The sequence below is a fragment of the Thalassospira sp. GB04J01 genome, from assembly GCF_000751115.1.
In the GTDB taxonomy this organism is placed as follows: domain Bacteria; phylum Pseudomonadota; class Alphaproteobacteria; order Rhodospirillales; family Thalassospiraceae; genus Thalassospira; species Thalassospira lucentensis.
In genome coordinates, this window is record NZ_CCDX020000004.1 from 171,889 (window position 1) to 229,559 (window position 57,671).

The following is a 57,671-nucleotide window of genomic DNA, read 5'->3' on the forward strand; positions in this document are numbered from 1 at the left end:
GTCCTGACGCGCTATACCGATCCCGACCATCACACCATCAGTCTGTATGTGAATGGCGGGACCGGCATTCAGCGTAAAATCGGTGCAGATCCGTTGACGGGCGGTGGGCCCGGGCGTTGTTGTTTGATGCCAGCCCACATGACGTCAGACTGGGTTGTGCAAGGTGAGGTGGAACTGTTTCACCTCTATATCCCGCATGCGTCGTGGGAACGGGCGGTGGTTGAGGCCTTTGACATTGAACCCAACGGGGTTGAAGTCCCCGAAAAAACCTTCTTTCTTGATCCTCTGATCGAACAAACCGTGCGGCATGCCATGTTGCCCCTTGATTGGGATGTTCCGGCTGACCGGATGGCGATGTCACATGCCGGGCAATCGTTGATGGGCCATATGTTGTGCAGCTATTCAACCCGGCGTGATCTGGGCTTTAAGGTGCGCGGTGGATTGTCCCCAGTGATCAAACGCCGGGTGTTTGACTATGTCGATGCCAATCTGGATGCGGCCCTAACGATTGAGGATCTGGCGGCTGTTTCCGGCCTGTCGCCCTATCACTTTGCCCGCATGTTTCGAAAATCGGTCGGCGAAGCGCCGCATAAGTTTGTCTTGCGGCGTCGGATCGAGCTGGCGATGACGATGTTGCGATCCGGGCAATATGCTGTGGCGGAAATTGCACATGCCACCGGCTTTTCCAGTCAGGCGCATCTGACCACCCGTTTTCGCGCCATGACCGGTGTGACACCGGCAAAATACCGCGACATATCTTAAGGTACTGATTTCAAAAGAGTGTTAGCGCTAACATCGTGCAAGGGGCATGTGCTGTCTGGCTTTTTGTCATGACAAGTACGATCTGGCCGCGTGACCATCGGTTGTCGTGATCTTTTACTAGTTTTCCTTATTTTTTCGAGCCCATTTCCATCATCACCTTTGCGCGTATCAGTACGCATAAGACACTTGTGTGGCTGCTCGCAAATACTCCCCCATAAGGCCCGAAAACGATTGCCGCCGTGATGGTGTGTTCGTTAATTCGCAGCGATGATTTCTGTCTCGCACCATGTGCATTTACGGTTAATCGTGCTGCGGTTGATTACAAGTTGGCGATCAGAAAATGACATAATTTTATTAAGTTGTTGGTATTAATCAATTTTTACAAGTTGATAATTTCGTTGACAAGATTGGCATTTGGTATCTAAGATTTCACAACAACTAAAATATCAATTAATGGCAAAAGCCAATCCAACGGGAGGATATCCAAATGAAAACCACGTTCAAAACACTCGGACTCTGTGCGGTTCTTGCAGGCGCACTTGCCTCACCTCTGTCAGCTTACGCAGAGACCACGCTTCGTATCGGAACGGTTTTATCGCCGAATGATCCGATGGGGCAGGGGCTTGAAAAGTTTAAGACCGACGTCGAAAAAGCGACCAATGGCGACGTCCTCATTGAGGTGTTCCATAATTCCCAATTGGGCGATACCACCGAAATGATCGATCAGGCTCGTGCGGGTGCTGCTGTTGGCACGGTGACCGATGTTGCCCGTCTTTCCAGTTTTGTACCGTCACTTGCCATCATGTCGGCACCGTTTCTGTTTGATAATTATGAACAGGCCGACAAATTCGCCCTTTCCGATGAATACCTCGCTTGGGGTGAAGAGCTTCGCGAGAAATCCGGCCTCTTGATGATTGCATCGAATTGGTATCAGGGCGCACGTCATGCGTTGACCCAGAAACCTATTTCGGGTCCGGATGATCTTTCCGGTGTTCGGATGCGGACCATCGGAGCGCCTGTGTGGATTGAAACCATCCGTGCGATGGGGGCTGAGCCCACCCCGATTGCTTGGGGTGAGGTTTACAGCGCATTGCAGCTTGGCACAATTGATGCGGCTGAAGCTCAGCCAACGGCGATTTGGAATGCCAAACTTTACGAAGTGATCAAGAATGTCACGAAAACAGGACATATCCAGCTGGTTACAGCTCTTGTTGTTGGCGCAGATGCCTGGGACGAGATTTCTGAGGAAAATCAGAAAATTGTCCGTGATCTGGCTGTCGAAAATGGTCGCTATGCGTCCAAGCTGACCATCGAACTTGGTGAAAAGGCGCTTGAAGACGTTGCGGCAAGTGGCGTTGAGGTCAGTGAAGTTGATCTGGCTCCGTTCAAGGAGGCCGTTGCTCCGGTTTATCAGATGCTTGATCTCGAAGCAGAGGCAGAAATCGTCAACAAGGTTCTTGGACGCTAATTCCAGGGCTTAGAAAACGTGCCGAACAAAAGTGCGTTGCCGCGCGTGCGCAGCAACGCACTTCAAATTTCAAGATGGAATAGAATACATGCTCAAGCGAATTGAGTTTGCTTTTGGCGGAATGCTGCTTGTCACCGTTGTGTTACTTGTTGCCGTCGCATCCGTTTCAAGGGCAATGGGAACGCCGATTATCTGGTCGGTCGAAATGGCTCAGCTGATTTTTGCGTGGCTGTGCATGTTGGCAGCAGATATCGCCATGCAGGAAGACCGGCATTTCGGGCTTCAAATCGTAAGAGAAGTTGTTTCTCCGCGTACTGCCGATCTGATCGAGGTTTTTAACATCGTTGTGATCATCGGTTTTCTGGCGTTTCTTCTTTATTACGCTTGGGGCAACATGGTTTTGATGCATCCGCGTCTTGTTGGTGCGGCCCAGATCAATGCTTCCTACATTCATGCGTCGATGGTCGTTGGCATCCTTTTGATGATCCGCACCATGGTATCACAACTTATCCGACGTATGCGACGCAGGGAGGCAAACTGATGTTGATCTTGATCGCGGTTCTATTCACGGTTTTCCTCATTATCGGCATGCCTGTGGCGTTTGCGCTTGGGCTCGCATCTATTCCGGTTTTTGTTGTAAGCGGCGCCATGCCACCGACGGTGGTTATTCAGAAAATGGTGACGGCAACACAAAGTTTTCCGCTTTTGGCTGTGCCCTTCTTTATCTTTGCCGGCAACCTGATGAACGTGACGGGCATTACCTATCGCCTGGTTAAATTTGCCCGATTGCTAACCGGCTGGATGGCGGGTGGTTTGGCGCAGGTTTCCATTGTGCTGAGCTTCATGATGGGCGGTATTTCCGGTTCGGCTGTTGCCGATGCCTCGATGGAGGCACGCCTTCTGGGCCCCAGTATGATCAAGCAGGGGTATTCCAAGGCGATGACGGCCGCTGTTTTGGCCTTTGGTTCGGTGATTACCGCAACCATTCCGCCGAGCATCGGCTTGATCCTGTTTGGCTTTGTCAACGAGGTCTCTATTGGCCGCCTGTTCCTTGCCGGGGTTGTGCCCGGCATTTTCCTGACAATCGTTTTGATGATCACAACTTGGCTGGTTGCGCGCAAAAATGGATACAAGCCCGACCTACCAACCGTCCCAAGTGGTAAGGAACTGGTGTCGAGCTTTTCTGAAAGTGTCTGGGCCTTGGCGTTCCCGGTCATTCTGATTGTCGGGTTCCGCTTTGGCATTTTTACCGCGACCGAAGCCGGTGCTTTCCTTGTCTTCTATGCGCTTGGCGTCGGGTTGTTCATTTATCGTGAACTTGATTTCAAGAAGTTCCGCGAAGCTGTGACAAGCTCAATTTCCGATCTGGGAATGGTCATGTTGCTGATCATTATGGCTGCTGTTCTTGGCTATGCCATGACCATCGAACGTGCCCCACAACAAATCACCGAATTTGTCACGACGCTGACGGAAAACCCGACGATGATATTGATGCTGGTGGTCGCGGTTCTGGTGGTCAGCGGTATGTTTCTCGAGGGGGCAGCCAATATTCTTCTGGTTACACCGATTGTCATGCCGGTGCTGATCAGTGCTGGTTATGATCCTGTGCACATGGGCATTCTGATTGTCACATTGATCAATTTTGGCGGGCTGACACCGCCTGTCGGGGTCATCATGTTTACGGTCTGTGGCATTCTTGATGTCAAGACTGGCGCCTATAGCCGCGCGTCCATCCCGTTTTTCATCGCGATGGGAATATTCTTCATTTTGATGGCTGCAGTACCAAGCTTGACGTTGATCTTGCCCAATACATTGATGTAATCGATGACCTGAGAAATTCAGGCACCAGAAGAATTGCCAAGGAGATATATAGAATATGAAGACTTCTACTGGTGGATTGATTGCCGTGCAGGGGGGCGGGATTAAAACCAACGCTCATGTACCTGCCTCTGCCTTGGTATATGAAGAAATCAGAAGACAGATTGTTTCTTTGACGCTTCTGCCTGAAACGACGCTTGTGCGTGCGGAGCTGGCTGACAGTTTTAGTGTCAGCCAGTCGCCCGTGCGTGAAGCGATCATGCGGCTTGAACAAGACGGATTGGTTGTGTCCTATCCGCAATCACGGACAGTTGTGACCAAGATTGATGTTGCGCGGATTCGCGAAGAGCATTTCCTGCGGGTGGCCGCAGAATGTGAAGCGGTTCGTCAATTGGCTGAAGCACCGGAAACAGGTGCGGTTGTCAAGGCCAAGGGCATTGTCAAAATGCAAGAAGCACTGGTCGGCGATATTGAACAGATTGATCTGTTCAAACAGCTCGATGAAAGCTTCCATGCGGCACTTTTTAATGGCGTCAATCAGTCCAACCTGCATTTGCAGATTACCGCGCGTAGTGGGCATCTTGAAAGGGTTCGGACCCTTGATTTGCCACGTGCGGGAAAAATGTTTTCGGTTCTCGAAGGCCATAAGGCCGTTATTGCCGCCATCCAATCAGGTGATGGTTATGAGGCGACCACGCAGATGCGTCAGCACCTCTCAGGAACAATGGAACGCTTGCCCCAGATTATCGAGGAAAACAAGGATCTGTTTTCCTAACCACCTTTGTCTTTCATCGTTGATCGTTAGGCCGGATGTTGATTTCGGGCAAGAAAGCGATCGAGTTCTCGTTGCGCGGGCGGTTGACCGGTAAAGACCTCTACATATTCGGGAATACGCTGCAGGCGTACCGCAAGGTCTTCATCTGTCTGCATCGAGATATAGCCGATTTGCACCAGATATGTGGTTCTCGCACGGGTATCGGCCAAACGCTCGTTCTGGCCAAAGCGCATAAACATTTGTTTAAGCGCATCAAGACGTTGTTCGTCGGCAGACTGTATTTCCCTAAGCAATGCCGGGGACCGGACGGACCAGCCCCGAATGGCAAATTCAAATTTGGCGTCAAACAGTTCCGGCTTTAACCAGCAGTCAATGACATTGAGCATCGCCTCGGTCACGGTTTCGGCAAATGCCTCTGTCTGTTTGATGAGGTTGCCGGTGTTTTTCGCGCGCCATTGCGTAATCAAGGCATCCAGCAGTTCCTTCCGATCCTTGAAGAACCAGTAGAAACTTGTTCGTGACAGGTTAAGCCGCTTGGCAAGGGTTTGAATTTTAACCCCGTCCACCCCGGTTTCAAGCAATGCGTCATAAGCCGCATTCAGCCAGACCTCGGGCGAACCGCGCCAGCCACCATTTTGTGATTGTTCTTCCATGGCTTCAGTCCATAGCAAACTGCAGGGCGCACAACAAGCAAACTACACATGAATGTACTATAAATATACATCTATGAACTTAAAATTGACATAAGTGTACATTTATCCATATGGTTGAGAAGAGAGAGTTCGAAACCGGAGTTCCCGCACATGTCCAACGATCCCATTCTTCAGCCCTATCAGCTCAAGCATCTTACCCTGCGCAACCGGATTATGATGACGTCTCATGAGCCTGCCTATCCAGAGGATGGCATGCCAAAGGAACGCTACCGCGCTTATCACGTGGAACGCGCAAAGGGTGGTGTGGCGATGACCATGACAGCGGGGTCTGCTGCGGTATCCAAGGACAGCCCGCCGGTTTTCAACAACCTGCTTGTCTATAAGGACGAAGTTGTGCCGTGGATGAAGGATCTGACCGACGCCATTCACGAACACGGTGCGGCGGTGATGATCCAGTTAACCCATCTTGGCCGTCGGACCCGGTGGGATAAAGAATTCTGGTTGCCGGTTGTGTCGCCATCACACAACCGCGAAGCATCCCATCGTGCCTTTCCCAAAAAGATGGAAGACTGGGACATTGAGCGGATCATTAAAGATTATGCCGATGCAGCCGAACGGATGAAAGCGGGCGGCATGGATGGGATTGAGCTTCAGGCCTATGGCCACTTGATGGATCAGTTCTGGTCGCCGCTGACCAATGATCTTGATGGCCCATATGGCGGGGGCATCGATAACAGGTTGCAGTTTACCTTTGACGTTCTTACCGAAATTCGCAAACGGGTCGGTCCCGATTTCATCGTTGGTGTGCGCTATTCCGGGGATGAGTGCCTTGAAGGTGGTCTGACAAAAGAAGACGGTCTGTCGATCTCAAAGCGCCTGAAAGACAGCGGGATGATTGATTTTCTCAATGTGGTTCGGGGCCATATTGACACCGATGCGGGTCTTACCGATGTGATTCCGATCCAGGGCATGGCAAATTCGCCGCATCTTGACTTTGCCGGTGAAATTCGGGCTGCGACCAACTTCCCAACTTTCCATGGAGCAAAAATCCCCGATGTCGCAACCGCACGTCATGCGATTGCCTCGGGCAAGGTCGATATGGTCGGCATGACCCGTGCGCATATGACCGACCCGCATGTTGTGCGCAAAATCATCGAGAAACGCGAAGAGGAAATTCGACCCTGTGTCGGCGCGAACTATTGCCTTGACCGTATTTATCAGGGTGGAGCGGCCTATTGCATCCACAATGCGGCGACCGGGCGTGAACTCGACATGCCCCATATCATCCCAAAAGTGGAAACCCGCAAAAAGGTTGTGATTGTCGGCACAGGTCCTGCGGGGTTGGAGGCGGCACGGGTTGCAGGTGAACGCGGACATGACGTTGTTGTCTTTGAAGCCGCCGACAAACCGGGCGGGCAGGTGCGGTTAACCGCGCAAAACGAACGCCGTAAGGAAATGATCAGCATCATCGACTGGCGCATGAACCAGTGTGCGCAGCATGGTGTCACCTTCCACTTCAATACATGGGCGGAAGTTGACACCGTTCAGGCCGAAAATCCAGACGTTGTGATTATTGCAACCGGCGGCTTGCCCGATACCGAAGTGCTGTCACGCGGCAACGATCTGGTGGTTTCTTCGTGGGATATTATTTCCGGTGACGTCAAGCCGGGGACCAATGTTCTGGTGTTTGATGACGCAGGCGATCATTCAGGACTTCAGGCCGCCGAACTTATTGCGCAGTCTGGTGCAAAGGTCGAAATCATGACCCCGGACCGTTCATTCGCACCGGAAGTCATGGCGATGAACCTTGTTCCCTACATGCGCTCCATGCAAAAACTCGATGTGACGTTTACGGTGACATATCGTCTGGCGGCGGTTGAGAAAGACGGCAATTATCTGACGGCCCATGTCGGAAGTGACTATGGTGGCGTCGCCAAACAGCGCACGGTTGATCAGGTGGTGATCAATCATGGGACCATTCCGCTTGATGATCTTTACTTTGAGCTCAAATCGGCATCCTCAAACCATGGCGAGATGTCGCATGATCAACTGATTGCCGGAACGCCCCAGTCAGTTGTGCGCAACGCGAACGGAAATTTCCAGTTGTTCCGCATTGGTGATGCGGTATCCGCACGCAATACACACGCGGCGATTTATGATGCGCTACGGCTGCTAAAAGACATTTAAGCGGTCGGCTCAGGTCGCTTGTACGATGACCCAATGAACAGGCGCGTGCCGCACATCATCTGCGGCACGCATCCAAGGTCAGGATTAGTCCGGGGTGCCCCAAACGCCGGTTTGTGCAGCCTCATGGGCATATGTCCGAAGAGGTTTTGGTTTACGGCCAAGGATCTGTTCAATGTCGCCTGTCGGTGTTTTGTTCCGACCGTCCAGAACTTCTGAAAACAGATAGCGGATCAAACCTCGGACGTCGTCGGGTACGCCATCCTGTTCAAGGCCAGCATCAAGCTGGTCAAGTGTGATGGGAACAAAGGCAATGTCGCGGTTAGCAGAACTGGCGATGATGGCGGTTGCTTCTTCAAAGGTCAGGACATCAGGCCCTGAAAGCTCGTACGTCTTGCCAATATGTGCCGGGTCAAGAAGGGCTGTGACCGCACATTCGGCGATGTCGTCGGCATCAACGAACGGCTCGGGAATGTCGCCGGCAGGCAGGGCAAGTACGCCGTTTTGAAGATAAGGCAGGAACAGGTCTTCGCTAAAGTTCTGGAAGAACCAATTGGCCCGGAGCACGGTCCAGTCAGCCCCCGAATTTCGCAATGTGCGTTCCGCATCCTGTGCAGCATCTTCCCCACGGCCCGACAACATCACAAGTCGTTTCGCACCATGGCTTAGGGCGCGGGCTGCAAAATCAGCGATGATCTGATCCGAGCCGGGAGCAGCCAGATCAGGCTGAAACGTGACATAAACGGCATCAATGTCGCGTAAGACATCATCCCATGTGTTGGGCTTCGTCCAGTCAAACGATGGCGTGGTGCTGCGCGATACAGCACGTACCGAGTGGCCAAGGTTTTGCAGTTGTTCAGCGACACGTCGGCCGGTTTTGGCCGTTGCGCCAAGTACGAGAAAACGGGTTTTTACTGTCATTTTAGGGCTCCTGACATTGGGGTTTTAAATATGATAAATCCTCACATTTGCTAAATGTGATAAATCCTCGTATTCTGTTCGTCAAGAGAGTTGACAGGGAACCGGCCTGTTGCTGTTGTCTAAAAACAGTTAGATAAGCTTATGAAAACAGGACGTAAGTATTTGTCAGATAACGCGAAAAAGATGCGCCGTGCCCCCACGCAAAAAAGAAGCCGCGAGCGGGTGCAAAACATCCTTAAGGTGGCGTGCGAGCTGATTGCATTGCAGGGAAGTGATGGGATGAAGATGGGAGAACTCGCAGAAAAGGCGGGAGTCTCCATCGGATCGCTGTATCAGTATTTTCCCGATAAGGCGGCGATCATTCATGCGCTGGCCGATCGCTACAACGATGAATCCCGCCACTGTATCGAAGAAGCCCTGTCAGCGGTCACGTCTGCGCACAACTTGATCGCGGCTTTTGATCAGCTGATCGACACCTATTTCGAACTGTTCCTTGCCGAACCGGTCATATGCGACATCTGGACGGGTACGCAGGCCGATAAGACGCTGCGTGATATGGAGCTTGAAGTCAGTCGGGAAAATGGTGCGTTCCTTGCCCGGACAATCGCGCGGTTGCGCAATGAACAGACTGCCGACCCGTCCATTTCGGCCCGGTGTCTTTTGATTATGAGCATGGGGGAGGCTACCATGAGATTGGCGATTTCCGTTCCAATTGACGAAGGTCGCGAAATTGTTGGCAGCTATAAGCGCATGACGCGCCGTGAAATCACTGAAATGCTTGATGCGTCCTAGGAACGGTTATGCGCGGCCTGTCGTGAATGGTTTTGGTCCCGGACGTCCGAGCAGGAAGCCTTGCACATAATCGACCTTGTGCTCTGTCAGGAAGTCGAGTTCTTCCTGTCGTTCGATGCCTTCGGCAATAACCTCGATGCCGAGCTGTTTGGCAAGGTCGATCAGTTTGCTGACAATGGCCTGTTTGTAGTTGTCATGATCAACGTGGTCGATCAGCTCGCGGTCAATTTTAATGATGTCCGGACGCAGATCCGGCAACATGTTGAGCGTCGAATATCCTGACCCAACATCATCAAGTGCAACCCTGAAACCTGAGTCCCGATATGATCGCAGGATGTGGCCAAGATGCGACGTGCTGCGGACTTTTTCGGTTTCAATGACTTCAAAGACAATGCTGCTGCGGTCAATTTGGCATTCTTCGACCACCTCGATGGTGGATCGCAGGCAGAAATCGGGATCGTAAATCGAACTCGGCGTGAAATTGATAAACAGATTGCCAGTCACGCCTGCCTTATGAGCATTGCGCACGTTTGCCGCACGCGCGGCGCGGTCAAGCTGGAACAAAAGTGTCGCGGATTGTGCGGCGTCAAACAGTTGCCCAGGTGTAATTTCGCTGCCGTCTGCGGCAACACCCCGCAGTAGGCATTCATGTCCATAGGGGGCGGTGAAGTCGCTGATCGGGAAGATCGGCTGAAATGCTGAATTCAGGCGGCTTTCGCGCAAAACATCTCCCAGCCATTCCGCACCAATCGCAGCCCTGATCGCATTCAGGCTTGTGATCCGGGAAATGTCATCGATTTCCGGTGACTGTTTGGGAGGCATGATCAATGCTTTGGTTGCGGCCATTTCTTCGGGCAGAAGATCTTTTGAAATCACATCAATCAGGTCACGCAACCCCGGGCGGGAATAGTTAATGGTCAATGTTGCAACGGATGCCGTCTTCTCAACGGGAAGGTCGATAGACTTGGCCGCGGCAAGAATTTTGCCCGTTATGTGTGACACCGGTGGCCATAAAAACAACTGACCTTCTTTCGGGGCGATTTCCGGAATGGAATCACATTTTTTGCAGTAGGTCACTTGTTCCTCCCCGGTACCGTCTTTGCCCAACATACTGAACGAAAAGAGATTAGGTGGCAATTTGAATGGCTCATCACTGTGCCATTTGGGCCTTGCTGTGCCAAAGCACGAGAGCCCAGATTGGAAAAAATTCAATTCTAAAGGGATAAATCAGGGGAAGCAGCACGTCAAATATCGATGGTGAACAAATCGATGGTTTGTTGGCGACCACGAATGTCAAAGGTGCCAAGCGCACGAAAGTCGACACCGGCGTCTGCAAGCTCATGACATAGCGCACGTGTTGTTTCACTGATCAGTATTTCAGTGCCAGTTTCCTTGTTCATGTTTTCAAGCCGCGATGCCAGATTGGCAGCATCCCCCTGAATGGTAAAATCGACCCGGTCACGTGAGCCGACCGGCCCGGCAACCACAGGGCCGGTATGAATGCCAATTCTGGTTTCGATTTTTTGATGACCTGCAAACAGATGTTTACGGCTAAGTTTTTGCATGGCAATGGCCGCGCGCACGGCATTTGCCGCGTGATCAGGATCATCATGGACAACATTGAAGGCAGCATGCAGCGCGTCACCAACATAGTTAAGTACCGCCCCGCCATGATCGCGGATCGGGGCATTCACCAGATCAAAATATTCATTGAGTAACGAGATAACTTCTGCCGGTTCAAGTTGTTCTGCCATGCGGGTAAAGCCGCTGATGTCGGTGAACATTACTGTCGCATAACGCAACTCGCCCGATGCACGTGGGTCATCGTTGCGTTCACGTTCCATCGCCAGATTGACAACATCCTGACTGACATAGCGTTCAAAAGCCCGGCGCATGCGGTCCTTTTCCGATAGGCCTTCGGCCATGCGGTTAAATTCAAAGGCCAGTTTTCCGGCTTCGTCGTCGCTGGTGACGGCAATGCGGGTGTCTATCTTGCCCTGGCCGATGTCACGAACCGCCTCGGTCAGGCGGCTTATGGGGGATGTCAGGGTGCGGTTGATGAAATACAGGCACAGAACAGCGGCTGTTTCGGTGGCGATGACATCCAAAATCACGGCCTGTTCGACACTTAGGCCCTGCGTTGCGCGAATGTCACGAAAGACCGTCAAGTCCAAAAGAATGGCCATTGACGAAATCAAGGTCAAGGCAAGGATAACAACCGCCAGCCGATGACCAATTCGCGCGCGACCGGGACGGAAATTAAACCCCCAATTCTTATGGATGTCGTGCTTGATTGTTTCGCTGCATGCGGCAGCGGCAAAGAAGGCGTAAATCGCAAAATGGGCAGCATAGGCAAAGCTGAACCAAAGGCTGCCATAGATTTTCAGGATGGTTGGCACCTGTGCGGAAAGTTCCGGGTAGGTGTTGAAAATGCCAAGCCCAAACGCCGCAACAGAATAGATCAGCCCAACACAAAACGCCCATATGGATGAAGCAAGCGCAAGCTGCCGTAGCCTGCGCAAACCCGGGCTAAGGCGCTGGGACGAGTTGCTGTGCAACCCTGTAATCATTTTGCTGATTGGGCGGAATAAAAACCATGCACCAATCGCATTTAACCCGACCAGAATGGTGATATTGACAAGGGCCGCACGCCAGATCAGGGATGTGTTTCCGGAAATCAGGACATACGCCCCAGAAAAACACACATCAATAATTGCCATACCAATCATCGCAACGACATAGCGCGCGACAAAGGGTGCCGATGCGGATTGATCGGTGCTCGCTGTTGTCGGGCGCAAAATGCTTTGTGCGATGTTGCTCATATCCTGGATCACGGATTTTCCTGTTGTGTTCAATTCATACGAGAAGAGCGGCAATCAGGTTCATTTCATCTTGATTAGATGCAGGAAAGTCCGGTTGGCAGGATGCCTTGCTGCACTTATGATGATGTAGAGCAGATAGGAAAATCATGCAGTTTAGTCTTCGACAGTATCAGGCAGAGGCAGCAAGCCACAACCACACTGATTTTCACCAGATTATCATTTCCGATCTTGGTCTTCTGGAGATGGAAATTGAAGGCCGTGGCGGTCAAGTGCGCGGCACAAAGATGGCCTTTGTACCCGCCGGTGATACGCATGCCTACCGAGCAGAGGGATTAAACAGGTTTCTTGTGCTCGATATCGATATCGCCGTTACCCAGCGGACGGGCATTGAAATGCTGTGGCGTCGTAACACCAATGCATCACCTTATTTTCAAATGGCGACGGGGCAACAGGCAGCTATTTCGACCCTATTGCAGATTTTGTCACTAACCACACACAATAGAAATCAGATCAGATTGCCGAGCCGGGTTGGCGGATGCGGCGCCATGATTGATGATTTAACTGATGAAGAAGGGATTGTTTGCGACGGTTTACGGCGCATTCTGTCGGGGACGTCGGCAGCTTTGGTGACGTCGACAAATGGTTCGGGTTTGCCTGGTGTTTTGCCATCCCGTTTGCAACGCGTTCTCGATTGGGCCGACGTGCGAATGGCCGACCCGATTACGGTTGGGGATATGGCTGCTGTCGCGGTTCAGTCGGAAAGCAGCTTCTTTGTCAGTTTTCAGCGATATCTTGGCACAACGCCGATGCGCTGGCTTACCGAGCAACGCTTGCTTGCTGCACGCCAATTATTGCTTGGTTCTGATGATCACACCTCAATCGGGGTACTGGCATCACAGGTTGGGTTTACCGATCAAAGCGCATTCTCGCGCGCGTTTTCACGCCGCTTCGGACATCCCCCAATCAGGATACTCCGCCAACTACCCGATCAGGTTTGCGACATTTAACCGCTTAAAAATCAAAAGAAGCTTTTGTCGGATCGATTGCAATTGTGAGCCATTACTCAGAATAATTTTGCGCGCCGTTCTTGGCAAAGCGGAGGTGCTACCGACCATCGTCGTTGGATGTTTGCTGATGTTGGCCGGGGGGGGGGCGGTGGATGGAGTGATGCTGTGCTTACGGCGAAAGGCATAACATTATAGCCTTTCATTCATCCGATAGCCTTTATCAAAGTCTTGTAATCATCAGAGATGAGGTGGCCAGCACTCACATTTACGTGACCATACGTAGTAATACATATATTTGTGCTGTGCAGCGTTATGTAAATGACTTATAGTCGCCCGGTACTTGGGGAGGGGGCGTTTGTAATATTTTACGCACCAAGGACACGTACATGACGCAGGTAAAAGCTGATATTGCACAGGATTTAAAATTGGCAATGTCGGCCGCCGAGTTTGACAGGGCGGCCAAAATTGGTGCCCGAATTCTACGGATGCACCCAAAGCGGACCGATATACAGCTCATGACAGCTGTGAGCGAAATGCAGGGAAAGAACCCTTTGCAGGCCGGGCAGAGATTACGACGTATCTTCCGCACATTACTTCCGAATGACCGTTTTTTTGGGCCTGTATCGCAGAATCTTCTGCAATATTCTTATATCACAAATGACTTTAGTTCAGTCGAGTTGGTGATGGAAGAACGCCATCGCGCCGCGCCGCAGTATTCCGTTTTTGCCTTGATGCTTGCGGATGTCATTTTCCGTCATCAATGCAAGTTAAGCCCGGGGCGCAGTTATGCGCCAAAACTGGCTCAGGCAATTGGACTTCTGGAAAACATGGCACCGTCTGACCCGTGCTATCGAGACATGCAAACACTTTTGGCGCGGATTTATCTGTATAAAGAAGAGCATGAAAAAGCGTTTCCATTGCTTGAAAATATCACCCAAAAGCAACCCCAAAACAGGGCGTTACGTGAACTGTTGGCGTCCAGTTATGCGATTGCTGGGGAAGTCGAAAAAGCCGTTTCAACCAGTCTTGCAATCATCTATGATTTTCCTGATGCAGGGGCGCAGCCTTTTATCATTATTTCATTTATGCGCCCGCAATCCATGCCGGAAAACGCACGCGAGGTTCTGACTGAGATTGCCATCAACTCGCAAAACGATGCGGAACAGGTTTATAAGGCGTCATTTGCGTTGGCGCGGATGGATGAGGCCGATGGCAATATGAAGTCGGCATTCGACTGGTATCAAACCGGACATGCTGCGAGCCGCAAAGCTCGCCCAATTGATATGGTCGCAGAGTTCCACGAAATGAACCGTGTCGCCGAATTTGCGCGCAACGCTGTCGCTGACGATCTTGGTGACGCTAAAGGCGCCTCGTTTGAGAGAGAAGATGGCCCTCAGCCGATCTTTATCGTTGGTATGCCCCGTTCAGGGACAACATTGACTGAACGGATACTCGGTGCACACCCTGACGTTTATGCAGCAGGTGAAATCGGTGACCTTGCTCGGGCTCTGGCCGAGGTTATTGGGCCATGTTCTTTTTCTGAACAGATTGCACGGCTGAACAAGAAAACCATCGCTGAAATTCGCAAACGTTATCTTGCGGCGATGAAGGCATATGCCCCGAATGCACGATTTATCACCAACAAGACACCTGCTAACTTTTTGCGATTAGAAGCGATCCGCCGTATATTTCCAGAGGCGCCGATCATTCACACGCATCGTCATCCGTTGGCAACGTGTCTTTCTATCTATACAACGCCGTTTGCTGTGCCGATGCGCTTTGCTGATGATCTTGGTGATTTAGCTGATTACTATCGTGGCTATAATACTCTGATGAACGTGTTCTTTGAAACCGATCAGCGTGGAATGCTTTATGACCTGTGCTATGAAGATTTGGTCGCAAATCCCGAATCTGTTGCCAAGGATTATCTCGCTCATTGCGGATTGGACTGGCATGAGAAATGCCTTGAATTCTATCGCGACGGTAAGACATCGACAACTGCAAGCATGATACAGGTGCGTCGCCCGATTAATAAGGATTCGCTTGGCAAGTGGCAACGGTTTGAGCCCTTTATCGGGCCACTTGCCGATCTGGTTGCCGACATCGCAGTGCCTGATAAAAAAGCACATAAGAAATCGACCCGCAAAACGTTTGCGGCGTGACGTCATTGGGGCTTTCGGGGTAGAAAGGTTTCTTGCAAGATCAAGAACCCGAAAATGCCGGAGCGCCCAAATGATCCATAAAATCCCAAAAGCAGAGCTGCACTTGCATCTTGAAGGTGCGATGACGCCGGCGCTTGTACGGTCCTTTGCCATGCGAAATGGCCTTACGTTGCCTGCTGGGATTTATGATGATCAGGATCGGTATATCTGGTCGGATTTTCCCGAGTTTCTCATGAGTTTTGATAAGGCAAGTGCCGCGATCCGCACGAAGCAAGATTATGCCGATCTGACGTATTTCTATCTGACCGAGCAGGCCAAATCAGGTGCGCTTTATGTCGAGCTGTTCTGTTCACCAACCCATGCGGCTGAATGCGGGATTTCGTTTGGTGATCACCTTGAAGGGGTTGTCGATGGCATTGATCGTGCAGAAAAGGAGTGCGGCATCATTGGCCGGGTCATTATGACCTGCGTGCGCCATGTCGGCGGTGACATCGCTGTTGAAGTTGCCAAAGACACTGTTGCATGCGGCCACCCCTATGTCGTTGGCTTTGGCATGGGCGGTAATGAAAGCATGTTTTCGCAAGAAACCTTTTACCCGGCATTCAAGATTGCCGCAGATGGCGGTCTTGGCTGCACGACCCATGCGGGCGAGGTGCAAGGTCCGCAGAGTGTTTGGGATGCGATTGATAAACTGCCAGTGACCAGAATTGGGCATGGTGTTCGCTCAATCGAAGACCCGAAACTGGTTGAGACCCTTGTTAAGCGTGGCATCGTTCTTGAGGTGTGCCCGGGATCAAACATCGCACTTTCGGTTTATCCCGATTTCGCAGCCCATCCGTTGCGTAAACTTTATGAGGCTGGCGTCAAGGTGACGCTGGGATCTGACGATCCGCCGTTCTTCCACACAAGTTTGGCCGATGAATATCAGTGTGCACAGGATGATTTTGGGTTCAGTGATGCGGAACTTCTTGGCATTACCCGAACCGCCCTTGAAGCGGCCTTTGTCGATGACGACACCAAAGCTAAGCTGATCGCAAAGCTTTGACCACGTTTCTGCTGCCTATGACAGCAAGGTGAGTTCTGTCCTAAATGAAAAGCGCCCTGTCAGAAGGGTGCTTTTTAAATGATGCGTGCAGTGTTGGATTACCAGCGCGTTTTCCCCAGAAGCTTTTCGCCAAGCGGCGTCAGGTTTGCCCGGTCATAGCGGGTTTGTTCCCAGTTGCGTGGATCACCTGGGAAGGCATGGCCGCGGGCGGGAAGACGTTCAGACCAGCTTTTGACCCGCCAGTCGACAAGGTCCTGTTCCTCGGGCGTTGCCGGTGCCATCGAGATATATTGTGCAATACGTGATTGATCCGACCGGTTGGCGCGAATGCCATGCGCCAGCAAGCTGTTGAAAATCACAAGATCGCCAGTCTTCATCGCTATGCGCTTTGGTTCATAGGGGATGCTGTCCATATCCGGGCGGAACGGGTCGCGACCTGATGGTGCCGTTTTGCGCCATTGCTCAAAATTGGCAAATAAATCAGGCACGCATTGAAAGCCGCCCATATCGTCGGTGGTATCAACCAGCGATAAAACACCCTGCACATTAATTGGCAAAGGATCGGCCGTCGTATCTGCATCCCAGTGAATGAAGCCGTCAAATGCACGTTTACCTGTATTGGGCGTGTTCAGGTTGGCTCGATCAATCGACACCCAAAGATCAGTTCGATCCCAAATATCAACAAAGGCGTCGTAAACGCGCTGTGTCTGACGGTTGTCCCAAAGTGTCTGATGATTGTAGACTTCGACCATGCCTGAATTGTTCAGTTCGGTCATTGCATGATCGCGCATTTGCGGCCGGCTCCAACTGGCCGGATCATTCGGGTCCATTTCCTGAAATTCCCACAGGAAATCGCGGGTCGCACGGACCTGTTCATCGGGAACCGCATTTGGCACGACGACATAGCCATAGGTCTGCCAATGGGTAAAATCATCCTCGGATAAAACGCGAAGCGGTAACGTCTTTGCAAGGTCGCGCAACTGTGCACCACGAACCTCCTTAACCGACGCATTGCCGGGACGATCGGCATTGGGGGTGTTTGACATTGGGGCGTTTGCCAGCATCGACATTGCGGTATCTCCCGAGTGCTTTGTTTGTGACAGGTTGAATTCTAACCTCTGACTCGGGAATTTGCCCACTGACAGCACGGACAAATACTGATACTATTCGGTCAATATTATCCAATATGTATGCCGTATAAGCGTGATTGGTATTTAAATGAAATTGCTGTTTGAGCATGTCCAGATTGCAGCAGATCGGTCTTGGAAGGGATTGCACCGTAATTTGGAAGCAATTCCGTTCGAATGGCATTTCCATCCGGAATATGAATTAACCCTGACGCTAGGCAGCCATGGACAGCGATACGTGGGTGACCATATCGGGACGTATGGCGAGGATGACCTGGTTCTATTGGGGCCGAATTTACCCCACACATGGCACTCAAAAAATGCCGGCCCACCGTCGGTAACGCCGGGTGGTATGCGTGCTCATGACGCAGCCCTTCAGGTTAAGGGACGGCGTAAGGGGCATCAGGCGTTTGTTTTCTGGTTCACGGTGGACTGGATCAATTCGATCTGCAAAACCATCCCCGAATTATCATCGTTGGAAAAAATCCTGCTTCTGTCACGGCGTGGGGTGAAGTTCGATGCAAAAATTGCGCGTAAGGTGGCGAAGCTTGCTGCAAATTTTGATCAGGGAAAGCCGGCAGATCAGCTTGTGCTTTTGATCGAAGTGCTGCGCACCTTGATTGATGCCAAAGACCTCAAGCCGTTGGCCTCTGATCGGTTTAATGCCGATGTTCCGGGTCGCGACGATGCCAGTCGGCTCGGCAAGGTGCTTGATCAATTGCATGGTGCCTATGTCGAGCCCGTCAGCAGTCGTGTGATCGCACAAAATGCAGGTATGAGCGAACGCACATTGCGGCGCTTTTTTCAGCGCCATATGGGCACAAATATTCAGGATTATCTAATGGGGTTGCGGCTTGGGCGTGCGGTCAGTCTGTTGCTGTCATCAGATATGCCGATTTATTGCGTAGCGGAGGAAGCCGGTTTTCAGAATCTGTCACACTTTAACCGTCAGTTCCGTCGTCATCGTGGCGTTGCGCCAAGTGCATTTCGTAAAATGCGTTTTGACGGGGTAGAAATCAGCACGTCATCCCGGTGAGTTGTTGGGGATGTCAGCCAGCGGTTGAAAGCCACTCGGCATGATGGCGTGAAACATGCAAATCAAATGCTGCCCAGAATTGATCGCGAAGATAGTCCTGCTCTTGCAGGATTTCATGCCGGGCTTCGGGAATTTCGCACATGGTCACATTGGGATGGTTGCCAAAAAGGTCATTTGTTGTGGTGTTTGACACAACCTGATCGTTGCCAGCGAGAACCATGGTGATAGGCGGCAGTTCCATGGCGCCTGAAGGTGTCGCAAGTTTGCTCATGAGGTTGGCCTGAGTACGAAAACAGGCATCAAGCCACCCTGCAGAAACGCCGCCGATGACAAGGTCTGGCTGGGCTGTCAGCAGCGCAACATTGCGAGCATATCGTTCGGCATCAGACGTTAAAAGGTTTTCCGGCTCAAATGCATTCAGCGGTGACAATGCCTTTTGACCCGGAAGGTATTGCTGATCAAAACCGTATCGGCATAGGCTGGCGGATAAGAACTGTGCCGCAATCGCCAGCCAATCCGGACCACCCATGCCAAAAAACGGCGCCAACATCACAACACTTTTCCAAAGATCTGGTTGGGATAGTAGCATCTTCATGGCCACGAGCCCGCCCGTCGAATGGGTTAAAAGCATTTGGCACGTTATGTCATGCTGATCTTTGATATGGGCCATAATACACGCGGTATCAGACACATACTCCATGACATCTTTGATATAGCCCATGATGGGATCTGACGTCGCGCGATCAGAACCACCTTGCCCGCGGAAATCAAACGTGACGCAACCCAACCCACGTTTAGCAAGATCCACGGCAGTTTCTTGATATCGTTCGATATATTCGCCTCGCCCCTGCAGAATAAGGACATAGGCATCCAAATTATCCCTAGAAGGAGGGCTTATGCCATAGCGTAACCGCACGCCATCTTTATTGGTTACGTGATGCAGGGAGAAATTCATTCAAATGCCTGTCTCAAGTTCCGTTCAAGCCGACGTCAAAACCGCATATCTATTCTACGGGATTTGGGGTCGCCGGGGCACGTGACACAGCGATGAAATGCATGATTTTTTCCATCATGGTGTCAAAATCCGGGTTGAACGTCGCACGTCGCAGGGTTCCGGGTGTCGCACCGTCAACAAGGTTGCGTTCTCCGTAAACGGCATCGGGTGCTGTTTGGCAGGTTTCCTTGTCTTCTTTGTTGTCATAGTGGCCGCAATCAGGATGTTTGCCATCAAGCCCATAAACAGGATCGTTCGGCGAAAGAGTAATACCGGTATGAGCATGGTTTAACGTTCTGAAGTCCGCATTTGCAGACTTAACAACGTCAATACCGTCACATTGGGTTTGTTCGTCGGGGATTTCGATTTCCCCTTGATACCAGACCATATGACGGTTTGGGACAGTCACCTTTTCACAGAAGAAATCAAGTGCGACAAGCGGGTCGATGGTTTGGTCATCCGAACTGACCGCAACGAATACCGGAATGTCGACAGCGCCAATTGATCCATCGCGATAGGGGGAGGTGAGCAAATGAAACTCTGCCGCACCATTCATCGCCATCGAGCCATATTTCCCCGGATCATTGTTTTCACCCTTGCCCGCCCAATTTTTGACATAGCGGACATAGGGGGTGAGCCATGCCATGCCGCTGCGCGCAGAAAAGCCGGGCGATAGCATGACAAGGGCGTTCAGGCGATCATCGTGATCAGCCATATCATAGTAACGCCCAATCAGGGCCGCACCGGTTGAAAAGCCGATGGGAATGATCTGTTCTACTTCCGGGCCAAACGATTCAACACCGAATTTAACCGTATCCATCCAGTCCTGATACGCAACGTCCATAAGGTCGGCGGGAACCGTGCCATGCCCAGGCAACAACACACCATGGAACGATGCGCACGGGTATTTATCGCGCAAGGCATCGCGTACATCACTTAACCAATATGGACTGTCCGTAAGCCCATGGACCATGACAAAGCCCAGATTTTCGCCGCGCGATAAGGTGACATCACCATCCGCACAGGAATTTCGGTCTGGCGCAATGTCGTAAGGCGCGCGCATTTCAACAACTTCATCCAGACTGAACGATCCAAACGGCTGTTTTTCATCGGCGAAGCGCGTGCTTTCTAACACCGTGCGAATTTGACTTCGGGTGTTTTTGACATAGTCAGGAAATGCACCATTGGGCGAGGGGGCCTGAACGGCCATGCCAGATGGGGAAAGGGCATCGGCGTTGGCGGCCTGTATTGTGCTTATCCCCGCAAGCAGGCCGGTTGCGATACTGATGGAACAAAGTCGTAATCCTATCGCGTGACGGACGGACATGGGGCATCTCCAGAACTGGGGCGAGTGTGTTGATCAATTGCAACCTTAACGCGGGCATCGATCATGTGCGAGCAACAAAAAAAGCGGCCTTTATCAGACCGCTTTGAAAGTATGTCGACTTTCGGCACCGAGATATCATGGTGTGTCTTGGTTATTCCATGATTTCCCAGCTATGGGTGATCTCTGCCGCCTTGGACAGCATGATCGAGGCTGAGCAATATTTTTCCGCAGATAATTCAACAGCCCGACCGATTTTAGCTTCGTTCAGGTTATCCCCCTTCACCTTGAAATGCAGGTGAATCTTGGTGAAAACCTTAGGATCGGTTTCAGCACGTTCGGCTTTGACATCGGTTTGCACATCCAGAACGTTCTCGCGCCCTTTTTTAAGGATATGAACGACATCAATTGATGAACATCCGGCAATGCCCAGAAGAAGCATTTCCATCGGGCTTGGGCCAAAGCCATTTTCCCGGTCCCCATCCATGACGACACCGTGGCCACTGCCGCTGGTGCCTGTGAAGGTCAGGTTCTCAAGCCACTTTACCCGTGCTTCCATGATCAAAATTCCTGTTTTTGAAAAACTGTTGACCCATCGTCTAGCGCGGTTGGCGCGTGCCTGCAAGTTACGATCAGTTTTGTCCCCACAACACAGCGCGGGATTAATGCGACCGTTGGTGGTAAACTGTTATTGGAGTTTTTACTTTCCGGCGTGATACTTACGTCAGAATTAGACCCTTATGGCTTAAGGAGTATAGGTCATGTCGCAGGATGCAGCTCGCAGCAAAAGCCGTTTCATGATGGGCATGGAACATGTGCTTCGCGAAATCAATCACGAGATCATTAGTCCGGCAATTCCCGATATGTCGGTTGAAAACGCCGTGCCACTGATGATTACGGTCGCCCGTTTGCGTGCGGAATACCTGAAGTACGCGTTCAAATTAAGTGCAGACCGTACCGACCAGCATCCCACTGAGGAAGAACTTGCCAAGCTAAAGCATCTTCGCGAAACCTATCAGGAAATGCTGGCTGCTGCGCGTGAGCTGGAACATTGCATCGACCGTGGTTATATCGATCTGCCGGTTTCGGCGGCAAAATCATAGTTGATTATACCTCTCCATAAGAATTATAATGACTTATTCTTCTGTATATGTAATGGCTTGCGCATAAAGACAAAGACCGAAAAACAAGGTCTGCTGGGTTTGGGACATCACTGAAAATACCAACGTGGGAGTGCGCCGTATTTCGGCGTTACGGGTGTATTGTCAATAAGTCCTGAAGTTACTGCGACGGCGGCATTGTCGCGCGATAGTCTTATTCTTCTTGAACGATCCAGTCTTAAGGTCGTGCATGCCAACCCGGCTGCGGCAACGTATCTTGAAGATGCCAAGTCCGTTATGCGGGCAGGAACAGAAATTAAACAGTTCCTTGCCTATCTTGCCAAGAATGGTGAATTCGTCAGTGGCGATGGTGTTGGCGCCGTGCGTGATGCACTGGCAAGTATTTCAGCAGGTAAACAGGCCGATTTGCCCGGATTTCGGTTGTCCGGCAAGACATTCACGTGGCATTGCGCCCAGGGTCCGTCAGATACGACAGCACTTGTTTTGCGCGATGCTGGCAAGGCGCAGGAACTTGCCAAGGCACTGGCCGACCACAAAATCTTCATTCAGCACCTGATTGATGTCCTGCCCACGCCAGTTTACATCAAAAACCTTGATGGGGTGATCAGCCGCTGCAATGGGGCATTTGCAGCGTTTTTCGAACAAAAGCCGGAAGATGTCATCGGGGCAAAGTTCAGCAAAATAGCCCCGGAAGGCCTCAATAAGACGGTCACCGACCACGAAGCACCGCTTTTAAAGCAAGAAGGTCAGGTGCGTGATGAAATTGCCTTCATGCTTGGCGATCAGGAACGTGTTGCATTATTTGCCGCATCAAGTCTTAAGGCACCAAGTGGCGCCATCGCAGGTACAATCGGATCCTTGATTGATGTCAGTTCGCTTAAAAAGGCCCAGACAGAGGTTGCGGAAGCAACTCAGCGTCTGACAGGACTTCTTGAAAGTGCGCCGGTCGGGGTTGCGATCTCAAACCGTGATGACGGTGTTTTCCGCTTCTTTAATCGCACATTTGAAGCCCTGCTTGATATCACCGGGGTCAAAGACCCAACTGATTCCATTTTGCTGTCAGAACGCTACCGTAAGCAGTCGCTTAAAGACATGGACATGCTTGGCGAACTGAAAGATGTCGAGTTGCGATTGCGGCGCCCTAGCATGTCAGAAGCCCGTTGGTTGAAGACGTCGCTTGAGCCGCTGACGTTCGAAGGCGAAGAAGCCGTTCTGTGGTGGACAAGTGACATCACCAAGCAAAAGCACGCCGCACGCGAACTTCAAAACAAAGCCAATAATGATGAATTGACCGGTTTGGCGAACCGTGCGCGGTTCATGCAAAAACTTGATCAGTGCGAAGCCGTTTTACGCGGAACAGATACACCGGCATCGATCTTTATTCTTGATCTGGATGGGTTCAAGAATCTGAATGATACCAAGGGGCATGCTGCGGGGGATTGGGTGCTGGTGGAAACGGCCAAGCGGCTAAAACGGGTCTCGCGGCGTGCTGATGAAGTCGCACGTCTTGGCGGGGATGAGTTTTGCCTGTTGTTCATCAACAAGGGCACAGAAGACGAAATGACCAAGATGGCGGACGACATCCTTGCGGAAATGACAAAGCCGTTCATTTGGCAAGAGCATGACTGCGGTATTTCGGCCTCAATCGGCTTTTCTGTCTTCGCGGGCGGAAACAGCGATATGAGTGAACAGCTCCGCCGTGCGGACAAGGCAATGTACGAGGCCAAAAACTCCGGAAAAGCGCAAAGCTGCCTGTATAGCCCAGCCCTTGAACCTGAAATTCATCAGGATGATGTCTAGTAGGGGCATAGACCTAGGTTTGCAAGTTTCAAGTGTCGTGAGGCATAAACGCCACCTGATCACGTTTGCGCGGTTATTTGTTCAGTGCTGAAAGTAAAGGCTGGATGTATGGGGCGTAAGGTTTCCAGCGCTCGACACTGCTACTATAAATTGGTTTTCTGACCTGATTGGCGCTTGCGGTGCGGACTGAGCGGCGGTTTTCGTGAAAAGTAAGCAACGCCGGATCCCAGTCAAGGTCAAGAAAGTTTGTTAGACGCCGGACCTCGGTTTCAGTATCAGCAATCATATCTTCGTAACGGATTTCGATGAAGTTGCTTGCGGGCAACACATTATGCCAATGTGCCATCAGTTGTTCATAGGCGCGGTAGTAACGACCGAGTTCAGATAGATCATAACTGAAACTCTGTCCCGATACGAAATACTTGCTGAAACAAGACAGGCAGGTGTCGATCGGGTTTCTGCGGCAATGAATAATGCGGGCATTGGGCATGGCCATCGTAATTAACCCGGAGAACACAAAGTTTCCTGGCAGTTTATCAATCAGGTAACGGTAGTGGTTTGTCGGTTTGTCAATATATTGCCGACTTTCGTTGGTGTAGGATGCAGCAAGGAGAGACAGTCTCTCTTTTGACATTGCCCAATCGATGCTGCCGGCGACATCGGGGAAATCAGGCCCGAAAATTGTACGTTTTAGTCGGGGGAGGGTAGTGAGTTCATCTGCGCCGAATACCTGTTCATGGGTTGCAAGTATTTGTTCAATCAGTGTTGTTCCTGAACGAGGCATGCCAACAATGAAAACTGGGGATGGTCCGGATTCGTTCTGGTCCTGTAAAGATGCACGCCTTTGTTGTACAATCTTCGGGGAAAAACACGTGCGATAATTTTCCAATCTGCGACAGATAGCATCAATATCGTAGGATAATTGATCTCGGCGCAGGCGATTGGCAGGGATCAAATGTTCCATTGCCTGTTTTGGCTGACCGGAATCGATGAATGCCTTGCCAAGAGCGAAGTTCAAGTCAATTCGGTCAGGCGCAGAGAGAATGCTCTTTCGGTCTACCAGAAGGCTGGACATTTTCGTAATCTCTGGTGCGTTTGGGGTGAACCGGATAATATCGCTCAGAATTAGCCATGCGCGGGTATTTTTAGGATTGAGCCTTATTACTCGGCGTAATGTGTTTTCTGCTGTCAGTATATCCCGGTTATCCCTCGCAGCCTCGGCCACCAATAAGGACAGTTTTTCACGTCTCGGTGTATTCTTCGTTCCTGTGGTTTTTCCCGTAACTTTCAAGGCCTGCTTGAAATGTGTTGCGGCCAAATCGGGCTGTCCAATAGCACGATAGAATGTGCCTGCGGCCTGACGTACATCAATGTTGTTTCCGTCAGTATTAAGTGCGTATTCCAACAGCTTTCGCACTTGGTTCACGTGTCCCTCGTCGAACATCGCCAATCCAAGTTTGGCGGCAATGTGGGCATCCTGGGGGAAGCGCCTGAACGCCACGATCAAAATTTCGCGTTCCTGCTTCTTGTTACCTGTGCGCCGCATTATGTCAGCGAGGTCAAGGAAGCAGTTCGGGTGTGTATCCGCCATATTGCAGGCGGCTTCATAAGCCTTCGCCGCTTCGGAAAGTTTTCCATTCACTTGCAGGATTTTGGCTTCGAGATGCTTCACGCCAGACGTTAATACCGAGTACGTCTGTAACTCGAATAAAGCGTTCTTTGCCGCAGCCAGGTTTCCTGAGTTGAATTGCCTAAAGGCCTTGGCCAAAAGATTTTTCTTCCGTGCGGTGTCGCTCATGTCTAGCTGCCTTGTTCGTTATCCAAGTTACCCAATGCTGCGGAAGTTTTTCATTTTGTAGTGGCGCAGTACCGCAGAGGATAAAAGAAAACTTAGTATGCGGCTAACCGTCCTCGCCCAGAATGTCCAACATTGGCCGTATATAGGGTTCAAATGGACGCCAACGTTCCACACTGCTTTTGTATATCGGTTTACGGACCTGAGACATGCTGGCTGTGCTTACTGTTCGCTTTTGCTTGTAAAAGTCGAGCACCTTCGAATCCCAAGGCATGCCAAGGAAATCGAGCAGTTTACGTGCTTGTCCCTCTGTGTCGGCGATCATGTCTTCATACCGACTTTCAATCAGGGACGAGGGGGGGACATGTGCGTGCCAATATTTCATCTGTTCTTCATAGGCGTTATAGAACTCGGCCAATTCTTTTTGATCATATGAATAGTTAACCGGGGAGCTGAACCGCATGGAGTAGCAAGACAAGCAGGTGTCGATCTTGTTTCTCCGACAATGAATGATTTGCGCCTCAGGAATAGCTTGCAAGATCATGCCTATCATATCGAAGTTTCCCAGCATCTTGTCGACAACAAGAAATTGATCCTTTTCAAGGTCGTGGTCGGGATGAAGGTCACAAACAACGCGTGCAATCTCATCTAGATAGGCCTTGCGGAGCTGGCTTATTGTTTCAGGGGCATGCGCGAGAGCTCGATGTTCCGGGCGGCTTGGGAAATCCGCGCCGAGAAGCCCTTTTTTTATGACGGGCAAGGACGTCAGTTCCCCGGCGCCGATAATCTGAGGATGAGACGCAATAATTTGTTCGGTTAGGGTAGATCCACTACGTGGCATTCCGACAATAAAAATCGGTCGTAAATTTAACTTGTTCGATTTGCGTTGTTTCTCGATATTTATGAAGGTCTTGGGGGGAAAGAAATCGGGTGTGTGCCGAATACGGTCACAGACAGCAAAAGAATCATAGTCCAGTTTAGAACGAACAATTCTGTTTCCTGCATCTAGGTGGGTCATAGACCTTTTGGGATCTTTCGCATTGTCCCAAGCCCGGCCCAGTGCGAAATGAAGATCACGTAGTGCATCCTCGTCCCCCGAGTTTTGTGCATTTTGAACGCAGCTTTCCATCTGTTCTATTTGGTCAGGGCTACATTCTACAAGTTTTGCAAGCATCGGCCACGCTCTATGGCTTTCTGGAGCCTTCGCCAAAATTTCCTCAAGTATTCGGCGTGCAGCTTCTGTCTTGCCAGCGTGGATTAGAGCACTGGCTTTATTAATCTCGATATTTTCGATATCACGCTCGGTGGCCACTTGAAGTGGCGATTTGGCTATAAGTGCTAGGCTCTTGTCAAAACATTCGAGTGCGGTTTCGGCGTGGTTGTTCTGTACTCGACTGCAGCCTAAGTGGTTCCAGCAAATCCAGTCTTCTGGATGAAGTTTCAAACAATGTTCAAACATCAGAAGTGCGTGATGGTGTTGGTCGTTTTCCGAGAGTAGCACTCCCAGTTCTCGCGCTATCGCCGCAGTTTTAGGCCACTTCTTAATGCCAACTGATAGAACTTCCTGAGCATTAAGCAACTGACCTGCCCGTTTGAGAAAGTCGGCAAAGCCAAGGAAGCATTCCGGCACTGTTTCGGGGAGACTGCAGGCCGCTTCATAGTGTTTGGCTGCTTCCTGTGCATTGCCACTATCACTTAGAAAACCAGCATAGATCAAATGGGCCGGTGCATATTGCGGGGCACTGCGCAGTATTTCTTGACATTGATTGACTGCATTCTGGCGGTCGCCCTTTTTCCATTGGTCCTTGATCTTTTCAAGTTGCTTGTCGTGAAATTTCCCCGACAAATGCTGTGCTGCCATGCAGACGCTCTCCTGAGAGTGTTTGGTGCATTAGGGACGAAGCTATCAGTTGCAGATGACTTGTCTGTATAGTCTATTTAATAACTATACTAAAGGTGGGTCAAACACTATTCGGAAGGCTGTTTTTTGCTTTAGCCGAAAAGAAAAACGCCCGGTCATGATGACCGGGCGTTTCGCTTTGGCGTCGTCCTTTCGGGTGAAAGGATTATGCGCTGTAGTACATGTCGAACTCGACCGGGTGCGGTGACTGTTCGAAGCGAATGACTTCTTCCATTTTCAAACCGATGTATGCATCGATCAGGTCGTCGGTCATCACGTCGCCTTTTTTCAGGAACTCGCGGTCTGCATCGAGGCTGGTAAGTGCTTCGCGCAGCGAACCACAAACGGTCGGAACGTCTTTGAGCTCTTCCGGCGGAAGGTCATAGAGGTTTTTGTCCATGGCATCGCCCGGGTGGATCTTGTTCTGGATGCCGTCAAGACCAGCCATCAGCATTGCGGTGAATGCAAGATACGGGTTTGCCAGCGCATCCGGGAAGCGGATCTCAACACGCTTGCCTTTCGGCGACGCAGTGTACGGGATACGGCAAGAAGCCGAACGGTTACGTGCCGAATATGCCAGCAGAACCGGCGCTTCAAAGCCCGGAACCAACCGTTTGTACGAGTTGGTCGTCGGGTTGGTGAAAGCATTCAGTGCTTTGGCGTGCTTGATGATACCGCCGATGTAGTAAAGTGCGGTGTCAGAAAGATCGGCATAGCCGTTGCCAGCAAACAGTGGTTTGCCTTCGTGCCAGATCGACTGGTGCACGTGCATGCCAGAACCGTTGTCACCAAAGACAGGCTTCGGCATGAAGGTTGCGGTTTTGCCATACTGGTGTGCAACCATCTGGATGCAATATTTATAAATCTGGATCGCGTCGGCGTGGTCGATCAGGGTGCCAAAGGCAATGCCCAGCTCGTGCTGCGACGGTGCAACTTCATGGTGGTGCTTTTCGCAACGCACGCCCATTTCGTTGATGTAGTTCACCATTTCGGCACGAATGTCGTTTGCCGAGTCAACTGGTGGAACCGGGAAGTAACCGCCCTTCGGACCCGGACGGTGGCCACGGTTGCCGCCTTCGAATTCGGTACCGGTGTTGTACGGACCTTCTTCGGAGTCAAGCGCATAGGCCATGCTGTCCTGGCTGGTGGTCCAGCGGACGTCGTCAAACAGGAAGAATTCTGGTTCTGCACCAAAGTATGCGGTGTCACCGATGCCGGCGGACTGCATGTAAGCAAGTGCGCGTTTCGCGGTCGAACGCGGGCAACGCTCGTAACCCTGGCCGGTGGCCGGTTCGATAACGTCGCAGAACAGGATCAGGCAAGGCTGTGCGGTGAACGGATCAACAACAGCCGATGCCGGGTCCGGCATCAGGATCATGTCGGATTCGTTGATGTCTTTCCAACCGGCGATCGACGAACCGTCGAACATGATGCCGTCAACAAAGACGTCTTCGTCGATCGTGCAGATATCCTGCGCAGTATGCTGCCATTTACCTTTGGAATCGGTAAAGCGCAGATCGACAAACTGGATGCCTTTTTCTTTGATCAGATTAAGTACAGAAGCGGCGTCAGACATGATGCAACCCTTTAAAACTCAAAATTAGTTACCGTACGGTGTTCAATAACAGACAAGACCGATCAGATCGCGTCGTTGCCCCGTTCACCGGTACGAATACGGATCGCGTCCTCAAGCGAGGAAACGAAAATTTTACCGTCGCCGATACGGCCGGTATGAGCGGCTTGCTGGATTGCTTCAATCGCACGCTCAACAAGCGTGTCCTCGACAACGATTTCCAGCTTTACCTTCGGCAGAAAGTCCACGACATACTCGGCGCCGCGATACAGCTCCGTGTGACCCTTCTGACGGCCGAAACCTTTGGCTTCGGTGACGGTAATCCCTTTGAGGCCGATCTCTTGAAGGGCCTCTTTTACCTCGTCAAGCTTGAATGGCTTGATGATGGCTTCAATCTTTTTCATTAAGCGCCCTCTGCTTTTGCGAGAGTTGCGTAGAACTCGGAAAGCATAATGCTTCGCTCGCTCTCTATTTGCACGGACCATGCCAATTCAGGTCCGCCAACGCATTCTAGGGATTCTCTGCATGAAAACCCAGCAAAACCCATGAAATTTTTCACATTTTCTGCGATGGGTGTGACTTAGTTTTAGGCAAGATGATCAAAAAATATGCAAATCCGTGTTATCGGCGTGTCGCCGCCGGGCTGAGACGGATCAGCACTTGCCAAGTTTACCCCGTCATGCGACAGAATTTGGCATAACAGACCAAATTTTACTGAAAAAACCGTATGATGCGGGTGACTCGACGATCTTTCGATCTTGGTGCTGGACGGCGGATATTTCGGGGTCCTGAATGGGACCAAATCAGAATGTTTGTTGCTGGCTTTGCGTCGGCGGATCATGTCGATACGATGTATCGCTGGCTATATAGTATATAGTCATGGCATCAGGGTTGGATAAATATCTGGGATCAAATGCCGGACGCCACCGTACTCAACCATGGCGCCACCATCCGGTAACAGGACCATAAAGAAAAGGACGCCTCATGACCGAATTTGTCGGTAATCCTCTTTTTGCTTCGGGCGGAATCACGATTTTTGAAGTGATGAACGAACTGGCCCAGAAACATCAGGCCATCAATCTGGGGCAGGGTGCGCCCGATACCGATGGACCGGCCGATATCCGCGAAGCCGCTGCCCGCGCAACCATGGAACTGTCCAATCAGTATCCGCCACTTGCCGGGGTGCCGGAACTTTTGCAGGCGGTTGCCGATCACAACAAGCGTTTCTACGACATTGATGTTGATCCCAAAACCGAAGTCCTCGTTGCCGTCGGCGCGACCGAAGGACTGGCCGATGTGATCCTTGGTCTTGTCGCTCCGGGTGATGAAGTCATCCTGATTGAGCCGCTGTATGACAGCTACCTTCCAATTGTGAAGCTGGCTGGTGGTATCCCAAAACTGGTCCGCGTCACCCCGCCGTACTGGGATTTGCCGCGCGATGAATTGGCTGCGGCCTTTTCTGAAAAAACCAAACTGATCCTGATTAACTCGCCGCAAAACCCGTGTTCAAAGGTCTATGGCGACGATGAACTGCAATTTATCGCCGATCTGTGCATCAAACATGATGTGATCGCCCTGTGTGACGAGGTCTATGAGCATCTTGTCTTTGATGGTCGCAAACACAAACCTTTGATGACCTTCCCGGGGATGCATGACCGCACCGTGCGAATTGGCTCGGCCGGTAAGACATTTTCGCTGACAGGCTGGAAAATTGGCTATGTCACCGCCTGTGCACGGTTGATGGAGCCGATCAAAAGGCCCACCAGTTCCTTGTTTTTACCGTGCCACCGGGATTGCAGCATGGGGTGGCCTATGGCCTGAACAAGGACGACGCATACTTTGAAAACTTCACCGCAGAAATGCAGGCAAAGCGTGATTTCCTGATGAAGGGGCTCAAGGATGTCGGGTTTGATGTGCTTGATTCCCAAGGCACCTATTTCATCACCTGTGATTTCCGCCCGCTTGGCTATGATTGTGACGATGTCGAGTTTTGCCAGATCATGATCAAGGAAGCCGGCGTTGTCGCCATCCCGGTTTCGGCCTTCTATCAGGGCGAAGACGGTGGCGTGCGTAATTTCGTGCGGTTCTGCTTCTGTAAGGAAGAAGCCAAAATGGCGGACGCTATCGAGCGGATGAAAAAGGCCTTTGCCAAGTAAACGCCAAAACTGCCTTGAAGATCAAAAGCGATTAAAAAACAGGCCAGCAGGGGGAATGCTGGCCTGTTTTTTTTAAGTGTTCTCTGACGCCAGATTACGCCGTGTTTTCAAGCACACCTTGCCCCTGTAAAGGAAGGCCTGCGTCAAGCCAGTCCTGTTTGCCGTCGTGATAGTCGCGGACATCCTGATATCCAAGTTTGGTCAGGGCCGTTTGGGCAATACCGGAGTTTTTGCACGGACCGCTGGCGCAATAGACCACAATGGGCGCTGACAAATCGGGCAGAATTTGTTTGATGTTTTCATCAATCGCGTCATGGGGAATATTAATCGCACCGGGCAGGTGGGCATCGACATAATACCGTGCCGGAAGGGCTTCGATCAAAACCGGGGCCTGTGCGCCGCCGAGTGCAGATTGCAGTTCACTACGGGTTATTTTTGCAGTCATTTTCCAATCTCCATCTGGAATTCTGTTGGCTGATGGGATCAGTATCGATGTGCGTGTGTGCAAAGTAAATTTGCGATATTTCACATAGTGTGTGCAATAATGCGAACATTAACTGAGGTGGGTAGAAATGGCAGACATACTTGAGTGGGATGACCTGAAACTGGTGCTGGCCGTTGCCAGAGCACGCAGTATAACGCAGGCCGCAAAACAAACTGGTTTGCATCACTCGACACTGTTTCGTCGGATGGCAGATATCGAAACACGCCTTGGTGCCAAGCTGTTTGAGCGCCAGCAGGGTGATTATCAGCCAACCTCATCAGGGCAGGCTGCGGTTGAAACGGCCGAAAAACTCGAAGATGAAATGGCGGTCCTTGCCCGCAAACTTGCAGGGAAAGACATCCGCCCATCCGGTGTCGTGCGTCTAACCACCACCGATACATTGCTCCATGGTGTGTTGGCGACCGATCTTGCCGCATTTTGCGAGGCTTACGGCGAAATTACCCTGCATGTTACGACCGATAATCGGTTCTATGACCTAAACCGTCATGATGCGGATGTTGCCATCCGACCGATCAATCAGCCCAACGAAAATCTGTTTGGGCGTCAAATTGGGCCGATCAGATCGGTCATCTGCGGATCGGATCAGTATCCCGATCCAATGGCAGGTCCGTGGATCACATGTGATGAAACACTGGCCCACATCGCAGCAGCTCGCTGGCGCGATCAGAATTTTGCAGATCAGCGCGTCGCACTTCGCAGCAACTCACTTTTGAATGTTGCACGGTTGGTTGATGGCGGCGGCGGGCTTGCGGTGTTGCCGGTTTTTCTGGCCAAGGCATTTGGCAATATCCGGATACTAACCGACCCGATTGACGGACTTGATAACGATTTATGGATGCTGATTCATCGTGATTTGCAAACAGTGCCGCGCATTCGGGCCTTTAATGATTTCATGTTCCCGCGTTTAAAGGCACACAATGCCGTTTTCGTAGGGCAATAGATAGCACCGGCAAGATAAAGAAAAAGCCGGGTTTCCCCGGCTTTTGTTCTTTGATGAGACGGTTCGCGTTGATGGCGCCGACCTTAGCGTGGAGAAACCATTTCCCAGCTACCGGTTTTGGCTGAACGCGCCATGGCATCCAAAATCTGCATATTGGCAATGCCGTCTTCGATCGGGTAATCGACCGGGCTTTCGCCCTTAAAGATCGCGGTCGCGGACTCACCTTGCAGGGTATAGTGATTGCAAATCGGGAATTTGATTTCGCGTGCGTCGTCAAAGCCCGGCTGTTTCTGCCCGGCAACGCGAATGATTGCTGGATTTTCCGGGATCGGATTAAACGGCATCAGTATTTCAATCCGGCCTTCCGTGCCCAGAATATGTACGCGCTGAACTGCGGCGGACTGTGTGCCACAGACAAAGCTGGCCTGAAGCCCTGATCCAAAATCAAGCATGCCCGACACAAGTCGATCCGTGCCAAATTTCGGATCCTTATCCATCAGTGATACGACCCGTATCGGTTCCTTGCCTGTAACATAGCGCGGACCAACAATGCAGTAACAGCCGATATCAAGCAAACCGCCGCCGCCGATATCCTTTTTGTTGCGCACATTGTTCGGATCGGCATTGAAATAGGTAAAGATGCTTTGCACGGTGGTCAGTTCGCCGATCTGACCGCTATCAATGATCTTGCGCGCCTCAACCCATTGCGGGTGATGGCGGACCATGAATGCCTCAAGCACCTGTTTGCCGCTTTTGTCGCGTGCTTCGATCAGGCGCTTGGCATCATTGGTGTCGAGGCCAATCGGCTTTTCACACAGAACGTGCTTGCCTGCCTCAAGTGCCTTGATGGTCCATTCGACATGCAAGTGGTTGGGCAGGGGATTGTAAATCGCCTCAATCGAAGGATCGGCCAGAAGCTCCTCATAGGAGCCATAGGCGCGCGGGATGCGAAGATTTTCGGCAACCTCGCGGGTTTTCCCAAGATCGCGGCCGGCAATAGCCAGTATTTCCAGCTGATCGCTTTCCTGCATGGCCGGGATGACTTTTTCCGTGCCAATCTTGGCGGTGCTGATAACGCCCCACTTCATTCCGATACTCCGTCTGTTTTTCTCGTTCGTGGCCTGCATTGATAAACACAGGCAGTCCTGATCTTCGGCGTCGCAATCTGGCCTTGGCCGAGCGCGATACCAACAGGATGTGGTATTGAATTGAATTAATTAAGGCATATGACGTGACATGCAAGATGTTCGGACGGGTAGGTTGGGGCATTTGTGACCAAATCAATCGCGATTTACCGACGGCGATACTCAAAGGCCGCAAAAATCGGCGCTTTGTGCTTTGTTGGGGAAAACGCTGCAAAAAAGTCAAAATATGCGCTTGACGTTGGGGGCCTCGGGCCATATAAACCGCGCCACACGATGGCGGGTGTAGCTCAGTCGGTTAGAGCGCCAGTTTGTGGCACTGGAGGCCGTGGGTTCAATCCCCATCACTCGCCCCATTGTGAAAAGGTCAGGCAGAAATGCCTGGCCTTTTTCGGTTCTGGTTACAAAACGCTGCGACACGGTCTTGTCCGATTTTGGTTTGATGTCACATTGTTGACTAAATAATTCCAAATAATGGATTTTTCTTCCGGGCCGATTGGCTGGAAAGTCGTGCGTTGTCGCCCGTGGTCATATGGACTGCGAATAGTTTGGGCACGCACATGATCCCTACCTCCAAGGACTGATGGATATGCCCAGCGACAGACCACATCCGATGCTGACCCGTCGTGCCTTTTCGGCGTCCCTTCTGGGCGCGATGGCCGTTCCCCTTGTGGCCCGGGCCTTCGCACAGGCGCCGTCCGACATCCGTTCGCGAATTGCTGCCATGTCCCAGCTTCATGCAATTCTGGTACAGCGCGGTGACGAGATCATCGTCGCCGAAGCGCCGCGCGGGCGCGGCTTGGATCGGGTTGCGAACATCAAGTCCTGCTCAAAAAGCATCGTCGGTCTGCTGACGGGTAATGCAATCGCACAAGGCTCGATCCCCTCGGTCGATGCCACCATAGGCGAAATAGCGCCGTCTATCATTCCTTCAAATGCCACCCCCGGTGTAGAAGACTTGACCATCGAAGAACTGTTGACGCTCAGGGCCGGGCTTGAAGGCACATCAGGGAGAAACTACGGCGCTTGGGTCAATTCCGAAGACTGGGTTGCCTTTGCGCTGCGCCGCCCCATGGTCGCAAGCCCCGGCGGGCGTATGATCTATTCCACCGGCACCACGCATATCCTTGGCGCTGTGCTTACGGTTGCGACAGGAAAAAGCCTGCTTGCGCAGGCGCGCGCTGTGCTTGGTCAGCCGCTAGGCATTGAAATTCCAGCTTGGACACAGGATCCGCAGGGCTACTATTTCGGCGGGAACGAGATGGCGCTGACGCCGCGCGCGATGTTGCGCATCGCGGCTCTTATGCGTGACCAAGGCCGGTTCGATGGCGACCAGATCATTCCGACCGACTGGATAGACCAATCAACCCAAGCCCGCACCCGATCACCTTATTCGGGCTTTGATTATGGCTATGGCTGGTTCCTGACCCGCAGCGGATTCATTATCGCACGCGGCTATGGCGGCCAGATCATCGCGGCACATCCAGAACAGGACCTGGCGGTGGCCATCACCTCTGATCCGACGTCGCCCGCACGATCCGGCGGATATTTTGGGCAACTGATGGATCTGCTTGAGGGGCCGGTGCTTTCGCTGGCCTGACGACAGCGACAAAGAGCATTTAAAAGGGGGCGGGCAGGATGAGGCAGAAAAATAAACCTGTCTCCTTTTTCCTCTCGGTCAAAACCTTATATTGCGACCATGTTTCTCAATAGCGGCTTGCAGTTCAATGGTGAAAATAATGCTATTGGAGATTGCTCCTGCGAGAACGTTTCTGTGAACGTCGGTATCTAGATCGAGGATTGAAACCGGGGTGCTGACTCCCACTTTTACTGCCATCAACCGGCTGTGAGCTTTAACGACGTCAAGAGGCAAGTCATTGGAAGCTTCTGGTATTATTCGCTCAAAGTATTCCAATAACTCTTTGTCAAGGACTGATGGTTCTATTTTGTCTTCTTGCAGAGCCTCTAATTGCGAGGTGAGATATTTAATAAGAACAGGCAGAAGGGCGCGAGTTTGTTCGTAGAATCTAAAAGTTGCTGCTTTCTCCTTCTGGTGCCTTTCCCATTGGGTTGCTATGAAGGCACAAGCCCCACCCAATAATCCTAAAACACCAGCGGTGATAGTTGACCAATTTACGGGTTCAAATTGCTGGCCATAAAGTGCCCCAACCATGAATGATATTGCTAACAGGGCAAAGAATGGCACCGGGCTGAATAGGTACTTTAATTGCTCCAATGCGCGACCTCCGAATACACACCACGACAAAGCTAATGACGGTCTAGCCGTAGATTAGAGGCTACCATTTTGAGGTAAGCTTAGCCCACTAAAGTTAGTGTTTGACATTCCCAATCTCAAACCAATCTGCTAGGTAACGCTCCACATATCCCGGATGGGACGCATTGGTTGCTAGGAGATCGCCACATGTTGACAAATCGCATTACCCTTCGCCGTCCTGATGACTGGCATTTGCATTTGCGCGATGGCGATATGCTGAAATCGGTGATTGGCGAAACGTCCGAGCATTTTGCCCGTGCGATTATTATGCCCAATCTGGTGCCCCCGGTGGTCAAAACCGCCGATGCGGTGGCGTACCGGGACCGCATTACCGCTGCCATCCCGTCGGGCCATGATTTTACCCCGCTGATGACGCTCTATCTGACCGAGGGCAGCAATCCTGATGACATCGAAGAAGGCTACAAGGCCGGTGTGATCACGGCCCTCAAGCTCTACCCGGCCGGGGCGACGACCAATTCCGACAGTGGCGTGCGTGATTTTGACAAGGCAATGCCTGCGTTGGAGCGTATGGCCGAACTTGGCATTCCGTTATGTGTGCACGGCGAAGTCACCGATGCGGATGTTGATATTTTCGACCGTGAAGCGGTGTTTATTGACCGCATTCTGGACCCCTTGCGCAAGCGGGTGCCGGACTTGCGGGTGATTATGGAGCATATCACCACCGAAAACGGTGTTGAGTATGTCAAGGCGCACGACAAGAACCTTGGCGCGACCATCACCACCCATCATCTGATCATTAATCGCAATGCCATTCTGGTTGGCGGCATTCATCCGCATATGTATTGCCTGCCCGTGGCCAAGCGTGAAAAGCACCGCTTGGCCCTGCGTGCGGCGGCAACATCGGGTGATACGCGCTTCTTCTTGGGTACTGACTCAGCCCCGCATACCGATGAACGCAAGGAAAGCCCGTGTGGCTGTGCCGGTATCTTTACCGCCAATAACACCGTGCAATTGCTGGCCCACGTGTTTGAGCAGGAAGACGCCCTTGATAAGCTTGAAGGGTTTGCGTCGCTGAATGGCCCGCAGTTTTATGGCCTGCCGCTGAATGGCGATAAAATCACGCTGGAAAAACGCGCTGAACCGGCCAAGTTTGCTGAGAAGATCGAAACGGGCGAAGGTCCGGTGACGGTGTTTAATCCCGGCTTTGACGTGTTCTGGCATTACGCCTGATCACCTGCGATCAATCCATATAAAAGGCGGCTCCAATGTGGGCCGCTTTTTTGTTGTGTCGCTGGGGGGAGATTTTACCCGCTCAAATCAACGGTGCCGGGGGCGGCATTGAGGCCAATTGTATTGCGGTAGCTTTCTGCTGCGGCGCTGGCCTGTGATGCGATCATGGTCGAGATGTTCATCGACGCCCCCTTGGCGACGTTAAAATCGGCGGCAGAGCTTCCCGGCACCGATGCGGCGCGCGAAATGGCGGCCTGATTGGCAATGGCGGCAATGCCATCCAATCCCTGAAGCGGATGGATGCTGACTTTCCCGCCCGTGGCATAAAGCCGCCCGTCTGGCCCCGCACTATAGCTGTAGCTGATCATGCCGGCATTGGCTCCGGCCAAGGTCTGATGGCTTTCTTCTTCGGTGCGAACGATGGCATCACGCGCACTTAATTCCTGAATAATCTCGCGTTCGCTGGCGGTTAAAATCGCCGGATTGGATGTTGGTTTCCGTGCGCTTTGGGGTGTCGCTTCGCGCTCCTGCTGCTGGCGTTCGGTCGGGCTTTGGGTGTCGGTTTGCTGGGATGCGGCTTCGCCGTCAATATCGCGCGGATCAAGTTGCTGAATGATGGTAACGACCGAGGCGGCACTTTGGATCGGAGCAGTTTGCTGTGGCGGCGGTGGTGCGGCTGGGGCTTGCGGCAAGGCAGGTTGCCCGCCAGAACCTTGTCCAGTCGCACTTTGCCCCGTAGCACTTTGGCTGTTGAGTGCTTGTGCGGATGTGGTTTGCGTTGCTTGCTGATAGGATGGCGGCGAGGATGCAGGCGGCAGCGGTTTCGGGGCGTTTGAGGCCAGCGGAACAATCGCAACGGCTGCGGGCTGTGTCGATGGCGCAACTGTATTGGTTCCGCCCGATCCATTGACCGTCGGTTGGCTCCCGGAGCCGGGCAGGGCGCGCGTGGCTATGACTTGGCCAAGTTGCCCACCACTTCCGGGGATAACCTGTATAGCACCTGCCTGTATCATGGGGCCATTATAACCCAATCTTGGGTTAAATGTATATACGGCCGATGGGTGAAATGCCTGACTTAACCAATTGATTCTGCGTCCGGGGCGATCACGTTGGTTTGATGTGACTGTGGCGGGTGGGCAAGGCTATCAATGGTTTTTGCGAAAAGCGGTTGGAAGCTTGCTGCAATCACGTTGGAATATGGTGTCGATAATGCGTGTCTCGATCTTCATGGTTTTGGTTTTGTTGCTGTGCCCCGGCGTTGCGTACAGCGCACCTGATGCCGACCTTTGGCCCGATTGGCAGGCCCATGATCCGCATAGCATGGAGAAGGTGGATCACAGCGCATGGCAAAACGTTCTGGATCGGTATCTTGTGGCGGTTGAACCCGGCGTTACCGCATTTGATTATGCGTCGGCCAAGTCAGGCGGGTATGGCGCAATATCGGGCTATATCGCATCCATGACGCAGGTTGGCGTTGATGATCTCAACCGTGATCAGCAATTTGCCTATTGGGTTAATCTATATAACGCCCTGACGGTGCGGGTGGTGCTTGATCACTATCCGGTCACATCGATCCGCGATATCGACATTTCGCCGGGGCTGTTTTCATCCGGGCCGTGGGGCAAGAAGCTTATAACGGTCGAAGGACGCACGCTTAGCCTTGATGACATCGAACATCGTATTTTACGCCCGATCTGGCATGACCCGCGCATTCATTACGCGGTTAATTGTGGGTCCATTGGCTGTCCGGCATTGGCGCCAAAGGCCTATGATGCAGACATTCTTGACGCGCAGCTTGATCAGGCGGCCAAGGGGTTCATCAATCATCCCCGGTCTGTGCGCCGCAATGGGGATGGGGCGTTTGTGCTGTCACAGCTGTATGATTGGTATCGGGATGATTTTGGCAAAAGTGATGCGGATTTCATCAGACATTTAACCCGCTATGCCGGGCCGGAGCTTGCCGCACAGCTAAAAGCCGATGCGCCGCGTTTGGATGTTGCCGGGTATGAGTATGACTGGACGTTAAACGCCGCCGCCAAATGATGCATGGTGGGCAGGGTACCAAACCGTCTTGGCTCAGGCGGCTTTGTGGCGTGCGCCGCCGTTGATTGGGCGCGGCGTGCCCCAACGTTTGCTGGTGCCATCAACGGATTTCTTGTGTGCGCCGGCCGGCATGTCGGGGCGGTTTAGATTTACTTGTTCCATCGTGTGACGAACGTCACTGGCAGAAATACCATCATAGCGCATTAATGTCTGCACGATCGGGTCGGCAAGCATATCTTCGACCGACAATTCCTGATCAACGTAACTCATCTGCTCATATCCCGTTTTTTGTTATTCGCAGCATAATGATATTGAAAGTCATTCGCAATTAAAAAGTTGTGTCTGAAGCATTTTTCTCGATCTTTCCGATCATTTTCTAGGTCGTCATCCCAATCGCCTTAAGCTATCCATCTTCACGGCGTGCGTTTGTGGGCGGGGTTGCCAGCCGTTTGTTGGCCTCCATGCTCCGACAGGGTCGTTAACGCCACAGCTTCAAAGTGTTATGGGGTCAAACCCCGTGCCGCTATTTTCTTGATTCTTTGATGCCTGACCTCTAACGCTGTAACCCGGTTTTATTACCGTTGTTATAAAGCCCAATAAATATGGCAAAAACAGGCTCTGAAGATGACACGTCCGGGAATTCGCGAATATGTTCTGCTGCTGCTTTTGGCCGGTATGTGGGGCAGCTCGTTCACCTTTATCAAAATTGGCGTTCATGCCTATTCGCCACTGGTGGTTGCCGGAGGACGTTTGACGTTTGCCGCACTTGTGCTGTGGGGGTTTGCATGGGTACGTAAATCTGAACTGCCAAAGGGCAAAAAAGCATGGATTTCGACCTTTTTCATTGCGCTGATTGGTAACGCGATACCGTTCTTTTTGATCAGCTATGGCGAAACCCAGGTTGATGCCGGTTTGGCGGCCATTTTGATGTCCACCGTGCCGCTGACGGCTGTGGTTCTTGCGCACTTCTTTACCGCCGATGAGAAGCTGACACTTGGCAAGGTGGTCGGGATTATTCTCGGCACAATCGGGGTTGTTGTTCTGGTTGGGCCGGAAACCCTGTCGGGGTTGGGCGGTGAGTTCCTGTTCCAGTTGGCGATCTTGATTGCCGCAGTCGGCTATGCCGTGTCATCGCTGATAACCCGGAACCTGCGCGATCAGCCGCGCATTGGGTCAACGGCCGTCATCCTGACATTCGCATCCCTGATGCTGATGCCGTTTACATTGATCCTTGATCAGCCATGGACCATGACATGGGACGTCGAAGGCGCGCTTTCGATCATGTATCTTGGCGTGTTCCCGACCGGAATTGCGATGTTCTTGATCCTGCAACTGGTTGCCGCAGCGGGCACCAGTTTTCTGGTGTTTAACAACTATCTTGTGCCCGCAGTCGGGGTTTTGATCAGCTTCCTTGTTCTGGGCGAAGTGCCCCAGCCAACCGCGATCCTGGCGATGGTGATTATTCTTACAGGTATTGCCGCATCGCAGGTGCGTTTCACACGAAAATCGCTACGGGTCGAAAACAGTGATACACAAGCTGATCCGATTGCGCCGGTGCTGGAAAAAGACACCCTTGAAAAATCCAGTCAGGTCAGTACGAAAAGCCAAAACAAGCGATAAAAACCGAACTTTGTCGTCCAATGCGGACAGATGGGATTTGTCAATATTGTTTGTCGACGACAAACCTGATACTTTCCGCCTTTCTGGTCCGGCATGTGCTTGAAAACAGGTACGTGTCACGCCGATTGAATCATTTCAGATCAAGCGTTTAAGAGGTCACGGCCTTTGTCCACCAAAGAGACCAATTCCGAGAGCCGCGATATTTTCCCGGTATCCATCGAACAAGAAATGCGCCGAAGCTATCTCGATTACGCAATGAGCGTGATCGTCAGCCGTGCGCTGCCTGACGTCCGAGACGGTTTGAAGCCGGTGCACCGACGTATTCTGTACGCCATGCATGAAAACGGTTTTGACTATAACAAGCCATTCCGTAAATCGGCCCGTGTCGTCGGGGACGTGATGGGTAAATACCATCCGCACGGCGACAGCGCGATTTACGACGCGATGGTTCGTATGGCGCAAAGCTTCTCCATGCGCCTGCAACTGATCGACGGGCAGGGCAACTTTGGGTCCATGGATGGCGATAAAGCCGCCGCCATGCGTTACACCGAAGCCCGCATGGCCAAGTCCGCGCACTTCCTGCTCGAAGATATCGATAAAGACACCATCGATTTCCGCGACAACTATGACGAAACCACCAAGGAACCATCGGTTCTGCCAGCACGTTTTCCCAACATGCTGGTCAATGGTGCGGGTGGTATTGCGGTTGGTATGGCAACCAACATTCCGCCGCATAACCTTGGTGAAGTTATTGACGGCTGTATGGCCTATGTCGATGACCCGGAAATCACCATCGAAGGCCTGATGGAATTCGTCCATGGTCCGGATTTCCCGACTGGCGCGCTTATTCTGGGCCGTTCGGGCATCCATTCTGCATTTAAAACCGGCCGTGGGTCGGTAATCATGCGGGCCCGCACCCATGTCGAAGAAGTCCGTGCCAACCGCGAAGCCATCATCGTCACCGAAGTTCCCTATCAGGTGAACAAGGCGAGCCTGATGGAAAAAATCGCTGATCTGGTGCGCGACAAAAAACTCGAAGGCATTTCCGATCTGCGCGATGAGTCTGATCGTTCAGGCGTACGCATGGTGATCGAACTTAAACGTGATGCCAATTCCGACGTGGTTCTGAACCAGCTGTTCCGCTTTACCGCGTTGCAGACGTCGTTTGGCGTTAACATGCTGGCCCTGAACCGGGGCAAGCCGGAACTGATGAACCTGAAGGAAATCATTCAGGCATTTGTTGAGTTCCGCGAAGAAGTCATTACGCGTCGGACCATCCACCTTCTCAAAAAGGCCCGTGATCGTGCCCACGTTGTCGTGGGTCTTGGGATTGCGGTTGCCAATATTGACGAAGTGATCCGACTGATCCGGGCTGCTGCTGATCCGACGATTGCACGTGAACAACTGATGGCGCGTGATTGGGCGGCTGGTGACATTGTGCCGCTGATCGAACTGATTGCCGATCCGCTTCAGGTGGGCTCGACCGATGGTCAGTATCGCCTGTCCGAAGCACAGGCCCGTGCGATCCTTGAACTTCGCCTGCATCGCCTGACCGGTCTCGAACGCGATAAAATCGCGGCCGAATTGACCGAATTGGGTGAGAAAATCAAAGACTTCCTTGATATCCTGGCCTCGCGTGAGCGGAAGCTGACGATCCTCAAGGATGAGCTTACTGAAATGCGCAACGAGTTCGCCAACGAACGTCGTAGTGAAATTCAGGAAGGCGACTTTGAACATGACATCGAAGATCTGATCGCACGTGAAGACATGGTGGTTACTGTGTCTCATACTGGCTATATCCAGCGTGTTCCGCTTTCGACCTATCGTGCACAGCGTCGCGGTGGCAAGGGGCGCTCAGGCATGGCGACCCGCGAAGAAGATTTCGTTTCCAAACTGTTTGTTGCCAATACCCATACACCGGTGCTGTTCTTTAGCTCCGAGGGGATGGTCTACAAAATGAAAGTCTGGCGTCTGCCACAAGGCACACCGCAATCGCGCGGTAAGGCTCTTGTGAACATGCTGCCATTGTCTGAGGGCGAATATATCACCACGGTTCTCCCACTTCCGGATGAGGAAGAATGGCCGAACCTGCATGTGATGTTTGCCACATCGACCGGGAATGTGCGTCGTAACAGTCTTGCCGATTTCGTGAATGTGAAATCGAACGGCAAGATCGCCATGAAACTTGAAGAAGATCGTGGCGACAAACTGATTGCGGTTCAGACCTGTACCGATGATGACGACATCTTGCTGACCACCCACAAGGGTAAATGCATTCGTTTCCGTGTGACCGATGTTCGCGTGTTTACCGGCCGTAATTCGGTTGGTGTCCGTGGTATCCGTTTGGCAGACGAAGACGAAGTCATCGCGATGTCGGTTCTGTTTGGCAACCATGTTTCGATGGAAGAACGCGGTGAATATCTTTCGATCGCAGGTAAACTGCGTCGCGAGGAAATCACGGCGGATAGCCTTCCGCTCGAACTATTGTCCGAAGAACGCTATCAGGAAATTCTCAGCGGCGATCAGATGATCCTGTCTGTGACGGAAAACGGCTATGGCAAGCGGACCTCGGCCTACGAGTACCGTGTAACCGGTCGTGGCGGTCAGGGCTTTGCCAACATCGAAATGTCTGAACGTAATGGCGACGTTGCCGCGTCCTTCGTAATTGAAGAAGGCGACGAACTGATGATGGTCACCAATGGTGGCAAGGTCATTCGTATGCCAACCCATGACATTCGCATGGCCGGTCGTAAGACACAGGGTGTGACACTGTTCCGGACAGCACAGGACGAAGAAGTCGTTGCTGTTGAACGTTTGTCAAATCTTGGTGGTGATGACGAAATCGAGGGCGAAGAAGGTCTGATCGAAGGTGTCGCAGATGCCGTCGAAATCACCGATGACGCCGTGCCGACAAGTGCCGAAGATGCCGGTGATGCACCGGAATCCGATGGTGTGGACAGCGACGATTAAGTGGAAGTTCGATGACTGAAATGTCTGCTACCGCCTCACGTATCGGGATTTATCCGGGCACCTTTGACCCGGTTACCCAGGGGCATATGGATATTATTCGTCGTGCGACCCGAATTGTGGACAAGCTTATTGTCGGCGTTGCGATCAACGCTGGCAAAGGCCCCATGTTCGGTGTCGACGAACGCTGTACATTGGTCGAAGAGGCTCTTAAGGCTGCGGGGGGCGAGGTTGCTGCCCGTACCTCGGTAAAGCCATTTTCTTCGCTTTTGATGCAGTTTGCCCAAGAAAACGGATCAAGCACGATCCTCCGTGGACTTCGGGCTGTTTCTGACTTTGAATATGAATTCCAGATGGCCGGGATGAATGCCCGGCTGTCCCCGGAAGTTGAAACCGTCTTTTTGATGGCTTCTGAAAAGCAGCAGTTTGTTTCTTCGCGCTTTGTGAAGGAAATTGCCCGTTTGGGGGGCGACGTTACTGAATTCGTTCCCGCCAACGTGCTTAAACGCCTGCATCAGAAGCTGGCAGAGGAAAAGGAATAACGCAGGCCATGCGTCTTATTCGTATTTTATCGCTATTTGTACTCGCACTAGGAATTGTAACCATGTCCAACGCAAACGACGCCGGTGCGCAGGACCTGGAAAACACGCTTTATCTTGATCTGAAAGATGGCCGCGTTGTAATCCAGCTTCGCCCCGACCTTGCGCCCAATCATGTGGCCCGTATTAAGGAACTGACCCGCGAGGGGTTCTATGATGGACTGGTGTTCCATCGTGTGATCGAAGGGTTTATGGCCCAGACCGGTGATCCCGATGGAAACGGCACGGGGGGCTCCGGCCAGAAACTCGACGCCGAGTTCTCCAAGGGGCACCACAGTCGCGGCACTGTTTCCATGGCCCGTTCGGCCAACCCGAACAGTGCAGACTCACAGTTCTTCATCTGCTTTACCGATGCACCACACCTTGATGGGCAATACACCATCTGGGGGCAGGTGACCGAGGGCATGGAATATGTCGATATGATCAAGAAAGGTGCGCCTTGGGCCAATGGCTCGGTCGCTGATCCTGATCAGATTATCAAAATGCAGGTTGCAGCCGACGCCAGCTAAGCGCGCGACCCGATCAATTGCAACCGAAAGCCGTCCCTTTATGGGGCGGCTTTCGCGTTTTAGGGCCTGAAAGCATAAAAAGCGGGAAAATATGGAAAAGAGGTGTTGACCAGCGCCGCCTGTGCCATTAAAACGCGCTTCACCAACACGACGGGCCCGTAGCTCAGTTGGTAGAGCAACTGACTTTTAATCAGTTGGCCACAGGTTCGAATCCTGTCGGGCTCACCAAAAAACCTCTGAAACCTTTTCGGTTTCGGAGGTTTTTTCTTTTCCGAAACTTTTCAATCCTGCCGGGGCCAAGCACCTGTTTACCTTACGGTTTAAGCAGGCGTTTGAAATGTCATTTGGGGCTGTTTTTTTGATGGAAAAAACGCTCGGTTTTCGGAGCTTTTCCGCACCCAGAATGGCAGGCATGCAATTTCCTGCAAAAAGGGGGGTTGACCGATGACGCCAGTCCCATTAAAACGCCGCTCACCAACGTTGAGGGCCCGTAGCTCAGTTGGTAGAGCAACTGACTTTTAATCAGTTGGCCACAGGTTCGAATCCTGTCGGGCTCACCATTTCAAAACCCCTGGAACCAAACGTTCCGGGGGTTTTGCTTATTCGGGCTTTGGCCCGCTTTATTTCCCCGTCTTTGTTCCCGTTTGTTTTGTCTGTAACGGCAATTGGCCGCGCACGAGGTGCGACGCTGATATGCACGAAAAAGCTGCAAAACTGTTCTGTTGCGATTGCATCGCAATTCTATTTCATGTAAAGAATGCAAATCATTTTCACCCGCACCGGAGCAGGATCTCCGGTGATGATCACATATTTGATCGGAATAGACACATGCCTGAACCCGTAAATCCGCAGGTCACATCCGGTGATGCACAAGGCTCCCCGCAAAGCGCGCTGCAAAACCCGCCGGCGGCGACCGCCGATGTACTCGCGACCGGAACTCTTGCTGCGGACGGAACCGTATTGGTCGACCCAAGTACTGGGCTGCCGGTCGACACCACAGCTACGACCCAGACAAGCTTTCTTGGCGATGGTTTGATGGGGCTGCCGGTGATTGAGCAAGTGGACCGTGCGGGTGTTGTCGGCTGGGTTCTGGCGGCCATGGCCCTGATCGGGTTGGTGGTGTTCTTTTACAAGCTTGTCGGGTTCCTGCGCCGTGGTGTGTTTGCAGACGGTTTCGTTTCTGATGTTGAACGCCACCTGATCAATGGTGATGAGGCCAAAGCCGCCGAACTGATGGCGCGCCGCCGTCATCCTGCGGCACGTATCGGGCTTTCGGGCATGAGCCTTTCGGTTGCGTCCCCGTCCGAGCGTGAAGCGGCATCTGATTTGATTGCTGCCCGCGCACGCAAAGAGGTGGACGGCCTTAGTGGTGGTTTACGCATCATGTCGACCGTTGCGGTCCTAAGCCCACTGCTTGGGCTTCTGGGGACCGTGATGGGCATGATCGACGCTTTCCAGAAGATGGAAGGGGCGGGCAGCCGCATTGATCCTTCGATATTGTCTGGCGGTATTTGGTTGGCACTTTTGACGACGGCAATCGGTTTGGTCGTGGCGATCCCGGCAACGGCGTTCCATATGTGGATGCAGGGCGTTATCAGCCGTACAGCAGCCGTTATGGAAGACGTCTGTACCATCGTGGTCAATCGCAACGAATTGTCGCACAAGGCACACGCACCGGCTTCCAACGTCGCAGAGCTGCGTCACGCAGCTGAATAGAAACCCATCCCGGAATACGCCCAATGCAATTGCGTGAACGTAATCGCGGTTCTTCGCCGATGATCGGTCTGACGCCGCTGATTGATGTCGTCTTCATCCTGCTGATCTTTTTCATGCTGGCCTCAAGCTTCCTTGACTGGAAGGGCTTTGAGATGTCGGTGGCAATTACGGATGGTAAGGCAACCAGTCAAAGCGATGTCCTCCCCGTGACCATCAATGTTGATGCAGACGGTAAGCTATCCCTGAGTGGCGAAGCTGTGTCGCTGAGTGCGCTGGCTCCGATGCTGGTGCGTGATCACGCCAACGCGCCGGTACGCTTGCGCCCGATCAATGGGGCAAACTTGCAACATCTTATCGAAGTGATGGATGCGCTGGGCCGGGGTGGCGTTACTGATGTGGATCTTGTGGAATGAAGCGCCGTATTCAGATTGCTGATGACAGTCCGGTTCAGGAACCGATGCTGCCACTGATCAACATCGTGTTCCTGCTGCTGATTTTCTTCATGATTGCCGGCAGCCTGCAAAAGCTAGGGCCCTTTGACGTCAATCCACCAGCAAGCCAGACGGCCGAAAGCCAACCCGAAGACACCATCGTTCTATGGTTTGGCAAGGCGGGCGAGGTCGGCATTGATGATCAGAAAGGCACGCTTGAAAACTTGTCGTCCTTCTTGCCGGTTGATTATATCGGTCGTCCTGTGGAAATCCGCGCTGATCGTGAAACAGATGGCGTAAAGGTCGTCGCATTGCTTAAACGGTTGCAGGAACTTGGCATCGATAAAGTGCAGTTGATGACCGCGATGGAAGCGGAACAGGAATGATATGTCAAAACGCGTAGATTTCCTGATTGCAACCGGGCTGACCGGGCTTGTTCTTGCCGGGGGTGTCGTCTTGGCGATGCCCGATCCACAGCCATCTGGCTGGGGCGGGGCGGGGTCTGTTCAAAGTATCAGCATCTCGCTTGGTGCCGGGCAGGCAACAACCGGTGAAACCGAAACCGATCAGCAGGCCGCAGATTCCGTCGAAAGCCGTATGGCCGAAGAACCGGTTGAAGAGGTCGAGCCGGAACCAGAGCCCGAACCGGTGGTCGAGCCGGAGCCGGAATCAGAACCCGTCGCAGAACCTGAGCCAATTGCCGAACCAGAACCGGTCGTCGAAGAAGTCGTCGAACCTGAACCGGTGCCAGAACCGGAACCCGAACCCGAACCTGAAATCGTTGAGCCGGTCCCAGAGCCAGAGCCAGAGCCAGAGCCAGAGCCGGTCGTGGTTCAAAAACTTGCCGATGTGCTGCCGGTTCAGATGAAGCCAAAGCCGCCGGTGAAAAAAGTGGAAGCCCCAAAACCGGTCAAAAAGGTCGAGACCCCGAAACCGCAAAAGGCGCCGGCACCAACACCACCCGCCGGGGCAACCAATTCCAGCCACTCCGAAGGGACGGTTGGCGAGGTTGCGCAAAGCCAGGCTGCCAGTTCATCAAGCGGCAGTGGTGGTGGGGCCGCTAGCCGGGCCGCCATGGTTGATTACAAATCGTCGGTTGTTCAGATGCTCAACCGCTACCGCGAGTATCCCGAACGGGCAAAGCGCCGCCGGATCGAAGGCCAGAACAGCATCCGTGTTGTGATCGCCAAGGATGGATCGATTGAAGTGTTCGAGATGATTTCAGGCAGCGGATCAAAACTGCTGGATCGGGAAACCCAACGCATGATCGAACGCGTCAAACAGTTCCCCCCCTTTCCCGAGCACATGATCGAGGAACGGATCACGCTGACGATCCCTGTGATCTACAACATTCGTTAATGCGATAAATACCCTATGGCCCCTTGATCGGGGCGACAGGTCTACGTCTAACACTAACACCTGCACGGTAAAACGACGTCAGGCGCAAGGAGGACGTTCCTTGCGCCTGCTTTGGGCTGGTGGTGGGTTTGGACCGTGCTTAGTCGTTAGATGTCAGGCGTTTAACAAAGGCATCAACATCAGCACGCAACTGTTCAGAATTGCGTTGAAGTGTTTTCGAAACTTCGGACACCTCTGCTGCGACCGAACTGGTTCTGCTGGCCGTCCCGTTGACGGTTTCAAGGCTGGTATTCACATCCCGATTGGCCGAGGAAACTGTGTTGATGTTGCCACTGATTTCGGTGGTGGCGGCGGCCTGTTGTTCAACAGCGGCCGAAATAGCGGTTACGGCATCAACAATCGCACCGATTTGCCCCGCGACTTCACGGATCGCCGTCACAGCCGCACCGGTGCTTGCCTGAACAGAATCAATTTGTTCGGTGATATCGCCTGTTGCCTTGGCGGTTTGATTGGCAAGATTCTTGACCTCGCTTGCGACCACGGCAAAGCCTTTGCCTGCTTCACCCGCGCGGGCAGCCTCAATCGTTGCATTTAAGGCCAGAAGATTGGTCTGACTGGCAATTTTATCGATCAGATCAACAACGGTACCAATTTGCTCTGCTGCGGTATTCAGGGTTTCGATCGTATCGGACGTCGATTTGACCGATGCTTCCACCTCGTTTGATATGGTCGATGCGCGTGAAATCTGACTGGATATTTCACGGATGGAGCTATCAAGTTCTTCTGCCGCTCCGGCAACGGTCGTGGCGTTATCGGCCGATATTTCCGCGGCACCGCGTGCCTTTTCAACCTCGGACTGGGTTTCATTCATGCTGGCAAGAAGCGTGTTTGACGCATGCGACATTTCGTCAGCAGATGTCGCAACTGCGGAAACGACGGTGCCGATGGTTGTTTCAAACTCGGTCGACATGTCATGAAGTTTGCGGTTGTAGGTGTTTTGAGTTTCCTCGTAATAGACGGTGATGGCCATTTCCACATCAACCAGCAAGGCATTGGTGGCGGCAACCACCATCATGGATACATCTGCATCCTTGCGGAAATGCTTCAACAGCAGGGAGGTAATTTCACCAAGCATGAAATTATAGGCCGAGACATAGGACTCTGGCGTCAGACCAATGCGTTCATGGGCTTTGCCGATACGCCGGACATCTTCATAGAACGAATCATCAAACGTACCCGCGAACAGCTTTCCCCAATGTTTGCGCTGCGCATTCTTTAAGCTGTCGATGTTCGATGGGTCTCCAATGATCTTGGCCAGGTCCGGGCGTCCCATGACCTTTTGGTAAAACACATCCAGAATTGGCGCGATGTTCTTATCAATGACTGGCCACGCTTTTTTAAGCAGCTTGGCCTTTGTGTCGTTGAAATCAATAAATTCAAGGCGACGTCGAATTTCCGGATGCATGTATTGTCCCCCAAGGCGATAAAATGCGCTCTATGTGATTGGATATCCTTCTGTAATTCTAGGTTGGGTACTGATCTTCATTGTGAACTATACGTTGGTATGGTTTCTCGCCTCCCGTTAGAATAGTTTTACCTTTGCAAGACGTTTTAAACGTCAAAACGGGCTGAAATTTTTCCCAAAACCCGACCTGCCGCGTCGTGTGTCTGATGGTTTCATTCACATAGATCGCAAAGGTGCGAACATGCCAATTAATCCCGATCAATTACGTACCCTCGTCGTCCGGCCGGTTCTTGCCGCGCTGGATCTGTCTGCTCCGGATGTGGCCGAAAATCTGATCATGGGGACCGCCGCCCATGAAAGCCATCTGGGCGATTTCATCAAGCAGGTCGGCGGCGGCCCGGCCATGGGCATTTATCAGATGGAGCCCGCCACGCTAAATGATTGCTATGAAAACTATCTCGATTATTCCAGCCGGGCGGCGTTAAAAGCAAAGGTCGATGCGTATCTTGCCGTCAGTCCGGCTGTGGCGTCCTCAACCGGTTCTGGTGATCAGCCTGATAAGGCGAGCCAGCTTGCGACCAATCTGGCCTATGCAACGGCGATGTGTCGTATTCGCTATTACCGCGCCCCCGCAGCAATGCCGTCTGATCCAAACGATATCAATGCACTCGCGGCTTATTGGAAGCAGTATTACAACACCCCGCTTGGTGCCGGAACGCCCGAACAGTTCGTTGCCGACTATCAACGCTATATCGGGTAGGGGGCCTAAGCCCTGCTTTCCGTAACGTCGATGAAAAAATAATTCACCGATTTTGCAAAAATAGTGGAAACCCACGCCTGTTTTAGCCAAAATCCCCCAACGAACGTCGGTGGTCGCGCAAAAAACCACCAAATTATAAGAATTTAAGGGGATTCCAATGAAACGTCGTCAGTTCCTTAAAGGGGCCAGTGTCGGTGTCGGCGCGGTTGCCGCATCCGTTGCCGCACCGGCAGTTGTTTCTGCGCAGGAAAGCCTGAATTGGCGCATGGTGATGCCTTGGCCAAAGGGCACACCGGGCCTTGGCACCAATGCGGAAAAATTCGCCGCCATGGTTAAGGAAATGTCGGGTGGCCGTTTGAACATCTCCGTCTTTGGCGGTGGTGAAATCGTCCCGCCGTTCGAATGCATGGATGCGGTGGAACAGGGCGTGGTCGAAATGGCCCACGGCACCCCGTATTACTGGCAGGGTAAAAATCCGGCGCTGAACTTTTTCTCGACCATTCCGTTTGGTCTGACCGCGTGGGAATTGTCCAGCTGGCTGCGCTTTGGCGACGGACAGAAATTGTGGGAAGAAGCTTACGACGAATTCAATGTTGTTCCGTTCTATGCCGGGAACTCCGGCATGCAGGCCGGTGGCTGGTTCAACAAGGAAATCAATTCACTTGATGACCTTAAGGGCCTTAAAATGCGCTATGCCGGTTTGGGCGGTGAAGCCATGCGCCGTGTCGGTGCAAACGTCACCATGATCCCGCCGGGCGAAATCATGCCTGCGATGCAAAGTGGCGCAATTGATGCGGCCGAGTGGGTTGGTCCATGGAACGATCTGGCGTTTGGCCTGTATCAGGTTGCCAAATACTACTATACCCCGGCTTTCCACGAACCCGGACCCGGGCTTGAGATTTTCATCTCCAAGGACAAATTCAACAGCCTGACACCTGATATGCAGGCGATCATTCGCTATGCCGCACAGGCGATTGCTGAAAACACCTTTGCCGACTTTACCTTCAATAACCTGCAGTCCTATCAGCCGTTGATCGACAAGGGTGTTGAAGTCCGTCAGTTCCCTGATGAAGTCATCATGGCGCTGGCCGAACAGTCCAAGGCCGCTGTTGATGAAATCGCCGCCAAGGATGAATTGTCTGGCCGTATTGCCGCAAGCTATCTTGATTTGGTCAAGAAGGGCGCACGCTACGGCAAGGAGTTTGAGGCCACCGGTCTTCTGCACCGCGCGAAAGTCTGGGGATTCTAAGCCTAAAAAGCGCATCGTACGAACCACATATTGGGGACGTTTAAGTCCCGTCAGACAAAGGGGCGGCCATGTGGCCGCCCCTTTCGCATGGAAACCGCAGGGTGAACTTCGAGGAAGCAATGTAAATGCCATGCAAGGCGCGTGATGCAGCATCCCGCAAAGATGAATTGTTGGGGGCGGCAAAAACCGTAACTTTGGCTGCATGTAAGGTTACGAAATTACCTTCGTGATCGTTTAACGCAAAAATTTGCCAATAAAAGATTGAGAGCCCCACAATGAAACGTCGTCAGTTTCTGAGCGGTGCTGGTGTTGCAGCGGGCGCGTTTGCCGCGACAGCCGCCGCACCAGCCATCGTCAAAGCCGAAGAAACCATCAATTGGCGCATGGTGATGCCATGGCCAAAAGGCACACCGGGCCTTGGTGCCAATGGTGAACTGTTTGCACAGCGTGTGAACAAAATGTCCGGTGGTCGTCTGAACATCAACGTTTATGGTGCGGGTGAACTGGTTCCGGCCCTTGAATGCATGGATGCGGTTGAGCAGGGCGTTGCTGATCTTGCGCACGCCACTCCGTATTACTGGTTTGGCAAGGACCCGGCGGTTTCGTTCTTTACCACCATTCCGTTTGGCCTGATGGGTTGGGAACTTTCCGGCTGGCTGCGCTTTGGCGGTGGTCAGGAACTTTGGGATGAACTTTACGCCCAGTTCAACGCCAAGCCGTTCCTCGCGGGCAACACGGGCCTTCAGGCCGGTGGCTGGTTCAATAAGGAAATCAACAGCGTTGACGACCTTCAGGGCCTTAAAGTCCGTTATGCCGGTATCGGTGGCGAAGCCATGCGCCGTCTCGGCGCAAATCCGACCCTGCTTCCGGCTTCCGACATCCTGCCAAGCTTGCAGTCTGGCGCAATTGATGCGGCGGAATGGGTCGGCCCCTGGAACGATTATGCGTTCGGGTTGGCAAGTGTCGCCAAATATTACTACACCCCGGCATTCGCCGAACCGGGTTCGGGCATTGAAGTCTTTATCAACAAGGACAAACTTGCCGAACTGCCAGAAGATTTGCAGGAAATTGTTGCGGTTGCCGCACAGGCCAACACCGATCAGACCCTTGCCGACTTTGCGTTCAATAACGTTCAGTCCTATCAGGCGATCCTTGATAAGGGTACGGAAATCCGTCACTTCAACGACGATCTGATCCTTGCCTTTGCCGATGCATCCAAGGCCGCAGTCGAAGAAATCGCGAACAAGAACGACCTGAATGGTCGTATCTATGCGTCGATGATGGATTTTGCCAAAAAAGCCGCACCGTATGGTAAGGAATTCGAGGCAACCGCATTGCTGCAGCGTGCAAAAGTCTTCGCCCGCTGAGCTAGTCAGGACGGTCCAATTCATGCAAAATGCCGGTCCCAAGGGGCCGGCATTTTTGTTTGGGTTATTGGTGGATCGCTGTCGTCTGGAATAAGGCCTCAGTCCGCTTCTGGTGCGCCCAGTGGGAAAAGATGGCGGTAAGGGCGGGCTTCTTCGATACAACGTGCAAAGGATGGGCGGACCATCAGACGATTACGATAGGCATGGACATGCCCGAACTTTGGATCAATCGGGTGCGTCCAGTGCGCGTAAAACAATGCCGGACCCGCTGCACAATCGGCCATGCTGAAATCATCCCCAATCGCCCATGTACGGTCGGCCATTTTGGTATCGAGCCACTCGTAAGATGTTTCAAGCAGTTCTTTGGCCTTTGCAACGCCGTAAGCATCGCGATTCTGTTGGTCGCGCAGCACGTCAAACACCACCGTCATTTGCGGGGTGAAAATATAATTGTCAAAAAATCGATCCATGAACCGGGACTCAAGCGCCGACTGGCTGTCTTGTGGAACCAACCGGACATCACGGTGATAATGTTGGTCGATATGTTCAATGATAATGCTGCTTTCGATGACCGGGCGGCCCTGATCGACAATGACCGGCATACGCTTTATCGGCCAGATTTCCGAAAATTCATCAAGAGCACTGGACCCTTCGAAATCAATCTGGCGTAACTCATATGCCAGGTCGTGCTCATAAAAGGCGATCAGGACCTTTTTGCAATAAGCGGAAAAAGGGTGTCCATAAAACGTGATCGACATTCGCGCCTCCCTAAGGATTGGGTTTAACTGATTGCAATATGCAATCTGTTGTGTTTTAGCAAAACCAATCCTATTTTGCAATCAGTATGAAAAAGGATACCTGCAAATGGATCAACATCGTTCGGGATGTCCGATCAACCTGACATTGGAAATACTTGGTGATGGCTGGAGCCTGATCGTCATTCGCGATGTGATGTTTGGCAACCGTCGCCATTTTCGCGAGTTACTTGGCCAATCAGAAGAAGGCATAGCGTCAAACATTCTGTCGGCCCGGCTTAAACGACTGCTGGCCGAAGGTTTGCTTGTTAGATACCCAGATCCAACCCATCGACAAAAATCGATTTATAGCCTGACCGAAGCGGCTATTCAGCTCGTTCCGCTTCTGGTGCAAATGGGGGCGTGGGGGCGGCGTCACACACCGGTATCACGGGAACTGTCGATCCGCGCCCAGTTGCTCGAAGAAGGCGGACCGCAAATGTGGGTCGATTTTATGGATGAGTTGCGCCACATCCATCTGGGCGCACCCGCACCGGAAAAATCGGTTCTGGCGGAGTTACAGGATGCTTATCTGCGCGTGGTGGCCGGGCAAACCGACGTAGGCACGACATAAAACGAAGTGCCCCTTCTCTTGTCCTTAATGGATGGTCGGGGACCCCGGTGCCGCGGGCAGGTCAAAGGTAAAGCTATCCTGATCTTTCAGGTCCTCATTCGCCGCCCGTTTGACCAGTTCAGCCGCCAGCACAAGTGATGTCTCAATTGTCCATTTAAGCTGCTCGACCGCGGCTTCATTGCCGGCATTCAATGCTTCGGGCAGGATGCGTTCCTGAAGGAACTTGGCAACACCGGCAAAGGCGCGCGCGGCACTTTCGCAATTGTCGCGTTCGACCATGAAGCGCCCGGTTTGTTCAATTGCATCGGCAATCCCGGCCAGATGGCCCATCATGATGCGAACTTCCCGGTCTTCGGTTTCAGTTTTCTTCGCGACAAAGCGCAAAATACCAGCGTAAAATCCGTAATCGGAAGCCATTTAAACAACTCTCTTAGGTCTTTGGTCGCAATGAGATTTGGGTCGTTTTAGACAATATGTCAGTCGTGGTATAGTCCCGATAACAGATAATTATAACTGCCTGAATTGGCAGCCAGATTACAGATACTTATACAGGGCCATTCACGGATGCTTCAGGGCGGACTGATCTTTATTGTTGCCATGGCCTATATCGGGCTTTTGTTCGCCATTGCCCATTATGGCGACAAATATGCCGATAAATGGCGTGCGTCCAAGCTTAAACCGACCATCTATGCGCTTTCCATGGCGGTCTATTGCACCAGTTGGACGTTCTTTGGCTCGGTCGGGACGGCCGCAACACGCGGCTGGGCGTTCCTGCCAATTTATATCGGGCCATTGGTGATCATGATTTTCGGTTTTGGCATCATGACCAAAATCGCCACGGTCTGCCGCGAACAAAACATCACCTCAATCGCCGATTTTCTGGGATCGCGCTATGGCAAAAGCCAAAGTCTGGCTGCCCTTGTTGCGGTGATCGCAGTGGTGGGTGTGCTTGCCTATATCTCGCTTCAGCTCAAAGCCGTGTCACTGTCCTTTGATGTTTTGATTGGCCAGTTGGGCGAACAGATCGTAAGCCACTCGGCATCGGATTTTTCCAAGGACACCGCGTTTTACGTCACGATTTTGATGGCGGTTTTTGCCATCCTGTTTGGCGTGCGCTACATCCACGCATCCGAACATCATGATGGCTTGATCCTGGCGGTGGCATTCGAAAGCATCGTCAAACTGGTTGCCCTTTTGCTGGTTGGTGTATTTGTCGTTTATGGCCTGTTTGACGGATTTGGCGATATGAACGCGCGCGCCATTGCCGATCCGACCGTGCGCCAAATATTTAAACCCGATACGTGGCTAACCTCGCATTTCTTTATTTCAACGCTTCTGGCGGCCTTTGCGATTTTCTGTCTGCCGCGTCAGTTCCATGTGACCTTTGTGGAAAACGACGACAGCCGCAACCTGACCAGCGCGCGCTGGCTGTTTCCCGCCTATCTGATTGCGATCAATATCTTTGTTGTGCCAATTGCCGTGGCCGGGCTGTTCCTGTTTCGTGGTGATCCGACGGTTAATCCCGATACATTCGTTTTGACCTTACCCTTGTTGGCCGGGCAAAACTGGTTGGCAGTTTTGGCCTTTATCGGTGGGTTGTCAGCCAGTACCGGGATGGTGATTGTTTCATGCGTCGCGGTTTCGACTATGGTCTGCAATGATCTGGTCATGCCGCTTTTGCTGCGTTCGGAAAAACTGCAAAGCCGCATGTCGGGCGATGTCAGTCAGGTGCTGCTCAAAGTTCGCCGGGCGGCGGTGATTGTATTGTTGTTTCTGGCCTATGGGTTTTACCGGTTTCTGTCGGAAAAATATGCGCTGGCCGATATCGGCATGCTGTCCTTTGCCGCGATGGCGCAATTTGCCCCGGCGGTTTTGGCTGCGATCTATCTGAAATCAATCAACCGGACCGGTGTGCGCCTTGGTCTGGCGTGGGGGTTCATTCTGTGGGCCTATACGCTTTTGCTGCCGGGCTTTGTTCAGGGTGGACTTTTGCCGGTATCGATCCTGACCGACGGGCCGTTTGGTATCGGCATTTTGCGTCCGCAGGCCCTACTTGGTGTCGGGATCGAAGATCCGCTAACCCATGGGGTGGTCTGGTCGCTGGGGCTTAACTTCGTTCTGATGTTTGTTGGCTCGGCTGTCGGCGTTCAGGGGGTGACCCAGCGCCGTCAGGCCCAACGTTTTGTCGATGTTTGGCGCAAAGATACAAGTACGCGCACCGACACATGGCCGGGCAGGGTGACGCTGGGCGATCTTGAAGACCTTGCCGCACGGTTTTTGGGCAAACACTGGGCGCAGCGTGCCTTTCGCAATTACCTGCAAAAACGCGAAGGTGCGGCCAAACGGTCCGACATTGCCGATGTTGATGCCGCAAACTTTACCGAACATTTGCTGTCGGGGGCGGTTGGTGCCGCATCATCGCGCGTGGTGATGGCGCTTCTGTTGCCCGACAAGGCCGTATCGCGCCGCGATGCGATGGAATTGCTTGACGAGGCGTCCGAGGCGATCAAATTCAACCGCGACCTTTTGCTCAACACGCTGGAAAACATTTCCCAGGGCGTCGGGGTGTTTGACCAAAACTTGCGTCTGGCCACATGGAATCATCGCTTCATTGATCTTCTGGGCCTTGCCACCAGCGACATTCAGGTCACCTTGCCCCTGTCCGAACTGGTCGGTATTTGCCGCGACAATACTGTGCGCGCGGTCGATATTGATATTATCCTTGGCCGTAATGCCGCCCCGCAAATGCGTCGCTTGCCCCATACCTATGAACGCAAACGGTCCGACGGCATGGTGCTTGAAATCCGCACCAACCCGATGCCCGATGGCGGCTTTGTTGCCACCATTGCTGACATCACCGCGCGCGTGCGCACCGAAGAGGCGCTCCGCGAAAGCGAACGTAACATTCGCATTTACACCGATAATATTCC

General features: G+C 52.4%; 51 protein-coding genes, 3 tRNA genes and 1 pseudogene (2 of these 55 only partly in view). 34 read left to right on the forward strand and 21 right to left on the reverse strand.

What is annotated here, in order from left to right:
- From AMM48_RS01140 to AMM48_RS01160, 5 genes are all read left to right on the forward strand, one after another.
- Positions 1–762 carry the 3' portion of an AraC family transcriptional regulator gene (locus AMM48_RS01140; RefSeq protein ID WP_102782588.1) on the forward strand. Its footprint begins 174 nt before the window's first position, so the window shows 762 of its 936 coding nt (coding positions 175–936); its start codon lies beyond the left edge, outside the window; the stop codon is at positions 760–762.
- 487 nt (positions 763–1,249) lie between these two features.
- Entirely contained in the window at positions 1,250–2,230 is a 981-nt protein-coding gene (locus AMM48_RS01145) for a C4-dicarboxylate TRAP transporter substrate-binding protein (protein ID WP_102782589.1), read from the forward strand.
- A gap of 88 nt (positions 2,231–2,318) precedes the next feature.
- Positions 2,319–2,771 (forward strand): TRAP transporter small permease, encoded by a 453-nt coding sequence (locus AMM48_RS01150; RefSeq protein ID WP_102782590.1) that lies wholly within the window; start codon positions 2,319–2,321, stop codon positions 2,769–2,771.
- The gene (locus AMM48_RS01155) at positions 2,771–4,051 is read left to right on the forward strand and encodes a TRAP transporter large permease (protein WP_102782591.1); all 1,281 of its coding nucleotides are present in this window, start codon (positions 2,771–2,773) and stop codon (positions 4,049–4,051) included. The genes AMM48_RS01150 and AMM48_RS01155 overlap by 1 nt, the downstream gene beginning before the upstream one ends.
- 55 nt (positions 4,052–4,106) lie before the next feature.
- Positions 4,107–4,823 carry a GntR family transcriptional regulator gene (locus tag AMM48_RS01160; protein ID WP_102782592.1) on the forward strand — a complete coding sequence of 239 codons (717 nt, stop codon included), beginning with the start codon at positions 4,107–4,109 and terminating at the stop codon, positions 4,821–4,823.
- Between the two features lie 26 nt (positions 4,824–4,849).
- On the opposite strand, the gene AMM48_RS01165 is transcribed toward AMM48_RS01160, so the two are convergent.
- Complete coding sequence (locus AMM48_RS01165) at positions 4,850–5,476, reverse strand: TetR/AcrR family transcriptional regulator (RefSeq protein WP_102782593.1); 627 nt, start codon at positions 5,474–5,476, stop codon at positions 4,850–4,852.
- A 150-nt stretch (positions 5,477–5,626) separates the two neighbouring features.
- Here AMM48_RS01165 and AMM48_RS01170 point away from each other — a divergent pair, with 150 nt between their 5' ends.
- Complete coding sequence (locus AMM48_RS01170; protein WP_102782594.1) at positions 5,627–7,663, forward strand: NADH:flavin oxidoreductase; 2,037 nt, start codon at positions 5,627–5,629, stop codon at positions 7,661–7,663.
- An 84-nt stretch (positions 7,664–7,747) separates the two neighbouring features.
- On the opposite strand, the gene AMM48_RS01175 is transcribed toward AMM48_RS01170, so the two are convergent.
- Positions 7,748–8,581: an NAD(P)H-binding protein gene (locus AMM48_RS01175; protein ID WP_102782595.1), complete on the reverse strand. Its 834-nt coding sequence runs from the start codon at positions 8,579–8,581 to the stop codon at positions 7,748–7,750.
- 183 nt (positions 8,582–8,764) lie between these two features.
- On the opposite strand from AMM48_RS01175, the gene AMM48_RS01180 reads away from it, so the two are divergent.
- Positions 8,765–9,373, forward strand: a complete 609-nt coding sequence (locus AMM48_RS01180) for a TetR/AcrR family transcriptional regulator (RefSeq protein WP_279627465.1) — start codon at positions 8,765–8,767, stop codon at positions 9,371–9,373.
- Positions 9,374–9,379: 6 nt separating this feature from the next.
- On the opposite strand, the gene AMM48_RS01185 is transcribed toward AMM48_RS01180, so the two are convergent.
- Both AMM48_RS01185 and AMM48_RS01190 read right to left on the reverse strand, forming a co-directional pair.
- Entirely contained in the window at positions 9,380–10,450 is a 1,071-nt protein-coding gene (locus AMM48_RS01185; protein WP_102782597.1) for an EAL domain-containing protein, read from the reverse strand.
- 167 nt (positions 10,451–10,617) lie between these two features.
- Positions 10,618–12,207: an adenylate/guanylate cyclase domain-containing protein gene (locus AMM48_RS01190; RefSeq protein WP_146030362.1), complete on the reverse strand. Its 1,590-nt coding sequence runs from the start codon at positions 12,205–12,207 to the stop codon at positions 10,618–10,620.
- 134 nt (positions 12,208–12,341) lie between these two features.
- On the opposite strand from AMM48_RS01190, the gene AMM48_RS01195 reads away from it, so the two are divergent.
- The 3 genes from AMM48_RS01195 (at position 12,342) to AMM48_RS01205 (ending at position 16,409) form a co-directional block, all read left to right on the forward strand.
- Positions 12,342–13,202 (forward strand): AraC family transcriptional regulator, encoded by an 861-nt coding sequence (locus tag AMM48_RS01195; protein WP_102782599.1) that lies wholly within the window; start codon positions 12,342–12,344, stop codon positions 13,200–13,202.
- Between the two features lie 386 nt (positions 13,203–13,588).
- On the forward strand, positions 13,589–15,364 hold the full coding sequence (locus AMM48_RS01200) for a sulfotransferase (protein WP_102782600.1): 1,776 nt from the start codon (positions 13,589–13,591) through the stop codon (positions 15,362–15,364).
- Positions 15,365–15,434: 70 nt separating this feature from the next.
- On the forward strand, positions 15,435–16,409 hold the full coding sequence (locus AMM48_RS01205) for an adenosine deaminase (RefSeq protein WP_102782601.1): 975 nt from the start codon (positions 15,435–15,437) through the stop codon (positions 16,407–16,409).
- Between the two features lie 98 nt (positions 16,410–16,507).
- Here AMM48_RS01205 and AMM48_RS01210 read toward each other — a convergent pair whose 3' ends face one another.
- Positions 16,508–17,479: a phytanoyl-CoA dioxygenase family protein gene (locus tag AMM48_RS01210; protein ID WP_102782602.1), complete on the reverse strand. Its 972-nt coding sequence runs from the start codon at positions 17,477–17,479 to the stop codon at positions 16,508–16,510.
- 148 nt (positions 17,480–17,627) lie between these two features.
- Here AMM48_RS01210 and AMM48_RS01215 point away from each other — a divergent pair, with 148 nt between their 5' ends.
- The gene (locus tag AMM48_RS01215; RefSeq protein ID WP_102782603.1) at positions 17,628–18,572 is read left to right on the forward strand and encodes an AraC family transcriptional regulator; all 945 of its coding nucleotides are present in this window, start codon (positions 17,628–17,630) and stop codon (positions 18,570–18,572) included.
- 13 nt (positions 18,573–18,585) lie between these two features.
- Here the strand turns inward: AMM48_RS01215 and AMM48_RS01220 are convergent, their stop codons facing one another.
- The 3 genes from AMM48_RS01220 to AMM48_RS01230 form a co-directional block, all read right to left on the reverse strand.
- Complete coding sequence (locus AMM48_RS01220) at positions 18,586–19,527, reverse strand: alpha/beta hydrolase (protein WP_102782604.1); 942 nt, start codon at positions 19,525–19,527, stop codon at positions 18,586–18,588.
- Positions 19,528–19,576: 49 nt separating this feature from the next.
- On the reverse strand, positions 19,577–20,893 hold the full coding sequence (locus tag AMM48_RS01225) for an alpha/beta fold hydrolase (protein WP_102782605.1): 1,317 nt from the start codon (positions 20,891–20,893) through the stop codon (positions 19,577–19,579).
- A gap of 151 nt (positions 20,894–21,044) precedes the next feature.
- Positions 21,045–21,449 (reverse strand): OsmC family protein, encoded by a 405-nt coding sequence (locus AMM48_RS01230; protein WP_102782606.1) that lies wholly within the window; start codon positions 21,447–21,449, stop codon positions 21,045–21,047.
- A gap of 202 nt (positions 21,450–21,651) precedes the next feature.
- Here AMM48_RS01230 and AMM48_RS01235 point away from each other — a divergent pair, with 202 nt between their 5' ends.
- Positions 21,652–21,993: a hypothetical protein gene (locus tag AMM48_RS01235; RefSeq protein WP_102782607.1), complete on the forward strand. Its 342-nt coding sequence runs from the start codon at positions 21,652–21,654 to the stop codon at positions 21,991–21,993.
- 159 nt (positions 21,994–22,152) lie between these two features.
- Complete coding sequence (locus AMM48_RS01240) at positions 22,153–23,811, forward strand: sensor domain-containing diguanylate cyclase (RefSeq protein ID WP_244271076.1); 1,659 nt, start codon at positions 22,153–22,155, stop codon at positions 23,809–23,811.
- A 73-nt stretch (positions 23,812–23,884) separates the two neighbouring features.
- Here AMM48_RS01240 and AMM48_RS01245 read toward each other — a convergent pair whose 3' ends face one another.
- The 4 genes from AMM48_RS01245 to AMM48_RS01260 form a co-directional block, all read right to left on the reverse strand.
- Positions 23,885–25,609: a sulfotransferase gene (locus AMM48_RS01245; protein WP_102782608.1), complete on the reverse strand. Its 1,725-nt coding sequence runs from the start codon at positions 25,607–25,609 to the stop codon at positions 23,885–23,887.
- A gap of 103 nt (positions 25,610–25,712) precedes the next feature.
- A complete protein-coding gene (locus AMM48_RS01250; protein WP_102782609.1) occupies positions 25,713–27,467 on the reverse strand; it encodes a tetratricopeptide repeat-containing sulfotransferase family protein in 1,755 nt (584 codons plus the stop codon).
- 205 nt (positions 27,468–27,672) lie between these two features.
- Positions 27,673–29,082, reverse strand: a complete 1,410-nt coding sequence (glnA, locus tag AMM48_RS01255; RefSeq protein WP_022733560.1) for a type I glutamate--ammonia ligase — start codon at positions 29,080–29,082, stop codon at positions 27,673–27,675.
- Positions 29,083–29,144: 62 nt separating this feature from the next.
- The gene (locus tag AMM48_RS01260) at positions 29,145–29,483 is read right to left on the reverse strand and encodes a P-II family nitrogen regulator (RefSeq protein ID WP_007091888.1); all 339 of its coding nucleotides are present in this window, start codon (positions 29,481–29,483) and stop codon (positions 29,145–29,147) included.
- 580 nt (positions 29,484–30,063) lie between these two features.
- Between AMM48_RS01260 and AMM48_RS01270 the strand changes: the two are divergent.
- Positions 30,064–31,235: pseudogene (locus AMM48_RS01270) on the forward strand (aminotransferase).
- 94 nt (positions 31,236–31,329) lie between these two features.
- Here the strand turns inward: AMM48_RS01270 and AMM48_RS01275 are convergent.
- Positions 31,330–31,680, reverse strand: a complete 351-nt coding sequence (locus AMM48_RS01275) for a rhodanese-like domain-containing protein (RefSeq protein ID WP_102782611.1) — start codon at positions 31,678–31,680, stop codon at positions 31,330–31,332.
- 127 nt (positions 31,681–31,807) lie between these two features.
- On the opposite strand from AMM48_RS01275, the gene AMM48_RS01280 reads away from it, so the two are divergent.
- A complete protein-coding gene (locus AMM48_RS01280) occupies positions 31,808–32,680 on the forward strand; it encodes a LysR family transcriptional regulator (protein ID WP_102782612.1) in 873 nt (290 codons plus the stop codon).
- Between the two features lie 83 nt (positions 32,681–32,763).
- Here AMM48_RS01280 and AMM48_RS01285 read toward each other — a convergent pair whose 3' ends face one another.
- A complete protein-coding gene (locus AMM48_RS01285; protein WP_102782613.1) occupies positions 32,764–33,768 on the reverse strand; it encodes a Gfo/Idh/MocA family oxidoreductase in 1,005 nt (334 codons plus the stop codon).
- A 333-nt stretch (positions 33,769–34,101) separates the two neighbouring features.
- Here AMM48_RS01285 and AMM48_RS01290 point away from each other — a divergent pair.
- Together AMM48_RS01290 and AMM48_RS01295 are read left to right on the forward strand one after the other, a co-directional pair.
- Positions 34,102–34,178, forward strand: a tRNA-His gene (locus tag AMM48_RS01290).
- A gap of 233 nt (positions 34,179–34,411) precedes the next feature.
- Positions 34,412–35,422, forward strand: a complete 1,011-nt coding sequence (locus tag AMM48_RS01295) for a serine hydrolase (protein ID WP_244271077.1) — start codon at positions 34,412–34,414, stop codon at positions 35,420–35,422.
- Between the two features lie 78 nt (positions 35,423–35,500).
- On the opposite strand, the gene AMM48_RS01300 is transcribed toward AMM48_RS01295, so the two are convergent.
- Complete coding sequence (locus AMM48_RS01300; protein ID WP_102782614.1) at positions 35,501–36,058, reverse strand: hypothetical protein; 558 nt, start codon at positions 36,056–36,058, stop codon at positions 35,501–35,503.
- 186 nt (positions 36,059–36,244) lie between these two features.
- Between AMM48_RS01300 and pyrC the strand changes: the two genes are divergently transcribed.
- Complete coding sequence (gene pyrC, locus AMM48_RS01305) at positions 36,245–37,288, forward strand: dihydroorotase (RefSeq protein WP_102782615.1); 1,044 nt, start codon at positions 36,245–36,247, stop codon at positions 37,286–37,288.
- A 74-nt stretch (positions 37,289–37,362) separates the two neighbouring features.
- Here pyrC and AMM48_RS01310 read toward each other — a convergent pair whose 3' ends face one another.
- Positions 37,363–38,301 carry a putative metalloprotease CJM1_0395 family protein gene (locus AMM48_RS01310; RefSeq protein WP_102782616.1) on the reverse strand — a complete coding sequence of 313 codons (939 nt, stop codon included), beginning with the start codon at positions 38,299–38,301 and terminating at the stop codon, positions 37,363–37,365.
- Positions 38,302–38,497: 196 nt separating this feature from the next.
- Between AMM48_RS01310 and AMM48_RS01315 the strand changes: the two genes are divergently transcribed.
- Positions 38,498–39,331, forward strand: a complete 834-nt coding sequence (locus AMM48_RS01315; RefSeq protein ID WP_244271078.1) for a DUF547 domain-containing protein — start codon at positions 38,498–38,500, stop codon at positions 39,329–39,331.
- Between the two features lie 33 nt (positions 39,332–39,364).
- Here AMM48_RS01315 and AMM48_RS01320 read toward each other — a convergent pair whose 3' ends face one another.
- A complete protein-coding gene (locus tag AMM48_RS01320; protein WP_102782617.1) occupies positions 39,365–39,601 on the reverse strand; it encodes a hypothetical protein in 237 nt (78 codons plus the stop codon).
- Between the two features lie 354 nt (positions 39,602–39,955).
- Here AMM48_RS01320 and AMM48_RS01325 point away from each other — a divergent pair, with 354 nt between their 5' ends.
- The 5 genes from AMM48_RS01325 to AMM48_RS01345 all read left to right on the forward strand — a co-directional run bounded on the left by AMM48_RS01325 (position 39,956) and on the right by AMM48_RS01345 (position 45,254).
- Complete coding sequence (locus tag AMM48_RS01325; protein ID WP_102782618.1) at positions 39,956–40,951, forward strand: EamA family transporter; 996 nt, start codon at positions 39,956–39,958, stop codon at positions 40,949–40,951.
- 165 nt (positions 40,952–41,116) lie between these two features.
- Complete coding sequence (gene gyrA, locus AMM48_RS01330) at positions 41,117–43,921, forward strand: DNA gyrase subunit A (RefSeq protein ID WP_102782619.1); 2,805 nt, start codon at positions 41,117–41,119, stop codon at positions 43,919–43,921.
- Positions 43,922–43,932: 11 nt separating this feature from the next.
- The gene (gene coaD / locus AMM48_RS01335; RefSeq protein ID WP_101303930.1) at positions 43,933–44,460 is read left to right on the forward strand and encodes a pantetheine-phosphate adenylyltransferase; all 528 of its coding nucleotides are present in this window, start codon (positions 43,933–43,935) and stop codon (positions 44,458–44,460) included.
- Positions 44,461–44,522: 62 nt separating this feature from the next.
- The gene (locus tag AMM48_RS01340) at positions 44,523–45,026 is read left to right on the forward strand and encodes a peptidylprolyl isomerase (protein ID WP_102782620.1); all 504 of its coding nucleotides are present in this window, start codon (positions 44,523–44,525) and stop codon (positions 45,024–45,026) included.
- Positions 45,027–45,178: 152 nt separating this feature from the next.
- Positions 45,179–45,254 (forward strand) — tRNA-Lys (locus tag AMM48_RS01345).
- Here AMM48_RS01345 and AMM48_RS01350 read toward each other — a convergent pair.
- Complete coding sequence (locus AMM48_RS01350) at positions 45,249–45,440, reverse strand: hypothetical protein (protein ID WP_102782621.1); 192 nt, start codon at positions 45,438–45,440, stop codon at positions 45,249–45,251. The genes AMM48_RS01345 and AMM48_RS01350 overlap by 6 nt on opposite strands.
- Positions 45,441–45,510: 70 nt before the next feature.
- On the opposite strand from AMM48_RS01350, the gene AMM48_RS01355 reads away from it, so the two are divergent.
- The 5 genes from AMM48_RS01355 to AMM48_RS01375 all read left to right on the forward strand — a co-directional run bounded on the left by AMM48_RS01355 (position 45,511) and on the right by AMM48_RS01375 (position 48,532).
- Positions 45,511–45,586: transfer RNA gene (locus tag AMM48_RS01355), tRNA-Lys, on the forward strand.
- Between the two features lie 268 nt (positions 45,587–45,854).
- Complete coding sequence (locus AMM48_RS01360; protein WP_102782622.1) at positions 45,855–46,742, forward strand: MotA/TolQ/ExbB proton channel family protein; 888 nt, start codon at positions 45,855–45,857, stop codon at positions 46,740–46,742.
- Positions 46,743–46,765: 23 nt separating this feature from the next.
- Positions 46,766–47,155 (forward strand): biopolymer transporter ExbD, encoded by a 390-nt coding sequence (locus AMM48_RS01365; RefSeq protein WP_102782623.1) that lies wholly within the window; start codon positions 46,766–46,768, stop codon positions 47,153–47,155.
- Complete coding sequence (locus AMM48_RS01370; protein WP_102782624.1) at positions 47,152–47,559, forward strand: biopolymer transporter ExbD; 408 nt, start codon at positions 47,152–47,154, stop codon at positions 47,557–47,559. The genes AMM48_RS01365 and AMM48_RS01370 overlap by 4 nt, the downstream gene beginning before the upstream one ends.
- A 1-nt stretch (position 47,560) precedes the next feature.
- Positions 47,561–48,532 (forward strand): energy transducer TonB, encoded by a 972-nt coding sequence (locus AMM48_RS01375; RefSeq protein WP_102782625.1) that lies wholly within the window; start codon positions 47,561–47,563, stop codon positions 48,530–48,532.
- Between the two features lie 139 nt (positions 48,533–48,671).
- Here the strand turns inward: AMM48_RS01375 and AMM48_RS01380 are convergent, their stop codons facing one another.
- The gene (locus tag AMM48_RS01380; protein WP_102782626.1) at positions 48,672–49,997 is read right to left on the reverse strand and encodes a globin-coupled sensor protein; all 1,326 of its coding nucleotides are present in this window, start codon (positions 49,995–49,997) and stop codon (positions 48,672–48,674) included.
- A 241-nt stretch (positions 49,998–50,238) separates the two neighbouring features.
- Here AMM48_RS01380 and AMM48_RS01385 point away from each other — a divergent pair, with 241 nt between their 5' ends.
- The 3 genes from AMM48_RS01385 (at position 50,239) to AMM48_RS01395 (ending at position 53,373) form a co-directional block, all read left to right on the forward strand.
- Positions 50,239–50,757 (forward strand): hypothetical protein, encoded by a 519-nt coding sequence (locus AMM48_RS01385; RefSeq protein WP_022733582.1) that lies wholly within the window; start codon positions 50,239–50,241, stop codon positions 50,755–50,757.
- Between the two features lie 157 nt (positions 50,758–50,914).
- Complete coding sequence (locus AMM48_RS01390; protein WP_102782627.1) at positions 50,915–52,006, forward strand: TRAP transporter substrate-binding protein; 1,092 nt, start codon at positions 50,915–50,917, stop codon at positions 52,004–52,006.
- A 275-nt stretch (positions 52,007–52,281) separates the two neighbouring features.
- Complete coding sequence (locus AMM48_RS01395; RefSeq protein WP_102782628.1) at positions 52,282–53,373, forward strand: TRAP transporter substrate-binding protein; 1,092 nt, start codon at positions 52,282–52,284, stop codon at positions 53,371–53,373.
- Positions 53,374–53,471: 98 nt separating this feature from the next.
- Here the strand turns inward: AMM48_RS01395 and AMM48_RS01400 are convergent, their stop codons facing one another.
- The gene (locus tag AMM48_RS01400; RefSeq protein ID WP_102782629.1) at positions 53,472–54,131 is read right to left on the reverse strand and encodes a glutathione S-transferase family protein; all 660 of its coding nucleotides are present in this window, start codon (positions 54,129–54,131) and stop codon (positions 53,472–53,474) included.
- Between the two features lie 106 nt (positions 54,132–54,237).
- Between AMM48_RS01400 and AMM48_RS01405 the strand changes: the two genes are divergently transcribed.
- The gene (locus tag AMM48_RS01405) at positions 54,238–54,741 is read left to right on the forward strand and encodes a helix-turn-helix domain-containing protein (RefSeq protein WP_102782630.1); all 504 of its coding nucleotides are present in this window, start codon (positions 54,238–54,240) and stop codon (positions 54,739–54,741) included.
- A gap of 24 nt (positions 54,742–54,765) precedes the next feature.
- Here the strand turns inward: AMM48_RS01405 and AMM48_RS01410 are convergent, their stop codons facing one another.
- Positions 54,766–55,158 (reverse strand): hypothetical protein, encoded by a 393-nt coding sequence (locus tag AMM48_RS01410; RefSeq protein WP_102782631.1) that lies wholly within the window; start codon positions 55,156–55,158, stop codon positions 54,766–54,768.
- A gap of 147 nt (positions 55,159–55,305) precedes the next feature.
- Here AMM48_RS01410 and AMM48_RS01415 point away from each other — a divergent pair, with 147 nt between their 5' ends.
- Positions 55,306–57,671 carry the 5' portion of a NahK/ErcS family hybrid sensor histidine kinase/response regulator gene (locus AMM48_RS01415; RefSeq protein ID WP_102782632.1) on the forward strand. It continues 1,606 nt past the right edge of the window, so only the first 2,366 of its 3,972 coding nucleotides appear in the window; the start codon lies at positions 55,306–55,308; its stop codon lies off the right edge, out of view.

Coding starts and splice junctions, on each gene's coding strand:
- AMM48_RS01215 (WP_102782603.1), top strand. CDS start 17,628: ATGAAATTGCTGTTTGAGCATGTCCAGATTGCAGCAGATCGGTCTTGG.
- AMM48_RS01250 (WP_102782609.1), bottom strand. CDS start 27,467: ATGGCAGCACAGCATTTGTCGGGGAAATTTCACGACAAGCAACTTGAA.
- AMM48_RS01155 (WP_102782591.1), top strand. CDS start 2,771: ATGTTGATCTTGATCGCGGTTCTATTCACGGTTTTCCTCATTATCGGC.
- AMM48_RS01405 (WP_102782630.1), top strand. CDS start 54,238: ATGGATCAACATCGTTCGGGATGTCCGATCAACCTGACATTGGAAATA.
- coaD (WP_101303930.1), top strand. CDS start 43,933: ATGACTGAAATGTCTGCTACCGCCTCACGTATCGGGATTTATCCGGGC.
- AMM48_RS01410 (WP_102782631.1), bottom strand. CDS start 55,158: ATGGCTTCCGATTACGGATTTTACGCTGGTATTTTGCGCTTTGTCGCG.
- AMM48_RS01370 (WP_102782624.1), top strand. CDS start 47,152: ATGAAGCGCCGTATTCAGATTGCTGATGACAGTCCGGTTCAGGAACCG.
- AMM48_RS01195 (WP_102782599.1), top strand. CDS start 12,342: ATGCAGTTTAGTCTTCGACAGTATCAGGCAGAGGCAGCAAGCCACAAC.
- AMM48_RS01395 (WP_102782628.1), top strand. CDS start 52,282: ATGAAACGTCGTCAGTTTCTGAGCGGTGCTGGTGTTGCAGCGGGCGCG.
- AMM48_RS01295 (WP_244271077.1), top strand. CDS start 34,412: ATGCCCAGCGACAGACCACATCCGATGCTGACCCGTCGTGCCTTTTCG.
- AMM48_RS01165 (WP_102782593.1), bottom strand. CDS start 5,476: ATGGAAGAACAATCACAAAATGGTGGCTGGCGCGGTTCGCCCGAGGTC.
- AMM48_RS01145 (WP_102782589.1), top strand. CDS start 1,250: ATGAAAACCACGTTCAAAACACTCGGACTCTGTGCGGTTCTTGCAGGC.
- AMM48_RS01260 (WP_007091888.1), bottom strand. CDS start 29,483: ATGAAAAAGATTGAAGCCATCATCAAGCCATTCAAGCTTGACGAGGTA.
- AMM48_RS01285 (WP_102782613.1), bottom strand. CDS start 33,768: ATGAAGTGGGGCGTTATCAGCACCGCCAAGATTGGCACGGAAAAAGTC.
- AMM48_RS01390 (WP_102782627.1), top strand. CDS start 50,915: ATGAAACGTCGTCAGTTCCTTAAAGGGGCCAGTGTCGGTGTCGGCGCG.
- AMM48_RS01315 (WP_244271078.1), top strand. CDS start 38,498: ATGCGTGTCTCGATCTTCATGGTTTTGGTTTTGTTGCTGTGCCCCGGC.
- AMM48_RS01385 (WP_022733582.1), top strand. CDS start 50,239: ATGCCAATTAATCCCGATCAATTACGTACCCTCGTCGTCCGGCCGGTT.
- AMM48_RS01205 (WP_102782601.1), top strand. CDS start 15,435: ATGATCCATAAAATCCCAAAAGCAGAGCTGCACTTGCATCTTGAAGGT.
- AMM48_RS01180 (WP_279627465.1), top strand. CDS start 8,765: ATGCGCCGTGCCCCCACGCAAAAAAGAAGCCGCGAGCGGGTGCAAAAC.
- AMM48_RS01340 (WP_102782620.1), top strand. CDS start 44,523: ATGTCCAACGCAAACGACGCCGGTGCGCAGGACCTGGAAAACACGCTT.
- AMM48_RS01170 (WP_102782594.1), top strand. CDS start 5,627: ATGTCCAACGATCCCATTCTTCAGCCCTATCAGCTCAAGCATCTTACC.
- glnA (WP_022733560.1), bottom strand. CDS start 29,082: ATGTCTGACGCCGCTTCTGTACTTAATCTGATCAAAGAAAAAGGCATC.
- AMM48_RS01225 (WP_102782605.1), bottom strand. CDS start 20,893: ATGTCCGTCCGTCACGCGATAGGATTACGACTTTGTTCCATCAGTATC.
- AMM48_RS01375 (WP_102782625.1), top strand. CDS start 47,561: ATGTCAAAACGCGTAGATTTCCTGATTGCAACCGGGCTGACCGGGCTT.
- AMM48_RS01365 (WP_102782623.1), top strand. CDS start 46,766: ATGCAATTGCGTGAACGTAATCGCGGTTCTTCGCCGATGATCGGTCTG.
- AMM48_RS01275 (WP_102782611.1), bottom strand. CDS start 31,680: ATGACTGCAAAAATAACCCGTAGTGAACTGCAATCTGCACTCGGCGGC.
- AMM48_RS01175 (WP_102782595.1), bottom strand. CDS start 8,581: ATGACAGTAAAAACCCGTTTTCTCGTACTTGGCGCAACGGCCAAAACC.
- pyrC (WP_102782615.1), top strand. CDS start 36,245: ATGTTGACAAATCGCATTACCCTTCGCCGTCCTGATGACTGGCATTTG.
- AMM48_RS01200 (WP_102782600.1), top strand. CDS start 13,589: ATGACGCAGGTAAAAGCTGATATTGCACAGGATTTAAAATTGGCAATG.
- AMM48_RS01220 (WP_102782604.1), bottom strand. CDS start 19,527: ATGAATTTCTCCCTGCATCACGTAACCAATAAAGATGGCGTGCGGTTA.
- AMM48_RS01235 (WP_102782607.1), top strand. CDS start 21,652: ATGTCGCAGGATGCAGCTCGCAGCAAAAGCCGTTTCATGATGGGCATG.
- AMM48_RS01280 (WP_102782612.1), top strand. CDS start 31,808: ATGGCAGACATACTTGAGTGGGATGACCTGAAACTGGTGCTGGCCGTT.
- AMM48_RS01380 (WP_102782626.1), bottom strand. CDS start 49,997: ATGCATCCGGAAATTCGACGTCGCCTTGAATTTATTGATTTCAACGAC.
- AMM48_RS01150 (WP_102782590.1), top strand. CDS start 2,319: ATGCTCAAGCGAATTGAGTTTGCTTTTGGCGGAATGCTGCTTGTCACC.
- AMM48_RS01230 (WP_102782606.1), bottom strand. CDS start 21,449: ATGGAAGCACGGGTAAAGTGGCTTGAGAACCTGACCTTCACAGGCACC.
- AMM48_RS01245 (WP_102782608.1), bottom strand. CDS start 25,609: ATGAGCGACACCGCACGGAAGAAAAATCTTTTGGCCAAGGCCTTTAGG.
- AMM48_RS01325 (WP_102782618.1), top strand. CDS start 39,956: ATGACACGTCCGGGAATTCGCGAATATGTTCTGCTGCTGCTTTTGGCC.
- AMM48_RS01350 (WP_102782621.1), bottom strand. CDS start 45,440: ATGCCTGCCATTCTGGGTGCGGAAAAGCTCCGAAAACCGAGCGTTTTT.
- AMM48_RS01210 (WP_102782602.1), bottom strand. CDS start 17,479: ATGTCGATGCTGGCAAACGCCCCAATGTCAAACACCCCCAATGCCGAT.
- AMM48_RS01310 (WP_102782616.1), bottom strand. CDS start 38,301: ATGATACAGGCAGGTGCTATACAGGTTATCCCCGGAAGTGGTGGGCAA.
- AMM48_RS01360 (WP_102782622.1), top strand. CDS start 45,855: ATGCCTGAACCCGTAAATCCGCAGGTCACATCCGGTGATGCACAAGGC.
- AMM48_RS01320 (WP_102782617.1), bottom strand. CDS start 39,601: ATGAGTTACGTTGATCAGGAATTGTCGGTCGAAGATATGCTTGCCGAC.
- AMM48_RS01400 (WP_102782629.1), bottom strand. CDS start 54,131: ATGTCGATCACGTTTTATGGACACCCTTTTTCCGCTTATTGCAAAAAG.
- AMM48_RS01160 (WP_102782592.1), top strand. CDS start 4,107: ATGAAGACTTCTACTGGTGGATTGATTGCCGTGCAGGGGGGCGGGATT.